This window comes from Bacillus taeanensis, assembly GCF_003318295.1.
In the GTDB taxonomy this organism is placed as follows: Bacteria; Bacillota; Bacilli; order Bacillales; family UBA6769; genus Maribacillus; species Maribacillus taeanensis.
The window spans coordinates 57,672-114,378 of the sequence record NZ_QOCW01000010.1 but is presented as its reverse complement, the minus strand read 5'-3'; the positions used below and the strand labels follow the sequence as shown (position 1 = coordinate 114,378).

Below are 56,707 nucleotides of genomic sequence, written 5' to 3'. Positions count from 1 at the left end.
ATAAAAAAGTTCCTGCTTATGGAACCATGGATAACCGCCAAATATTTCGTCTGCACATTCTCCTGATAATCCTACTGTCGCATGTTTTTTAATTTCTTTACAAAACCAAAGCAGTGAGGAATCAACATCTGCCATCCCGGGTAAGTCCCTCACATAAACCGACTCTTTTAGATGATCTACTAACTGCTCTGTATTAATAATTAAAGAGTGATGAATCGTTCCAAGACTATCTGTCATTTTCTTTATATAGGGACCATCAGCATTTGGCTGAAAATCACTTTTTTTGAAGTATTTATCATTATCTACATAATCAATTGAAAATGTATGAAGCGTTTCATTTCTTTTTTCTTTATAGTATTTTGCTGCAATAGCACTGATTGCACTAGAGTCTACTCCACCTGATAAAAACGTACAAACTGGAACATCGGAAACTAGCTGTCTCTCAACTGCATCAGTAAATAGTGAACGAACATGTGAAGCAGTATCATCTAATGACTCACGATGTTCGACGCTTTTCACATTCCAATAGCGCCAAATCTTTAAGCCAGTTTCTCTAGATAAAGTTAATGCGTGAGCAGGCCTCAGTTCCTTCATCCCTCTAAATACTCCGTGACCTGGTGTTCTTGAAGGTGCTAATCCGAATACTTCCTGCAAACCTTCTCGATCAAGTTCTGTTTTTACGTCAGGATGTTTTAATATCGCTTTAATTTCTGAACCAAATAAAAAGCTGCTGCCTTGTTCTTTATAAAAAAATGGTTTAACACCAAGACGATCACGTGCTGCAAACAGCTTATTATATTGATGATCCCAAATTGTAAAAGCAAAAATACCATTTAAATAATTCACACAATTTTCCTGCCACTCAATATAAGAAGTTAGCAAAACTTCGGTATCAGAATGTGACTGAAAGCGATATCCTCTCTTTAATAATTCACTGCGAATATCTTCTGTGTTATAAAGTTCTCCATTATAACAAATTGTATATTTTTTTTCTTGTTTTGCTCTCGTCATCGGCTGCTTTCCACCTGAAGGATCTACAACAACTAATCTTTTGTGACCAAATAAACAATGTGTTGATGACCAAATATTTGATGCATCAGGACCACGCTTTGTAAGTGTCTTAGCCATATTTTCTATTGTTTTTGTTTCCTTTGTTAAATCCCGCTGATAATCGATCCAGCCTGTTATACCGCACATAAGTATTCACCCTCTCACAAACTCTAATTAATAATTTATTGTATGCAGGTGATAACGAGCACATGTATAGACAAGCTTCAAAGAAGGCGAATATAAAAGCGTTTCATGTAAAGAAAACCTTAATCATTCACCTATTTTTTGCGAAACAAATAAAATACCAACCACCCTCTTTAATAACTGGCTGAATTTTTTTTATTTTAAATCCGTGTTTTTTTGCATCAGCTTTCATTGACTCTATAGTTGGAAGTGGATATAAATTTTCATGAGCGTTCATAAAGCTGTTAAATGCTGCTGAAAATGCTTGACCGTGGTTAGGAGCATCTAACGGGGTAATAATGCCAATTGTTCCGTTTTCTCCTGTCAATTTATAAGCTTTTTCAAATAAGCATTCTCTTTCGCTTTGGGGAAAATAATAAAGAAGATTATTTAACATTACCATGTCTACCTTTTTATTATACTGCCAATCTCTTAAATCACTTTGATATAAGAAAATATTGTTAAATTTGTTACTATTGATACGGTTTTTCGCTTCTTTACATACTTCTTCATTTACTTCTACTCCAACAAGCTCCATGTTTGAACGTTTTTCGCTTAGACGCATTAAATAACCAGCATAGCCACACCCTAAATCAATAACAGTTTGTATGTTGTTTTTTTTGATCCAGCGATATACTTTTGGAAAAACTAACCGTTCAAGTATTGTTGATGTTTCGGCCACTGTAGAAGCAAAATGACCTTCTGAGAAACGATTTTTCTTCTCTCCTTGTAATAATTCTGGATAAGATAATAAACTAGGAATATGAAGCTCCATCATTTCTTTTAAAAGCGCCCCTACAGAATGATGACTGCTTTTGGATAAAGATTGTCTCATTTTTTTTCTCGTTTTTATTTTTCCATTTCTCTTTCTTTTTAGATGTCCAATTGCAACGCCAACATCAACCCATCTTTTTAATAAACTTTCATCTAAATGCTGACTAGATACAGCGTCTTGAACGGTTCTTCCCTTTAAAAATAAATCAAATAAATGCATAGAATATCCAACATAAGCATGCCATGTATAAAGAAACTTCTCGTTGCTTTTCATCCACTTTCTTGCCTGCCATAAACGCAGCCACTCTTGAAGCATCTCTGTTCCTCCTTTATCTATAATAAAGCCATGGATAATCATCTTCCTCTGTAAAAAAATAAGACTTCTGATTTTTGATCTCTTTATTTACAAAATACGGAATTATATTTAGTTGTTTGAGACGGTCCTTTAGAGAAAAGTACCATATTCCTAAGCCAGATGTATTTAGCATCTGCTTAAAATGGAGGAGCGAATTATTTTCGGTCGCCTGAATACCTCTAATTCTTACCTTCTGCCACCACTTATAAGGAAATGAATAGAGAAGTGCAGCTTGATGACTTAAAAGCGATAAGAATTCGACTCTTGGTTTTCTTACGTTTTCATACCAAAGCAGCTGATTGTTTGTAAGACGCTTCGTTTTAAACATCCATTTAAACAGTTCTCCTAATACGTCTGCATCTTGAATAGCAAGATTCATCCCTTCCCCTGCCATTGGGTGAACACTATGGGCGGCATCACCCATAAGCAGACAATTGTCTTTCACATACTTTGATACATTGTGCCTTACCGGAATCATCAGCTGTATTTTTTTCCAAGAACGTATTTGATCAACATAACCTTTCATCTCCGGCATTAGTTCATGAAAGATTTTATAAAAGCTCTCCAGTCCCTCTCTTCTCATCTGCTTATATTCCTCAGGTTTAATTAACAGCACGGTCCGCACCTCGTTATTTGGAAGAGGAAATAACCCGAGAAAGCGATGCTGTGTTGAAATCAGCATCGACTCTTGAAGATTCGGCGGTCTCGGAAAGGAAACCGTTAAAAAATGATGATTATATGTATGCTCTTTCTTTTTCACATTCATTTCTTTTCGCATCACTGAGGCCCTTCCTTCTGCTCCTACATAAAAGCGTGCGGATATCAGCTTTTCCTCATTTGCTATTCTTATGCGGGCTTTTTTTTCTTGCTCTTCATCTTCATGAGAAAACCCTAGAAATTTTGCAGGTCTAAGATAATGAAAGTATGAAGAAGATTTAGCAGCCTCTAATAAAAGTGTTTTTAATACTTCATGAGGAATCATGACAGCTGAATGGTAAAGAGAAGGTAGAATATCATATTGAAACTGATTTTCAGATAGTTTCGTGAACGAATGATCACTATTTCTGCGCAATTCCACAAGATTAACAGTCGGAAGCTCTTTTCCGTTACGAAGCACTTTTTCTAACAGCTTTTCTTTATCAAATATTTCTAGGCTTTTAGGCTGGAGAAGCTCCCCTTTATAAAGGCTGCTGCTGTTTTCCTCTTTTTCAATTACCAGCACCTTTATTTCAAAATGGGCTAACTTTGCTGCAAGCATTAACCCAGCAACTCCCCCTCCGATAATCATCACATCATACATCGTGTTCACCTCCTTGATTTCTTAGTTGCTTTTCCCCCGCGTTCATTTCTTAAACTTTTATGAGCATATAAAAAAAGAAAAAGAGAAGAACTATTCATCAGTTCCTCTCTTAACATAGCAAAAATACCTTTTAAATTGTTTGTGCTGCCTTTGTTTGTAAAAATGCTTGATGTGCTTTTAATTTCAAATGATAACCAAATAAAAATTCACATGCTTCTAAATGCTTTTTTGCGTCAAAACCGTTTTTCCCCCAAACAGTGATCCCATGATTGCGAATAAGAACAGCAAACGTTTTTTCATTTACATATTTTCCAATTTCTTTTGCAAGCTTTGGAATATCGGCATAGTTTTCGACAATTGGAATAGTAATTTCTGCATCTTCTTCCCAAATACCAAATGCTTTAATTAATTCAAGCTTACGAAATGTAATCGCCCCTTCTTCTGCATACAGCTCTGAAATCACATTGTTATCAACAGTGTGCACATGCAGCGAACAGCCTGCGTCACTTCGTTTATAAACTTCTGTATGAATTAATGTTTCAGCTGACGGTTTTAAATGAGTCGTTTCAACTGGACTGCCCTGTTCATCAACAAGTAGAAAGTCTTCTTCTGTACGTTTTCGTTTATCTTTACCGCTTGCTGTTACTAAAAACTGAAGCGGATCATCATTTACTTTAATTGATAAGTTACCGCTTGTACCCGGAAACCAGTCACGAGCAGCAAGCTCATCTTTAATATCCGCTAATTCATTCCATCTTTCTTTAATCATCATCCTATAACACACCTGCTTTCCGCTTTTCCAAGTACGCAATGACATCAAAAAATGTTTCAAAAGAAGTGTGAGGTAAATTGAGTGACTGACATTTTTCTAATAAAAATTCTCTTGCTAGTACATGGTCAGCTAATTTTGCTCCAGCTAAATCGGTAATAGAATCACCAATTACAATTCGTTCATAGTTTTCTGAATCAAACTGACGAATAATACTTGGCTTACAGCAGCCGCAATCATTATCACAATGTTCATCACAAGAATGCGGCCAAATAATTTTTATTTTTTCCCCTGTAAAGTCACTTTCATTGCAATAAATATTTCCATTAATCTCAAATGACTCAAGCATTGGTTTAACGAAAAAATCGATGCCTCCGCTAACAATATAAAGAGGAATGCTTTGTTTATTTGTATAAGCTACAAACTCTTCAAATCCTTCCCGTATTTCAGCATGTTCTAATACATAATTTGTAATTTCTTGTTTTTTAGAAGTTGGAAGCAGCGAAAACATTTTTCCAACTCCTTGTTGAATTGAAATTTCTTGGGAAAGCACTTTATCTTTTAGCTCGTCCCATTCTGGAGGAGCAAACTGTTTCATCAGCATGACAATATTATCTTTTTTCGTAATCGTTCCGTCAAAGTCACAAAAAATAACTGGTTTTTTCATCCTACCGTCACCTTCTTGTAACCCCATAGTTTTAAAGCAATTTGAAGCTGTTCATTGTCACTTTCATCAAGCGATTTACCGGCAACTACCGCATCAATTGCTGCTCGAAACGCTTCTCCGCCCGCAGCTGCCCCGTTTGGATGACCGTGAACACCGCCGCCTGCATTAATAATCGAATCAACACCAAAATCATGAAAGAGATGTTCGGTCAGTCCAGGATGAATGCCTGCTGACGGTACAGGTATCGCTCTTTTTAGAGAACCGTCTTCTTTTAATAATTCTTCCTTTATACCAAGAGCTGCGTTTCGCTCTAATGCTACCGATCCGTATGGAGATGGAAACAAGACAAAATCAGCACCCGTAAAACGTAATAGTTTACCTAAAAGAAGCTGATGAGAAAACCCATAAAACGGTGAAGTCGTTAAAGCACCTGAAACCGCTGGATGCGCCATAATCGGAATGTTAATTTGCTTATCCTCTGCAAGTTCCTGCAGGACATCAAGACCATATGCAAATACGTTAAACAATAGCGCATTTGCGCCAAGTTCGGCCGCTCTTCTTGCTCTGTCTCTTAACTCAGACGTACGTCCGGTTAAATTAATCGCATAAAGTGATTTATGTCCTGTTTCCTGATACACTTCCTGTACGGCTTCAAGATTCACTTTTAAGCGTTCTTCAAATGGAGTCAGCGGGTTTTCAAATAAGATTTCATCATCTTTTACAAGGTCAATCCCGCCTAATAACTGGTTTCGCATCTGTTTTTTAAGATAACTAAGATCTCTTCCGATTGCACCTTTAAAAATACTCATTAAGAGTGGTCGCTCATATACATTTAGTTTTGCTCTAATTCCCTCTACCCCAAACTTAGGGCCAGGAAAATGTTTCTTTAATTTCTCATCAAACTCTAAATCAATTAATTTTACTTCTCCATCAAGTGACAGCTTCCCAAACACGGTGGTAAGGATTGCTGGTAAATCAGCAGAAAAATTGGCAGAAGGATAAGCAATTTTCACAATTCCTTTTGTAAGCTTCTTATTTAAAAATTGATTTGTACGGGAGTCTTCATCAAGAACTTTTACTTCAAGAACGTCTCCTTTATGCTTCTCAAGCTGCTTTTTATCTAGTTCAGGTAAATCTGTCCACGAACCAATCGTTAATCCAAGGGCAATCGCTTCAGCTTTTTTGTGTAAATCATTTTTCACATCATGAATTAAATATGTTGCAGTTACCAAAAAAGATCATCCTTCCTCAATATATAATTCCTATTAAAAAAGCCCCTACCTGTGAGGAAGGAGCTTTCTATTCACACTTCCTCTCATCTTTCAGCTTACTGCTGTTAGAATTAGCACCGTACTTTTACAGCCGGTTGCCGGGCTTCATAGGGCTAGTCCCTCCGCCTGCTCTCGATAAGAGTAACTTTTCGAATTTTTTATTTTATTGTTCAAATTAATTGTGATTATGCCAGTAATAAGAAAAGATGTCAACTGCTTTTTGAAAATAATTTTAAACCATCTAAACGGTTGACAGCTTCAAGCAGACGCTCTTCATCACTTAACAGTCCAACGCGCACATATCCTTCTCCCTGCTCGCCAAATCCAATCCCAGGAGCAACAACAATATGGGCTTTTTCTAATAATAAATCTGCAAATTCAGTAGAGGTAAATCCTTTGGGAACAGGAAGCCATGCAAAAAATGAGCCTTTAGGGGCTTCTACTTCCCAGCCAATTTCTTTTAAGCCTGAAATAAAGACATTGCGGCGCTTTTCATACAGCTCTACAAGTTCTTCGACACAATCTTGCGGACCAAGCAGTGCTTCTGCTGCTGCTTCTTGAATACCGCCAAACAGGCTTACATAAAAATGATCTTGAATTAAATTAATGCTTTCAATTACACTCCGATTGCCAACTGCAAAGCCAATACGCCAGCCGGCCATGTTGTACGTTTTTGACATTGTATAAATCTCAATACCAACTTCTTTTGCCCCGTCTAACTGCAGGAAACTAACCGGCTTTTTTCCGTCAAAGCCAATTGCTCCATAAGCAAAGTCATGCACAACACAAATATTATGCTGATTTGCAAGTTCAATTGTTTCTTCAAAAAAGCCTTTCGTTGCAATACCGGCAGTAGGATTGTTCGGATAGTTTAAAAACATCAACTTAGCAGCAGCTAATACTTCATTTGATATATTAGTATAATTTGGCAAAAAATCATTTTCTTGTAATAGAGGCATCATTTCCATCTTCGCATTTGTCATTGCAACGCCGGACATATAGTCAGGATAACCAGGATCTGGAACGAGTGCGGTATCGCCAGGATTTAATAAACATTGACTCACTTCAACAAGCCCTACTTTTCCTCCAAAAAGAATCGCAACTTCAGTCTCTGGATCAATTTCAACATCATATTCTCTCTTATAGAAGGCAGCCGCTGCTTCTTTTAAAAATTGATAACCCTGAAATGGCGAGTATTTATGGTAATTAGGATTTGCCGCCGCTTCACGTAATGTTTCGACAATATGACTCGGTGTTGGCTGATCAGGATTTCCCTGTCCAAGATTAATCACATCGTGGCCCTCTTGTTTGAATCGCTCTACTCTTCCCGCTAACTGTGCAAAAAATTGTTGAGGAAGCCTTTCAAGGGCCTCTGATCTTTTAAATGACTTCATTGTATTTACACCTACCTATTATTTTTTAAATGTTCTATGTAAATTCACGATAACGATTAGAAAGATCATCCTCGATTTGTTCATTGTACATCGTAATTCATAATATATGGATATGAAAGTATTGTAAAGATACTCCTATATAAAAAGTCTGATTGTTTTAGCTAGTCATACTGTTAAATTATTTTCCCAAAAAAACTATTGACAAACAATTCACTAACAATGTATTATCTTCATCAAGCGATTCATTACAAAAAAGTTGAATAATTAAAACTCTTATCAAGAGCAGGCTGAGGGAATTGGCCCTATGAAGCCCAGCAACCGACCAAAAGCCGCTTTATCAGCGGGAATCATCCATTTATTGGATTATTCAAGGCACGGTGCTACGTCCAACAGGAGAACATCGTTTCTTCTGAAAGATAAGAGGTGTGAAGCTAAAAATCTTCAAGCCTCTTTCTTTTTGAAAGAGGCTTTTTAATATTTTAGGAGGTATAGATCATGTCAATTCGTCAAATAGAAGCTTATGAACCATTAACACTATTAAGCGTTGTTTCATTCGTAAAAGAAAAAGGCTTGATTCCAAAAGAAAGCCGCGTCCACTGCGAGGAAATCGGCGATGGCAATTTAAATTTAGTTTTTCGTTTAGTTGACCAATCTACTAATCAAACATTAATTGTTAAGCAGGCTCTTCCCTATGCAAAAGTTGTTGGTGAAAGCTGGCCGCTAACGCTGGATCGCGCTCGTATTGAAAGTGAAGCATTACAGGAAGCAGAAAAGCTTGTGCCTAATCTTGTGCCAAAGGTTTATGATATTGACTACACATTTGCTGCAACTGTACTTGAAGATTTATCTGATCATGTTATTTTACGTAAAGGACTAATTGAAGGAAAGCAATATCCTCATCTGGCAAATGACATTGGCACTTACTTAGCATATACGTTATTTTCCACATCTGATGCAGCTCTTTCGCCGCAGGAGAAAAAGAAACGTGTTGTTCAGTTTACAAATCCTGAGTTATGTCAAATTACTGAAGATCTCGTGTTTACGGATCCTTTCTTTAAAAGTGAGACAAATAATTATCCGCAAGAACTGCAGCCTGAAGTATCAGAACTTTGGGAAGATTCAGCTCTTAAATTAGAAGTAGCTAAACTAAAACAAAAGTTTTTAACAAATGCAGAAGCTCTTCTCCATGGTGATCTTCATACAGGCAGTGTGTTTGTAAAAGAAGATTCAACGAAAGTAATTGATCCAGAGTTTGCTTTTTATGGTCCTCGTGGTTTTGATATTGGGGCATTTTTTGCAAACATTATTTTAAATTACATTGCGCAAGAAAAGCGGATTGCAGACCTTGGAAAACGTGAGGAGTTTCAAGCTTATTTACTCGAAGTTATTGAAGAAACTTGGCAAGTATTTAAAAATACGTTTACAGCTCTTTGGCAGGAATCTGCTGTAGAAAAATTCGCTGATGTGGAAGGTTACGTCAATTACGTCTTAGCCGTAACTTTTGAAGATACGATTGGATTTGCTGGATGTAAAGTTATTCGCCGTACAATTGGACTTGCCCATGTGGAAGATTTAGATGGCATTGCCAATCTAGATGCACAACTTGAAGCAAAGCGAGCAGCCTTAAAAACTGGACGCAGCCTTATTCTCAATCGTCAAAATATTACCAATGTTAAAGAATTAGTTGAATTAGTAAGGAGTGCAAATTCATGACTATAACAGAATCATTCATTCGATCCGTGCGTTGGAAAGGGGATCATCTTTTAATCCTTGATCAGCAGCTCCTCCCTCATCAACGTGTATTTAATCCGGCTTCAACAATTGAAGACGTATGGGAGAGCATTAATAAATTACAAGTCCGCGGCGCTCCCGCTATTGGAATTGCAGCAGCTTACGGTTTAGCTCTTTGGGCACTTTCTTCTAAGGAAACAAATGTTGAAACGTTCTTAAAGGAATTAAAAACTAAGCGTGATTACTTAGCAAACTCACGGCCTACTGCTGTTAATTTAATGTGGGCGCTTGACCGCCTTCTTGAAGTAAGTAAAGATGCGGGTTCAGTTGAAGAAGCACAAACGATTCTTTTACAAGAAGCAAAAGAAATTCAAGCTGAAGATGAACTCGTCTGCCGCAAAATTGGTGAATATGGCTTATCTCTCTTTAAAGATGGCGATATCCTTTTAACCCACTGCAATGCCGGTGGAATTGCGACAGCAAGATACGGCACAGCTCTTGCACCTTTTTATTTAGCAAAAGAACAAGGAATTCAATTGTCCGTTTACGCGGATGAAACACGTCCTGTTTTACAAGGAGCCCGGTTAACCGCCTGGGAACTGCAGCAGGCTGGTGTAGATGTTACCCTTATTACGGATAACATGTCCGCACATGTGATGAAAACAAAAAACATTGCCGCTGTTATTGTCGGCACTGACCGCGTGGCAGCAAATGGTGATGTTGCGAATAAGATTGGAACATTCGGCTTAGCACTTCAAGCAAAAGCACTCGGCATTCCATTTTACGTAGCAGCCCCGCTTTCAACAATTGACTTAGATACAAAAACAGGCGATGACATTCCAATTGAGGAGCGCCCGCATGAAGAAGTTACATATATCGGTGAAACCCGCGTTGCCCCTGAGGGTATTAACGTGTTTAACCCTGCTTTTGATGTCACCCCTGCTGACTATGTAACAGCGATTATTACTGAAAAAGGTATTATTAAAGGAAATTATGGAGAAGAGCTTCAAAAAATAAAAAATAGATAAAAGAATTTAAGGAGTGGAAAGACTCATGACAGCATTGAAACCATTACTCACAGTGGTCCTTGCAGTACTTCTATTTGTTACAGGATGCACAAATGAACAAGATGCAGTAAGCAGCACAGAAAATACAGAAGAAGCAGCACAAAAAGAAAACACAAAAACAGAAACCATAGCTGATGAAGTTGTAAACGATTCTTCTTTAATAGAAGTACCCCAAGCTTTTAACAAACCAATTAAAATTGCTGCAATTATGCAGTTATCAATCGGAACATTTTCTTCTCAATATATTCAAGGTGTAAAGGAACAAGTAGAAGCATTTGGCGGCGAAGTTCAAATTTATAATGCTGACAATGACTTAACGAAAATGGCTTCATTATTAGATACGGCAGTTAATCAAGATGTTGACGCGATTTTAATTGATCACGGGCGTGCTGATGCCCTCGAAGTTGGTGTAAAAAAGGCGCTTGAAAAAGGGATACCAGTCGTTGCTTTTGATAATGACTTAAACTTACCAGGTGTTACCGTTATTGACCAAGACGATTACAACCTTGCATGGAATTCTCTAAAAACACTTGCTCAAGATTTAAACGGTCAAGGTAATATTGTTTATGTTTGGGTTGGCGGTTTTACACCAATGGAACGTCGTAATGTGATTTATGAAGCATTTAAGCAGCGCTATCCGAACATTAAAGAAGCAGCTCGCTTCGGAACAGCTTCAGCGAATACGGCGCTTGATACACAAACACAAATGGAAGCTATTTTACAGCGTTACCCAAATAAAGGTGACATTGATGCCGTTTTTGCGACATGGGATGAGTTTGCAAAAGGGGCAACAAAAGCAATTCAACAAGCAGGTCGAGATGAGATTAAAGTATATGGAATTGATTTAAGTGATGAAGATCTTCAGCTTATGCAGGAAAAAAACAGCCCATGGACTGCTACAGCCGCAACAGATCCATCTGAAATTGGACGCATTCAAGTTCGCTTTGCTTACCAAAAAATAGCGGGTGAACAAACACCTGAAATTTACTCTGTTGATCCTTACCTTGTAAAAGGCAGTCAGCTTCCAGATACTCCTGTTTCAATGAATGAAATTGGTAACTATGTAAATGGATGGGGGTCTTCTGAAGCAGCTGTTTCACCTTGGATGGATACGCTTGAAGGACGTGAAAAATAATGAATCGATTAGAAATGGTTGACATTGAAAAATCATTCTCTTCCGTTTCTGTTTTAAAACGTGTTTCTTTTTCTGTAACCCCTGGTGAAGTTCATGCCCTTTTAGGTGTGAATGGTGCAGGAAAAAGTACACTTATGAAAATTCTTGCCGGCGACTATGAGAAAGATGCCGGCAAAATTCTTTTAAGCGGAGTAGAAATCAACATAAATTCACCAGATGATGCTTTAAAGCACGGCATTGGCATAGTCGTACAGGAAGTGGATACGGCATTAATCCCCTCCCTTTCCGTTGCTGAAAATGTGACCCTTCACCTTCTAAAAGACGGTCCTGCTTTTATTTCTTGGAAAAAACGAAAACAAAAAGCTCGTGAACTTCTCGCTCAAGTGCATTGCGATGTGGATGTCAATCAACTTGTTTCTCAATGTTCGTTACAGGAAAAACAGCTGATTTTAATCGCCCGTGCTGTCGCTCAAAATGTAAAATATTTAATATTAGATGAACCGACAGCACCGCTTAGCAATAAAGAAACAAAAGTGCTTTTTGAAGTAATAAAGAAATTAAAAGCTGCAGATGTTGGCATTATTTATATTTCTCACCGCATGCCGGAAATTAAAGAAATTACAGATCGCCTGACAATTATGCGGGACGGTCAAGTTGTAGAAGTGGCGGAAACAAAAGAGTTAACAATTGAAGATATTATTCAAACAATGCTCGGAAAAACGCTGACAAAAACGAGCGATCATCGTTCTTATAAGACGTCAGAAGAACTGCTGAGAATTGAAAATTTGCGTGTTTTCAAGACAAAACAACAAATTAACTTAACCGTTCATAAAGGTGAAATTATCGGCATTGCAGGCCTTGTAGGAGCTGGAAAAACAGAAACAGCACGAGCGTTATTCGGAGCTGATCCAGCTGTCGGAACAAGAATTCTTCACAATAAAGCGGTAAACGTCTCTTCTCCACAGCAAGCCGTCGTAGCAGGCATTTCACTTGTCCCTGAAGAACGACGAAAAGAAGGTGTGCTCGTCGACTTCTCAGTGATTGAAAACTTAGCGCTTCCTTCCCTTGCAAACTTTTCAAAATGGTTTGTAAACATAAATAAACAAAAAGAAGAAGTTAAAATAATTGAAAAGCTTTCTGTAAAAACTGCTTCTCCTTTTACGAAGGTCCGCCACTTAAGCGGCGGAAATCAGCAAAAAGTCGCGATTGGGAAATGGTTAAACATAAATAGTGATTTGTTTATTTTCGATGAACCGACAAAGGGTATTGACATTGGCGCAAAGGAAGAAGTGTTTGCACTTATTCGAGGACTTGCAGAGGAAAAGAAAGGGATCCTTTACTTTTCTGGGGAATTTGATGAAATTCTAAATATCGCAGATCGCATTTTAGTGATGTATGATGGGGAAATTGTAAAAGAATTTACAAGAGATGAAGCTACATACGAAAAAATGATGCACGCTGCAACAGGAGGTGTAGAAAATGGAGCAAATCGTTAAACAGAGTAAAATACAAAAGCCAGCTATTTCATTTACAGATTTTCTATTTAAATACGGGACATTGCTCGTGATTTTATTTACCATTGTTTTTTTCAGTATCATCAATGAGGGATTTTTAACTTACAGCAATTTTACCGATATTTTACGTTCCATTTCAATTGTCACATTACTCGCGATTGGGGTAACATTTTCACTCATTGTCGGAGGATTTGATTTATCGGTTGGATCAACAGCAAGTATCGCAACTGTTACAAGTGCAGCAGCACTTGTATGGTATCGCCAAGAATTGTTAGTCGTCCTTCTTATTCCTATTGTGATAAGCTTATTAATTGGGTTAATCAATTCCTTTTTAGTTATTAAAGTAAAAATACCGGATCTACTGGCAACACTTGCTGTTATGTATATTATAAATGGCATTCATTTAACCTACACAAAAGGCTATTCCATTTATAACAACATGCCGATGCAGGACGGATCAATTGCTTCGGGAAAATTTATTCCTTCTTTCTTATTTATTGGACAAGGAGAACTTTTTTCTATTCCGTTTCCAGCCATTTTAATGATTGTATCAGTAATCATTGTCCATTTATTTTTAACGTACACAAAAACAGGAAGACTTCTATACGTAACAGGTGGGAATATTGAAGCAGCGCGTCTTTCTGGTGTTCCAGTAAACCGTTATCGTTTGTACGCTTATTTATTCAGTGCATTCTTCGCTGCTGTTGCCGGTATTGTTCTTGCAGCACGAATTGGTACAGGACAAGTTTCTGCGGGTGCTCCGCTCTTAATGGACGGTGTTGCTGCAGCTTTTATTGGATTTTCTGTATTTGGTGCAGGAAAGCCAAATGTAATTGGCACATTTTTTGGCGCTGTGTTAATCGGTGTCCTTTTAAATGGTTTAACAATGATGAACGTCCCCTACTATGCTCAGGACATTATTAAAGGCGTAATCTTAGTAGGCGCCCTTGCTATTATGTATATTCAAAACAAAATTAATCAATAAAAAAACACTGCTATCACTTTGATAGCAGTGTTTTTTCTTAACCTAATACCCCGTATCCTAAAATAAACACAAGTACTAATGAAACAGCTAATTGAATCCAATAGCTCGCTTTTGCCTGTCCTTTCGCTGTACGCACTAAAATAAGTTCCATGGCAGAAATAACCCATATTGCAAGGACAGCTTTTAATAATGCCATCGGATCAAACTTCCACTGAAATAAAAGACCAGCGCCTGTTACGACCGTCAATATGTAAAAAAGACGTAAAATCATATGTGTAATTTTTTGACCCTTTTGTTTACCTGCTTTTAATAATGCAAAGCTTATAATAAATAAAAGCAGTGTAATCGCCCACGATGAAACGTGTGAATGTAAAAATGCTGCATAAGGCATAATTCATTTCCCCCATTTTATAATTATTTCCGTCTCTTATCATACCATGAATAAATGAAGATTGAGAATAGATTATTATTTTTAAAAAGAGAATTGTTTTAAAGTTGCTTAAAAATGGTATAAACTATATAAAGACTCAATATAAACAATCTATTATTTTAGGAGGTAAAATAACATGCCAAAAGTAACAGTGCCAGATCATGGCTCATTTGAAGTGGAAGCAGGTACAAAGTTAGCGCTTGCTTTAGAAGATAACGGCATCAATATCTTACATCGCTGCGGTGGAAAAGCGAAATGTACAACATGCCGTGTTGAAGTAATTGAAGGAAATTTTGGTCCTTTAGCAGATATTGAAAAAGAAGCATTCACAAATAAAGGCGTTGAAGAAGACTTACGTTTATCCTGTCAATGCCGTGTTAATGAAGATGTAACCGTCTTACCTAAAATGACTGTTGAAAGCTCCGGCTTAGATGCAGGACCTCGTCCGGCAGAGTAAAATATTTTTTACATAGCCATTCTTATCTTTTCAAAAAAGCCTGAATCACTTAATAAGTGATTCAGGCTTTTTTATTCTTTATGGAAGAACTGTTGCTCCCATTAAATACTTATCACATTCTCTAGCTGCTTCACGGCCTTCATTAATTGCCCATACAATTAAACTTTGACCTCTGCGTACGTCTCCTGCAGCAAATACACCTTCAACATTTGTTGTATATTTGCCGTATTCAGCTTTAACGTTGCTTCTTTGATCTGTTTCAAGTGCAAATTGTTGAATAACGCCTTGATCAGGACCTGTAAAACCAATTGCAATGAAGACAAGATCTGCAGGCCAAACTTTTTCACTGCCTGGAACTTCTCGTAATGAAATTTTACCATTTTCGTCTTTTACTTTTTCAATTTGGATTGTGTGAAGCTCTTTTAAATTCCCATTTTCATCACCAACAAATTTTGTTGTCATAATGGAATACTCACGAGGATCACGTCCAAATTTTGCTTCTGCTTCATCATAAGCATATTCTACAGTAAAGACTTTCGGATATTCCGGCCATGGATTATCATAGCTTCTTTCTTCAGGAAGCTGTGGGTGCTTACCAAACTGAACAACACTTTTACATTTTTGACGTAAAGCCGTTGCCACACAGTCTGCTCCAGTATCTCCGCCACCAATTACGATCACGTCTTTACCTTCAGCATGAATGCCAGATTTATCGTCTAATTTATTGTTTAATAAGTTCTTTGTGCTTAATGTTAAATAGTCCATCGCATAATGAATACCATTTAACTGACGACCTTCAATTGGAAGGTCACGCTGTTTTTGAGCACCTGTACAAAGAATTGTTGAATCATACTCGTTACGAAGCTCTTCTGCTGTAATATCTTTACCAACTTCAGTATTCGTTACAAAGTTCACACCTTCTGCTTCTAACAGTTTAACACGACGCTCAATTAATTCTTTTTCAAGCTTCATATTAGGAATACCGTACATTAATAAACCGCCAATACGATCATCACGTTCAAAAACTGTTACAGTGTGTCCCGCTTTATTTAATTGGTCAGCCGCAGCAAGACCTGCTGGACCTGACCCGACAATCGCTACTTTTTTGCCTGTACGTTTTTTTGGTGGATTTGGTGTCATCCATCCTTCGTTAAATCCACGATCAATGATTTCACGTTCAATGCTCTTAATGGCAACCGCTGGATCACTGATTGCTACTGTACAGGAGCCTTCACATGGTGCAGGACAAACTCGACCTGTAAACTCCGGGAAGTTATTCGTTTTTAATAAACGATCAAGTGCCTCTTTCCAACGTCCACGATATACAAGATCATTCCACTCAGGAATTAAATTGTGAAGCGGACAACCTGAAGCTGAATAATTCAGCATAATACCTGTATGACAAAACGGTGTACCGCAATCCATACAGCGAGCCCCTTGTCTTTTTAACTTATCTTCCGGCATCGGAAGATAAGCTTCTTTCCAATCTGACAATCTTTGAAGCGGGTCGCGCTCTTCGGCGACCTCGCGTTTATATTCCATAAATCCTGTTGGTTTCCCCATGAACTCCCCTCCTTAAATACAACCTTTAGTTCTGAACAGGTTGAAGTACATCTTTCTTCTCTGTTTTTTGTGCACTTTTCTTTTTATTCTCTTCAAATGCAGCCATTATAGCGTCTTTCTCTTGTAATCCAGACTTTTTAAACTGTTCAATTGATTCTAACATCACTTTAAATTCGTTCGGAATTACTTTTACGAATTTCGGTACCATGTCACTCCAGTTATCTAACACTTCTTGACCGCGTGTGCTGCCTGTATAATTCACGTGCTTTTGAATCATTTCTTTCACACGATTAATCTCTTCAAAATTATCAAGTGCATCTAATGAAACAAGCTCTTGGTTGCAGCGCTGTTTAAACTCTTCGAAATCGTCAGCAAGTACATATGCAATACCGCCTGACATACCTGAAGCAAAGTTTTTCCCTACTTCACCTAAGATAACCGCACGGCCGCCTGTCATATATTCACAGCCATGGTCACCAACACCTTCAACAACTGCATGAACACCGCTGTTTCTTACACAGAAACGCTCACCCGCAATACCACGAACATACGCTTCACCAGAAGTTGCCCCAAAGAATGCTACGTTACCGATAATAATATTGTCTTCTGCTTTAAATGTTGACTTTTCAGAAGGACGAACGATAATTTTACCGCCTGATAAACCTTTACCGATATAGTCATTGCTGTCGCCTTCCAGTGTCATTGTAACACCTTTTGGAACGAAGGCACCAAAACTTTGTCCAGCAGAACCTTTAAAGTTAAGACGAATTGTATCTTCAGGTAAACCATGTTCACCATATTTAGTCGTAATTTCACTTCCTAAAATTGTTCCAGCAACACGGTCAATGTTCGTAATTGTGAAATCTGCTTCAACAGGCTGCCCTGTTTCTAAAGCAGACTTAACTGCCGGTAAGATTTCACGCATATCAAGTGATTTTTCAAGACCATGATTTTGCGCACGAACGTTGTAACGCTCAAAGCCTTCATTTACTTTAGGTTGGTATAACAATGTTGTTAAATCAAGTGATTTTGCTTTCCAGTGTGATTTTACGCGTTCTTTTACTGTTAAAACATCTGTGCGTCCAATCATTTCATCAATTGTTCTAAAGCCAAGCTGTGCCATTAATTCACGCACTTCTTGTGCAATAAACTTCATATAGTTTACAACATGATCGGCTGTACCCGTAAACTTTTTACGAAGTTCCGGATCTTGTGTTGCTACACCTACTGGACATGTATCCATATGACATACGCGCATCATAATACAGCCAAGAATAACAAGCGGTGCAGTCGCAAATCCATACTCTTCAGCACCTAGTAATGCTGCAACAACTACGTCACGACCAGTCATCATTTTACCGTCAGTTTCTAATACAACACGATCACGTAAATCATTTAAAATAAGTGTTTGATGCGCTTCTGCTAAACCTAACTCCCACGGTAAACCAGCGTGTTTAATACTTGTACGCGGTGATGCACCTGTTCCACCTTCATAGCCGCTAATTAAGATCACGTCTGCAAGGCCTTTCGCAACACCGGCTGCGATTGTACCAACACCAGCTTTCGCAACAAGCTTAACGTTAATACGTGCTTTCGGATTGGCGTTCTTTAAGTCATGAATTAGCTGTGCTAAATCTTCAATTGAATAAATATCATGGTGCGGCGGTGGTGAAATTAAGCCTACACCTGGGGTTGAGCCACGAACTTCAGCAACCCATGGATATACTTTCTTTGATGGTAATTGACCACCTTCACCTGGTTTTGCACCTTGTGCCATTTTAATTTGAATTTCATCGGCATTTACTAAATAGTTGCTCGTTACACCAAAACGACCTGACGCAACCTGCTTGATCGCACTGCGGCGTAAATCTCCGTTTTCATCTGGCGTAAAGCGGTCATAATCTTCTCCACCTTCACCGCTGTTACTTTTACCACCAATACGGTTCATCGCAATCGCTAACGCTTCGTGCGCTTCTTTACTTAAGGCACCATAAGACATTGCACCTGTTTTAAAGCGGCACATAATCGATTCAATTGACTCAACTTCGTCAAGAGGAATTGAATTATCAGTCTTAAAGTCAAATGCTCCGCGTAAAAACGCCACTTGCTCTTCGTCTGCCATTTTTGTGTATTCTTTAAATAATTCATAGTTTCCAGTACGAGTTGAATGCTGAAGCGTATGAATTGTTTTTGGATTAAACGCATGGTATTCGCCATCATGACGCCACTGCAGTTCACTTCCCGCATCTAACACTTTATCGTTATATTCATGATTGTTAAATGCTTGTTCATGACGAAGAAGCGCCTCTTTGGCAATAATCGCTAAATCAATACCGTCAATTTGAGATGCTGTTCGCGTAAAGTAACGGTTAATCACCTCAGATGAAACACCAATTGCTTCAAAGATTTGAGCACCACGGTAACTTTGAACCGTTGAAATCCCCATTTTACCCATTACTTTAACGATACCACTTGTTGCTGCTTTAATATATTTTTCAAGGGCAGCTTCATAGGAGATATCTTTTAGGATATCTTCTTTAATCATTTCTTTAATTGATGCCATTGCCACGTACGGGTTGATTAAATCAGCACCATAACCAACGAGCATTGCTAGATGATGAACATCACGTGGTTCACCAGATTCAACGATCAAACTTACTTTTGTACGTGTACCTGCATTTACAAGGTGGTGATGAAGTCCGCTGACAGCAAGTAATGCTGGAATTGGTGCATTCACATCATTCATCGCGCGATCAGATAACACAAGTAATGTATTTCCTTTTTCAATCGCTGCATCAGCTGCTGCGAAAAGTTCATTAAGCGCAGTCTCTAAACCTTCTTCACCTTTAACCGCATTAAAGAGAATTGGTAGTGTAGTAGATTTAAACTCTGCTTCTTTTAGCGCACGTAACGAAGCTAATGCTGCATCAGTAATAATTGGTGTTTCTAATCGGATTCTTCTACAGCTTTCTGGTGTTGGATCAAGAAGATTTCCTTCTGCACCAATTGTTGTCATTGTTGATGTAACTGACTCTTCACGAATCGCATCAATTGGTGGGTTTGTTACTTGCGCGAATAATTGTTTGAAATAGTTATATAATAACTGCGGGCGATCAGATAATACAGCAAGCGGTGTATCTGCTCCCATCGCACCGATCGGATCTTTACCTTCTGAAACCATTGGTGCAATATTTTTAGATAGTTCTTCATATGTGTAGCCAAATGCTTTATGACGCGTTAACAGCTCATCACTGCTGTATTCAATCTCAGCATTTGCTTTTGGTAGTTCATTAACGTGAAGAAGGTTGTTATCTAACCACTCACGGTAAGGCTGCTCGCTCGTAATCGTATGTTTAAGCTCTTCATCTGCAATGATGCGGCCTTCTTCTAAATCAATAAGAAGCATTTTCCCTGGACTTAAGCGCTCCTTACGTACAACTCTTTCTGGCTCAACATCAATAACACCAACTTCAGATGAGAAAATAATTGTATCATCAGTCGTTACATAATAACGAGCCGGACGAAGACCATTACGGTCAAGAATCGCTCCGATTTGACGGCCATCTGTAAATGAAATCGCCGTTGGGCCATCCCATGGCTCCATTAAATTGCTGTGGTACTCATAGAATGCTTTTTTCGGATCTGTCATGTTTTCATCTTTATCCCAAGGCTCAGGAATCATCATCATTGCCGCATGCGGTAATGAGCGACCTGCTAGTGATAAAAATTCAAGTGCATTATCAAGCATAGATGAGTCACTGCCATCCGTGTCAATAATCGGGAAGATTTTCTCCATATCTTCACCAAATACATCTGATTTTGCAACTTGTTCACGAGCATACATCCAGTTTACATTACCTGTTAATGTGTTAATTTCCCCATTATGAATTAAATAACGGTTCGGGTGCGCACGTTTCCAGCTTGGGAATGTATTTGTACTAAAACGAGAGTGTACAAGCGAGAACGCAGATTCAAAACCTTCATCTTGAAGGTCCATATAGAATGTATCAAGCTGTTCAGGAGTTAACATCCCTTTATAAACGATTGTACGGCTTGAAAGACTTGCAACATAGAAGTCTGCTTCATGCTTGTTTAATTCTACAACTGCTTTTTCAACTCGTTTACGAATCACATATAATTTTCTTTCAAACGCGAGCTGATCGTTTAATTCTTCAGCTGCACCAATAAAGACTTGACGTACGAAAGGCTGTGATGCTTTCGCGCCTTTTCCAAGTGTTACATTATTTACTGGAACAGTTCTCCAGCCAAGAAATTGTTGACCTTCTTCTTCAATAATTGTTTCAAATTTCTTTTCATAAGCCATGCGTTTTTCCCCATCCATTGGGAAGAACACCATACCTACACCATATTTATCTCTTTCTGGTAGGTTAATGTTTACTTTCTCGCATTCTTTCACAAAGAAATCGTGTGGAATTTGAAGCATAATACCAGCACCATCACCAGTTGCTGGATCACTTCCTTGTCCACCGCGGTGCTCAAGCTTAGTAAGCATATTTACACCTTGTGTTACGATATCGTGGGCTGGCTTTCCTTTTAAATTTGCAATAAGCCCGATTCCGCATGCATCATGTTCAAAATTTGGGTCATAAAGACCTTGTTTGTTTGGTAATCCTGTTTTTTGGAATTCTGTTTGTTTCATGGACTCCACCCCTCCTCTGGGATTTCCCTCTTGCTTTATATTAAGTCAAAAAAAATTTCGACTTATTTATGTTTTATAATAGCGAAATAATAATAATAATTTTCTGTATCTTTAATTCTATATTTATTAATTGATACTTTCAATATATAATTTAGATATAATTGATCTCAAATTGAGATGAATTCGTTTTTTGGAGGGATATTATGGAATTAAGACAGATTAAATATTTTATTGAAGTGGCTACAAGAGAGCATGTAACCGAAGCTGCCGATGCACTTCATGTAGCGCAATCAGCTGTCAGCAGACAAATCGCAAACCTAGAGGACGAATTAGGCGTAGAGTTATTTATGAGAGAAGGACGAAACGTAAAATTAACGACTGTCGGAAGAATTTTTCTTGAACATGTAGAAATTGGATTAAATGAAATCGAACGAGCAAAACAAAAAGTAGATGAATTTCTCGATCCTGAATCTGGAACAATCAGAATTGGTTTTCCAAATAGTTTAGCATCCAATACATTACCTACTGTTATTTCTGCATTTCGTGAACAGCACCCTAAAATCGGCTTTCAATTGAGGCAGGCTACTGTAAAACAGCTTATAAAAGCTGTTATCAAAGGAGACATTGATTTATCCTTTATTGCCCCAGTTCCAACTCATAAGGAAGTAAAAGGAAATATTTTCTTTACGGAGCGATTAATGGCTTTATTACCAATGGATCATCATCTTGCTGAATTACCCAGCATTCGTTTAGAACAATTACGTAATGATCCATTTGTTTTGTTTCGCGAAGATTTAGCCTTACGTGAAATTGTCGTAAATGCCTGCAAACAAGTTGGCTTCAGGCCTCATGTTGCTTTTGAAGGTGAAGATACTGAATCTATTAAAGGCTTAATATCAGCAGGACTTGGCGTTAGCCTGCTTCCAGAGGTTACTTTAATTGATAACGTCCCACGAGAAACGGTAAAAATACCAATTAGTGAACCAAATGTAACCCGCACAGTCGGAGTGATAACCCCTAAAAACCGTGACTTAGCTCCATCAGAAAAATTATTTTTTGAGTTTCTAAAAGACTTTTATGATGTGCTTAATCGCTTTGGTCGCTAACTGCTCACATGATGGAAGAGGATGACGCATGAGGGATAAACCTTATCCTTTGGAGTCATCCTCTTCTTATTATTTATTTTCCGCTTCTTTTTCCAGTTCCATTAATTTTTGCACTAATATATGCTGAGGCATGTGCATTAATTGTTCAAGCGGTACGTTAAGCTTTTCTGCAAGCTTAACGGCGGTTTCCGGAGAAAGCTGCAATGGTTTCATACGATCCTCTCCTTCACTTTTTCTTCTATCTTAACAGAAATGTTTATCCCCTGGTATTGTTTTTAACACTTCTTCTGCTGCAGGACAGAAACGTTTTTAATTTCTTGAACGTCTTTTTACTTTTATATTTTTATAAAACATCGTGAAAACGTTTTTTCCTTCATTAATATAGATGTATTTTTTACGTCTTTTTCACTTATACTTTACATTTTAGTGAGCGATAAAGAAAAAGCAAGCAAGGTATTAGGATCCTTACTTACTTTTAATAGCTAATTCAAGTTTTTCTCATATACAAGAAATTTATAATGATAGGGATTTTTTTCGCTTTTGATTCCTTGTTCTTCTGAAACAAGCATCCATTCATTTAAATCAAATAGAGGAAAAAAAGCATCTCCATCAAAATCCTGTTTAATGTGTGTGACGTAAAGGCGATCAGCAAATGGCAAAAACACTTCGTAAATTTGTGCGCCGCCGATTACAAACACTTCATCTTCTTTTGTATGTGTTAACGCTTCTTTAACTGAATGAACAACGATGCATCCTTCCGCTTTATAAGCTTTATTATTTGTAATAATAATATTTTTGCGGTTTGGAAGCGGTCTACCAATTGATTCATGCGTTTTTCTGCCCATTAAAACGGTATGACCTGACGTTACTTTTTTAAAATAAGCAAGATCTGCCGGCAGATGCCACGGCATGTCATTATCTTTACCGATTGTTTGATTTTGCCCCATTGCCCAAATTAATGAAATCATACAGATACTTCTCCTTTAATATGAGGATGTGCGTCATAACCGACAAGCTCAAAATCTTCAAATTTAAAATCAAAGATATTTTTTACTTTCGGGTTAATTTTCATCTCCGGAAGCGGCTTTGGTTCGCGTGTTAACTGTAATTTCACCTGTTCAATATGATTTAAGTAAATATGTGTGTCACCAAATGTGTGAATAAACTCACCCGGCTCCAAGTCACACACCTGCGCAACCATCATTGTAAGCAGTGCGTAGGAGGCGATATTGAATGGCACTCCTAAAAAAACATCGGCCGATCTCTGATAAAGCTGACATGATAATTTTCCTTCCGCTACATAAAACTGAAACATCGTATGACACGGCGGCAGCGCCATATTATCTACATCGGCAACATTCCAAGCACTAACAATCAGCCTTCTTGAATCAGGATTTGTTTTAATTTGCTCGATCAGCTTTGAAATTTGATCAATCGACTCTCCATTTGGTGTTGGCCATGAACGCCATTGATAGCCGTAAACCGGACCTAAATTGCCGTTTTCATCTGCCCACTCGTCCCAAATTCTTACGTTGTTATCTTTTAAATACTTAATGTTTGTATCCCCTTGTAAAAACCATAACAATTCATGAATTATGGAACGTAAATGAAGCTTTTTCGTTGTTAAAACCGGAAAGCCTTTTTGTAAATTAAAGCGCATTTGATAACCAAAAACACTAATGGTGCCTGTGCCTGTCCGATCTTCTTTTTTTACTCCGTTTTCTAAAATATGCTCACATAAATCGAGATATTGTTTCATGAGTAACCATCCTCTCAATTAAAATCAACCTTACTATTTTAACATACATTTTTATTTTCAGGAGAGATTATAAAATGGAGGTGAACAATGATGGCTAAAACTAAAACAAATCCACAAAAAATTAATGATGCGGGTAGACGCCCACAATCAAGTGTTAATCCGTTAGGAAACTCACCTGATACTGAATTTGCGGGAGAAGTGTACAGCCAAGACGCTGCGCGTGCAAAAAAATCAAACACGAAAAGGTAATGTCCCTTATTACTGTTTAAGTCAGCTTACTCATAAGCTGACTTTATTCATTAACGATAATGACTTCTGCTTTCCGCTTATATTCAATAAGATCTTCATGCGGTTCAGTCGTAATGATTACTGCTTGATTAAGATCGGCTACTTTTGCAAAAGAAACTTCACCAAACTTTGATTGATCAATAAGAACATATGCTTTTTTAGCAAGCGACATTGCTGTATTTTTTATAAGCGCTTCTTCTGGATCTGGCGTTGTATATCCGTATTCCGAATGAACACTGTTCATTCCCATAAACGCTTTATCGAATCGATAATTTTCCAATGTTTTAAGGGCACTGTGACCGATAAGTGCGCGTGTTTTTCCTTTAATGGATCCACCTATTAAATACGTTTCAATATTTTTTTCTAATAAAGGTTCAATTAATGTAAGACCGTTTGTTACTACCGTAATATCTCGTTGATTTAAAGATTCAATCATTTGCATTGTTGTTGTACCCGCATCTAAAAAAATCGAATCGCCGTCTCTTACCAGCTTTGCAGCATATTTTGCAATAAGTTGTTTTTCATTTAAATGTTTTGTTGATTTTTCACTTATACTCGGCTCAATGCGATTTTTTTGAAGCAGTGAAGCCCCTCCATGAACCCGTTTTAATAGTCGTTGACTTTCTAACTGAACTAAATCTCTGCGAATTGTTGATTCAGAAGATGAGGTTGCTTCAACTAAATCATGCAGTTTTACAATTTGTTTTTCTTCAAGGATTTCTAAAATAATTCGGTGTCTTTCTGGTGTTAACATCTCTTCTTCATCTCCTGTACCATTCTTTAACATTATTATAACGTCACAAATAAAAGATCACCAATAAAATTATTGATAAAAAAAGGTTAACTCCATAGAGTCAACCTTTTTATGCATGGCTATTCCAGCAGCCCATCTTGTTCATATAAAAAAGCATAGGAAATATCAATAAATAAGTATAAGCCATTGTCCATCGGGAACGAGTAGGTGCGAATAATTTCATCTGTCTCAATATCACTGTAAAGGTCTGATAAAATTCCCTTTTTCTCATAGTTCATTCGAGCAATGTTCTCTAAAAAGTAAGGGCGCCAGCTCCAGTTTTTATTTTTATAATTTGGCTGCAGCGCCCATGTTTGATCACTCTGTTTCACCACATTGGCCGACTCTTGAAAACCATCTTCATTACATATATACAGCCTAAATGACAAATCAGATAATTCTTCGGCAATATGAACCAATGTTTGATCAAGCTCTGTAATATGTTTGACTTTTTTCAACGTTGTTACTAAGCGGGTGTTTAAATTCTCTGATAATTTATACTGGGCTTCAATTTTCGTTTTTTCATGAAGAATAAACTGATGAAATTCTGCTCCTAGTGTTTGTTTACAAAAATCAATATCCACAAAATTTTCTTTTGGTCGTGCAAGATAATAGCCTTGATAATAGCGCCCGCCATTTCTCCACGCATAATTTAAATGAAGAATATCTTCTACACCTTCGTAAAGTAAGCTTGCGCCAATTTTTCTAGCAAGCATCGCCAATGAATATAAAATATCACGATGCGACTCAGATGGGTTGTTTAAAACCTCGAGATCTACTTTTAAAATATCCGGCTTCAGCAAACCAATTCGATCTAAATTACTTGCTCCTTTGCCGATGTCATCAACCGCGACCTTTATACCGAGTGCTTTAAAATAATTAATAAGATGACATAACTGATGAATATCCCCGCTGTAATCATGTTCAGTAATTTCTACGACAATACGACTAAAATCTAAACCATGATCTTTATAACGATTTAACTGAGTTAAAAATGCCTCGCCGCGATCGAGCATTAATAAGTTTACATTAAAATTTAAAAAGAGAAGCAGATGATCTTTTGCATCTTTTAATATATACTGAATTGCTTTTTCTCGTATATAATCATCAACTTCTAAGCGATATTCATCAGGAACCGTTTCATCATGAAAGAAAAAACCTAAACTTTCTACACCTTTCTTCGTTTCAATTCTCCCTAACACTTCATATCCAATGACCGCTTGTTCTTCAGCACTAATAATTGGTTGAAAATATGGCTTTGTTTGTTCAATATTTGAAATGATGTCCAATGCATCCATTTACACGCACCCCACAGAAAATGATTCCGAAAATAATGATTATTATACCATGAAGAAGCAAATATGTTTATAGTAGCATTAAAAATTTTTCCAATTGTTTCTTATCTCATAAGAGAGGAGCTTTACTATGAAACATATCGTAAAGCGGGGCGAAACACTTTATTCAATTGCCGTAGATTATCGAAAGAATATGCAGGAAATCATTAAAGCAAACCATATTCAAGATCCTAATATAATTGTTGTTGGTCAAATGCTCATCATCCCTGGCTACCCTTCTCCTGATACGATTTCTTATTCAATTGACATCTCAACTTCACAGCGTATTTTAACATTAAAAAATAATGGAAAAGTTATAAAAACGTATCCAATTGCTGTTGGAAGAGTACTTCATCAAACCCCAGTTGGACAATTTATTATTATAAATAAAGCGCCAAATCCAGGTGGTCCATTTGGAACGATGTGGATGAGTTTATCAAAGCAGCATTACGGCATTCATGGTACAAATGATCCTGCTTCTATTGGAAAAGCGGTTTCACGAGGCTGTATAAGAATGTATAATCGCGATGTTGAGGAGATGGCAAGCATTGTTCCAATCGGCACAGGGGTTTATATCCACTTCTAGTAAATAAGCGCACATAATTTAGTTTAAAAGCGGCAAAATATGTAGGGATCATACATAGTAAAGGAGTTGACAAAATGGGCCGTCAAAAGAAAGGAAATGCCAATGCACAGCGCAATAACAATGCAAAAGAAATGCAAAAGCGTTCGCAGGATACTGAATTTGCTTCCTATGCAGAAGTAGAAGCAAAAAAAATGAAAAGTCATGAATAAACAATAAAGCAGCGGAAAGCTCCGCTGCTTTATTGTTTAAAATATTCGTTTTTTAATTCTTCTAATTGCTTTAATGACATAGCAGACCATTGATCATTTTTAGCACGCAGTTCGTTTTGTTGTAATGTTATAGATTGCTGTAGAGATGCTTTATATTCTGGAATTTCTTCCTCGTTATACGGTTTAATTGCCGAAAAAGGAATGGCTGCTTTCTCATTAAATGCGAGCGCTTTTCGCTGATGAAAAAAGACGTTTTCCGTTTGAAATGGATTATGCAAATCTCCTTGTGTCGGGTGCTTTAATACAGCTAACACTTTTACAATTCCTTTTCCATGCCGTTCCCGTATTTCAATTAACTCACCGACATACTTTCCTGTTTTGTATAAGACTGTTACAATCGTTCCAGCTTGCAGTTGGCTGTTCATTGCACTCAACACCTTTTCTTTAAACTTCCTGCTTCATATTTTCTTTTCGATATAAATTTTCAGGGTGTTCTTTACACTTTGCAGAACAAGAACGGTGATTACGTTCTTCACATTCTTTACAGCTAATGTGAAGATAATCGCATTCCGGATTCGCGCAGTTTACATAACGATATTCTGGTTTGCCGCAGTAATGACAGTTCGTTAAAATAGTTGCACCACTAGTACGGTTAATATCGACTGCTAAGCGGTCATCAAATACAAAGCACTTCCCATCCCAAAATTCACCTTGTGCTTCTGAATCTTTCCCATAAGAAACGATACCACCATGAAGTTGATTCACATCTTTATAGCCTTGGTTCACCATATAACCCGTAAACTTCTCACAGCGAATGCCGCCTGTACAGTATGTTAAAATTTTCTTATCTTTTTTATCACCTAAGTTTTCTTCAATCCATTCCGGCAGTTCACGGAAGGATTTAATGTCAGGACGAATCGCGCCGCGGAAGTGACCTAGTTCATACTCATAATCATTGCGAGTATCAAGAATAATAATATCCTCATCTTCCATCGCTTGTTTTAATAATTCATTCCACTCTTTCGCTGATAAATGCTTACCGCCAACTTCATTTGGGTTATGATCGTCTTCTAATTTAAGTGTTACAAGTTCTGAGCGCGGACGCACATGCATTTTTTTAAACGTGTGACCTTCTGCTTCATCTATTTTAAACCATATATCGTGAAAGCGGACGTCTTCGTGCATATGTTTCATATACGCCTCTGTTTGCTCAATTGTCCCTGATACTGTACCATTAATACCTTCTTCAGCGACTAAAATACGACCTTTTAAACCAAGCTCCTTACAAAACTTCAAATGCTTCTTTGCAAAATATTCATGATCTTCAATTTGAACATATTTATAAAAAAGCAGTACACGATATTGTTTGTTATTCGTCATTCTTATTCATCCTATCTGCACATTATTATGCCATGTTAGTGATTATTAAAATTAATGATCATTTGTATGCTGACGATAATTTTTTCTTAGCTCTCGTTCTAAAAGTTTCTCTTTTAACACAGGATAGCAATATTCAAAACTTGCTTGAAAACAAATGTCTTGTTGTTCTAGATTACGTTCATAAGCTGCATGCAAAAGATGATACAGTTCATTAGCTTCTGTTTCATCCAACTCATAATCGCCTTCAATTTTCAGCATCATTGTTTCATATCTTGCTTTTAATAGATCATTAAATTCCTTCAAGGAGCGATGCATGTCTGAGCTGTATTCATCTGCTAATAAAATTAATTGATGATGAAGCTCCATTAAAACAAAATCTTTACTCTTCATATGTTTTCACTCCAATCTTCAATGATTGATAAAGCAATAAACACAGCTATTTGCTCATATTGTACCATGAAAACAAAATAATAAGAGTGAATAAGGTTCCATTTAATATGCACTAAAAAGAGGGCCGCGGCATTCGACCCTCTTTTTATTTAAGCTTCCTGTGCTGCACTTTCAGTTTGAAGCTTACTAATTCTTTCTGCTGTTTCTTCAGGTGTTAACCCGTGTTCCTCTACATAACGATTACGAGGGTGAACGCGGCATTCATGTGAACATGAACGCAAATATTTGTGTTCATTTTCTTCTGAACTTAAAATTTGTTTGTTACATTCAGGGTTTGCACAATTAACGTAACGCTCACAAGGCTCTCCTGTAAAGTAGTCTTTTCCAACGACAACATGGTCCTTACGGTTAATTGGCACAGCAATACGACCGTCAAACACGTAACACTGTCCATCCCAAAGTTCACCTTGTACTTCCGGATCTTTTCCGTAAGAGACGATACCGCCGTGAAGCTGGTTTACGTCTTTAAACCCTTTTTTCATCATATAACCAGTAAACTTCTCACAGCGAATACCGCCTGTACAGTATGTTAAAATTTTCTTATCTTTTTTATCAGCAAGATTTTCTTCAATCCACTCAGGTAAATCGCGGAATGATTTAATATCCGGGCGAATTGCGCCGCGGAAATGACCTACTTCATACTCATAGTCATTTCGCGTATCAAGAATAATAATATCGTCATCTTCCATTGCTTGCTTTAATAATTCATTCCATTCTCTTGGGGACAAATGTTTGCCGCCAATTTCATTTGGATCATGATCGTCTTCTAAACGAAGTGTTACTAATTCAGGACGTGCCCGTACATGCATTTTCTTAAACGCATGTCCTTCTGCTTCATCTATTTTAAACCATGTATCTTTAAAACGAGGATCTTCATGCATATGCTGCATGTAAGCATCTGTTTGTTCAATTGTACCTGAAACCGTTCCATTAATTCCTTCTTCAGCGACTAAAATGCGTCCTTTTAAGCCAAGTTCTTTACAAAAACTTAAATGATCTGCAGCAAACTGCTCAGGATTTTCAATTTTTACATATTGATAATATAAAAGTACTCTGTAATTCGTTTCATTACTCATGTGTATCCTCCACCTATCTGCAAAATAGTTAAGGAATTTTCTAATGTTCTTCCTCAATATAGTGAAAATATACTTAACGACAAATTATTATAACAGAAAATGTTTATTTTTAAAAGAGAATCTGAAGTTTTTTAAAAAATATTAGCTTCTGCAATGCGCTGGACAGCTTTTTTTAAAGTTTCAACAGGCTGAACTAAGGCAATTCGCACATAGCCTTCTCCATGCTCCCCAAAAGCGTTTCCCGGTACAACAACAACACCAGCACGATCAATTAACTCGTAAGCAAACTCTGTTGAACGATAGCCTGTCGGAACAGCTGCCCAAACAAACATCGTTGCACCAGGTTTTTTCACTTTCCAGCCAATCGATCTAAGACCATCAACAAGTACATCTCTTCTTTCCTGATAAAGTGCAGCATTTTCCTTTAAAAAGTCTTCACCATATAATAATGCGTGTGCGGCAGCATGCTGAACCGGCTCAAACACCCCGTAATCTAAATTAGACTTTAATTTAGCAAGCGCTGCTAACACTTCAGCATTGCCAACACCATATCCGATCCGGCAACCTGCCATATTATAGCTCTTTGACAATGAATGAAATTCTACTCCAATGTCTTTCGCTCCTTCAATTTCAAGAAAGCTAATTGGCTTTTTGCCATCAAATACGAGGTCTGAATAGGCAAAATCATGAAGAACAACAATATGATGCTTTTTTGCAAAAGCAACAACTTCTTCAAAGAAAGCTCGATCTGCAAGGGCCGGCACTGGATTACCTGGAAAATTCAAAATCATTAGTTTTGCTTTTTCCGCCACTGCATTTGGAATTTCTTTTAAATTTGGCAGGAAACCTTCTTCTTCTTTTAACGGCATTGGATAAATATTGGCGCCTGCCATATAAACTCCTGCTTGATAAGCAGTATAACCCGGGTCTGGTACTAAAATAACATCATCATAATTACATAATGCCATCGGTAAATGAACAAGACCGTCTTGTGAACCCATTAATAAAAGGATTTCCTCGTTTGTATGTAAAGGAACATGAAACTTTTTTTGATAATAAGCTTGAACCGCTTCATGGAAATCTTTAATTCCTGATAACGTATAACCATACTGCGCAGTATTCTGAATCATTTCTACTAATTTTTCCATTATAAAGAATGGTGGTGCTTGGTCAGGACTGCCGATGCTTAAATCAATCATTTCTATACCTTGATTTTTTTTTTGATTCTTATATGTTGATAACTCCGTAAATACACTTGTTTGAAAACGATTTAAAAGCAAGGATGTTTGAATAGTCATAAGAAGCTCCTTTCAAGAAAAAACAGTTATTATTTCAACTCCAATAGTACCATATCAAGAGAAGAGTTATTACTTTTTTACACATAGTTAATCAGGGATTGAACATACTATAAAAGTAATTTTTTGAAGGGAGTTCAAAAACAAACATGAACGTAAACCGAGCTGAACAAATCCTTAATGCTGGAGAAGAAATTGTTGTCCATTATAACGGGGTACCTGTCTGGATTCAAACGATAGATAAAGATGCAAAAACAGCTAGAATATATACGAGAGACAAACCAGATGACGAACATGTTATTCCTTTAGATAAGTTAGTGGAACAATAATTTAAAATTGATTTTTAAAAAGCAAAGCCATTTAACATGACTTTGCTTTTATCACTTATAATTCTTGTTCTAAAAAAACTGGAGTTGTTGAAAAGCAATGATCTAAATATACTAATAAAGATTCTTGTGTTTTTTTCACTTTAAAAAATTGCGGCTCGTGCATATATGACTGTACAAATTTTTCAATTTTTTTTGATAATAAATCATCATCTGTACGGCTCATTAAATTTAAAAGCTCATAACAATCTAAGCGGTGTAAATAATACAGTGTTTTATCGTAATCTGTAATGTCCACTCCCATTCCCCCTTTGGAGGAGTGTAACAATAGTATTTGACAAATCATCATCCTTAGCCTTATAAATTTTTTTCATTATATCGATATTTATCCAATTTTACTTTTAATATAGTACGTGAAATTTTGTTAACTTTTATTTATTAATTGCTGCTATCATAGAAGAAAAATCAGATTCCGGCTACAATAGCAGCAACTCGTATAGGCTTCAATCCTTTTGTTTAAAGCTCGATTACACCAAAGTGAAATTTAGACGTGGGACGAATATGCACATCAAAACCAAACTGCTTAAAACGAGTACTTTTCCAGTGGTCTTTTAAAACAATACGTTTCTTGGCAGCTCGTTTTGCCTCATGTAATGTTTGTTCGGTAAGCTCAGAATAAATGGCGTAATGTCTAAGTCCTTTAATACCATCTGAAGACGATACAGCTTCTTCAAACATTGGATCAAAATAAACGATATCCACGCTATTTTCCTCAAGTTTCGCTAAATAATTTTCAAGTTGTACATGTTTTACTTCAATCGCCCGCATCGCTTTATTAATTTCATCGCTTCCGCTATCCCAGCTTTGCAAACCGTTTTTAACAAGATAAGCTAAATAACAATTCCCTTCAAGACTGATCACTCTACCCTTTTTTCCAACAACATAGCTTGCAGTAATACTATCCGAGCCAAGTCCCAGTGTACAATCTAATATGGTCATGCCGTGTTTTAAACCTGCAGATTGAATAAAAGGATCATGTTCCCCTTTCATCAGCCTCTTTATTCGGAACATTGCTGAATTGGGATGAAAAAAAATTGGCTCACTGCTGTTAAGTGGATAAATGACATATCGATCTTTACCGACCACGAAAACATCCTCTTTATATTGCTGCTGCATGCGATTGATCGACGCATCATGCCGATCTCGATATAATATTTCTAACTCATCAGCTACTCGTTTCGCCCTAGTAATAAGCTGTTCAGTTGTTCTTCCAGCAGTTGTTACAAGCATATCCAAAACTCTTTTCTACTGTTTATTATTCATCATCTGTTACATAAATTAATGTTACACCTAATGACTGGAGAAGGTCTAAAACTGCTTTATTCAACTCATCTCCGTAAACAAGACCGACAGATTCCACTAATTCTAACTCCTCTAGATATCCTTCTTCTGCATCTTCAATTAATTCAATAATATCTTTTAACTTTCTTTCTTCAAGTGCGGCTATAACTTGTTCTTTATTCATACGAACGCTCCCATTCCTCATTAAAATTAATTAAACTGCTCTTTCATTACTGTCACCCAATTATTGCGATGGATTACCTCGGCAGACGTGCGGCTTGTATGTTTTTGCGCTTCATTACTAGGCTTTCCCTTTATTTCATGAAGCTCGTCTGCTGGATAATTTACCTGACCTCTACCAATAATTTTACCTTTTTCATTTAACACATTCACTACATCAGAAGCTTTAAAACTTCCTTTTACGCTTACAATTCCTGCCGGCAGTAGACTTTTTCCGCGCTTTAATAATGCTTCTTCTGCTCCTTCATCAACCATTATTTCCCCTGCCACTTCTGAATGAACGGCAATCCACTGTTTTGTATTTTTCATGCTTTGCGCATTCGAAAATCCAATATAAGTACCGTCCCCTTTTCCTTCCAAAATATCAAGAAGTTTATCCTCGCCTTGACCTGTTCCAATAAAGCTATTGATACCAAGAGATAACGCGGTTTGAGCAGCTTCAACTTTTGATTTCATACCGCCGGTACCAAATTTTGAACCTTCCGCACCTGTACTTTTTAAAATACCTTCTGAAATCTCCGGCAGGTAATGATATTTTTTGGCATCAGGCGAGGTTTTTGGATTTTTATCAAATAATCCATTAATATCCGTTAAAATAATTAATAAATCAGCGTTAACAATTCCGCTTACAAGCGCAGACAGCATGTCGTTGTCCCCGAACGTTAATTCTTCCACTGCAACGGAATCATTTTCATTTACAATTGGCAGAACACCGCGCTGCAGCAGTTCAGAAAAGGTTTGAAAAATATTTTTATATTGATCTTTATTTAAAAAATTATTTCTTGTTAACAGCAGCTGGGCGGTTACAATGCTGTACCTCTTAAATAATTCACCATACGCCTGCATTAGTAAGCCTTGTCCAACCGCAGCCGCTGATTGTTTTCCGGCAATTGTCACAGGTCTTGTTGGATATCCTAAATCCGTAAATCCAGCTGCAACCGCACCTGATGAAATCAATACAACTTCATGTCCAAGTGATTTAAGCTTTGCAATCGCACTTGAATGTTCGCGCATTTTTTCATCTGAAAGCCCTCCATTTGCATTTGTTAGTGAGCTGCTTCCTATTTTTACAACAATCCGCTGTTTTTTCATCACTCTTCATCCTTTACCATTGGGATTCACTAATCGCCATGATCAATTTATCAATCATTCTTATCGATGGCTTCCTATTTATTCACATAAAAATGGCTTGCTTTGAAATAAAAAACCCTTCCAATCCTTCATAAAAAGGACGGAAGGGTTACTCCGCGGTACCACCTTTACTTGACTGTTCATAAAAACAGCCCTCTTTGCACCGATAACGCCGGTAAACGGTTGAGGTTTACAGCCTCAACAGCTCAAGAGCAGGTTCGATCTTACATAATGATGGAGCCTTTCAGCCTGGTGAGCTCCACTCTCTTTCATTATCATTCATAGATCTACTAGTCCCTTTCATTGCAATCGTTACATTAATTTTTTATATTATCTTACAGAGACATTTATGCTGTCAATAGCTGCTTTCCATTCTTTTTCGAAAAAACCATCATCTAAAAGAGTTTTACTATATAAAATTGTGTTTTTTTGATATAGTTTAAGAGAAATAGAATTATTTATAAGGAGGAGTATGAATGAATTATTATGCCGTTTTTCTTTCAATGCGCGATGAAGAATTAAGTCAAAAATACCGCCCGGAACATTTAGCTTACTTAGAAAAACTAACAGAAGAAGGAAAAGTCTTTACATATGGACGCTTTGCAGATGGTGCAGGCGGACTCATTATTTACCAAGCTGATTCATTAGAAGAGGCAACAGCTTATGCCAAAGAAGATCCATACGTACAATTAAAAGCACGAGATTTCGAAATCCATGAATGGGTATTTAATAAAGAAGCATTATATAAAGCAATTAAATAAAGAGAGGGTGACCCCCTCTCTTTATTTAGATTTTTTTCGTTTCAGTTTTGAAGTACATTGAGTTTTAAAATCAAAATCAATCACCTGCTTATAGGAAGGCGGCGGCAGCTCAGCATGTAGTGTGCGGTGATACGGAAAATCAATAGGCTTTTCATTTCCCCGTTTCTGATTTTCTAGTACGTTTATAGCAGCGCGGGCAACCTCTCTTCCAAGTCTTAATCCCTCAGAATTATCGATTGGAAAATGAACACCTCCAAATAAACGTGCATCTGTACACTCCTCTGCCAATTCTCTTAACCGTTTCGCTTCACCAGGAAAAAAGTAACTAAGCACCTCGGCAGTACAGCCGGAAACAGCGGCATGACCAGATGGATAAGTTGGATGTCTTGGTGTACAAACAACTGTGGCTAAAGAAGGATCAAGCTGATTTGGCGCGCGACATTTAAGTTATATTTCAATAACCATGTGACAACAAATGCATCGTTTATTGCTGAATGAACAGCAGCTAATATGCGTCCTGCTCTCGCTGCTGTCATCGGCTGTTCATCACCGCTGTACGTATCGATTAAACGATCCATAATAGGCGTCCATTGTTTTGTAGCAACCCCTGTTCCCCAATATTTTGCGATGTTGATTTCTTTATCATTTTTCTTTTTAAGTGCCGCTTTTACATATTCAAGCTCTTTTTCCCAGCTTATTTTATTAGGATGACGAATTAATTGAATCGGACACCCATCAGCATCTGTTATCATTCCTTTTTCATTCCGCTTTAAAAAACATAACGGCCACCGCCCTGCGTATCGTTCTTCAGGATTTTCTGGCGGCGTTTTTTCACCTGCATACGGCAGAGTTGACCATAATTTATAGTTTCGTTTCATCGATTTCACTCACTTTTCTTATCATATAATTATTTTATATGAAAAACTTCTTTAAGAGTGAATAAACTTCCTTATAAATAAGAAAGAGGCGAACAAATTTTGTTCACCTCTTATCTGTTATTCTGTTAAATCTGTAACGGCTCCTTTTGAAGCAGAAGAAGCAAGCTTTGCATATTTACCGAGAATACCCTTCGTTACTTTTAGCGGCGGCTGTACCCATTCTTTTTTGCGTCTCTCATATTCTTCTTCTGTAATTTTAAATGATAATTCTTGTTTTATACTGTCAATTGTTACAGCATCACCATCTTGTAAAAACGCAATTGGACCGCCAACTTGTGCTTCAGGAGCAATATGCCCAACAACTAATCCATGGCTTCCTCCTGAGAAGCGGCCGTCTGTTAATAAACCAACTTCTTCTCCTAATCCTTTTCCGATTAGTATTGCTGTAATTGAAAGCATTTCAGCCATACCAGGACCGCCTTTTGGTCCAACATAGCGGATAACAAGAACGTCACCAGGTTGAATCTCATCATTTAATAGCGCATTTGTCGCTTCCTCTTCTGAATCAAACACACGCGCTGGTCCTGTATGTGTTTTCACTTTTAAACCAGACATCTTCGCAACCGCACCCTCTGGCGCTAAATTCCCTTTTAATATAACGAGTGGACCTTCTTCTTTTAAAGGCTTATCAAGAGGTTTAATTACATCTTGATCTTTTGCTAACCCAGGCATTTCTTCTAAGTTTTCGGCAAGCGTTTTACCTGTTACAGTGAGACAGTCGCCGTGCAGTAAGCCTGCTTTAAGAAGCTCCTTCATGACCGCAGGCACACCGCCAACATCGTGTAAATCTTTCATTACATATTTGCCGCTCGGCTTAAGGTCGGCAATGTGCGGTACTTTTTTGCGAATGCGATCAAAATCGTCTAAACTTAATTCTACCTCTACAGCATTTGCAATCGCTAATAAGTGAAGAACAGCATTAGTGGAACCGCCAAGTGCCATCACAACTGTAATTGCATTTTCGAACGCTTTTTTCGTCATAATATCTTTTGGATAAATGTCTTGACGCAGTAAATTCAAAACCGCATCACCTGCTTTAAAGCAATCTTCTTCTTTATAAGAGCTTTCTGCAGGATTTGAAGAACTTCCAGGTAAGCTCATGCCCATCGCTTCAATCGCAGATGCCATTGTGTTAGCTGTATACATGCCGCCGCAGGATCCGGCTCCGGGACATGCGTGACATTCAATTTCATGAAGCTCTTCTTTATCAATTAACCCTTTATTATACTGTCCAACACCTTCAAACGCAGAGACAATATCAATATCTTTCCCATGTAATTTTCCCGGATTAATCGTCCCTCCGTAAACAAACACCGCCGGCACTTCTGCACGTCCGATTGCAATCATACATCCGGGCATATTTTTATCACAGCCGCCAATTGCTACAAATCCATCTAAATTTTCGCCGCCTACTACGGTTTCAATCGAATCAGCAATAACTTCCCGACTTGGCAGAGAGTAGCGCATACCAGGTGTTCCCATCGAAATGCCGTCAGAAACCGTAATCGTATTAAAAATCATCGGAGCGCCGCCGCCTTCTTTCGCTCCAGTTTTCGCTGCAATTGCCAGCTTATCAATATGTATGTTACACGGTGTTACTTCACTCCACGTGCTCGCAACTCCAATCATTGGCTTTTTAAAATCCTCATCGGCAAATCCAACAGCACGCAGCATCGCCCGATTTGCCGTTCGATTCGTTCCCTCGCTAATTACCTTACTTCGGATTCTTAAATCTTGTGATTCTGATGTATTGTTTGACATTTTCCATCTTCCCTTCCGAAGTTTTATTTTATTAACTTCTTGAATGATTTATCATACACCTTACGATACTTTATCACATATTTCAACCTATTCAGAAAAATTTCATTAAAAATATCTGAATAACCCTCCTTTTCACACGATCTGTATGTAAAGTATTTGCACAGCTAAACAAAAAAAGAACAGCTCTCCTCATGCTGTCCTTTTTTTAAAAAACTATTCATTTTTTGGAGGCTTTGGTCCCCAATATTGATAAAGATCTGTTTTAATATCACCGTTATACAATTTACGCTTTTTCGTTGCTACCAAGGGGAATTTTAATACTATTTAACATTGAAAACCGTACTATTTTCTTCTTATTTAATATTATTATAAAGGGGTCTAATTAGAAAGTAAACAGTTTCTAATTATCCTCATTATTTAACACTTCTTCATACTTCTCATTCAGATACTCCATCTCCTCTTCAGTCATGATTGCCTCCCAAAAATCATTAGCATTCATTTAAACCACTCCTTCTATTGTAATAAATGACTCATTAATCTGTACTCAGGGTTTCCCTTATGAAGCTTAAAAAGCTCTTCAACAGTTATTTTGTTCTCTTCGATCTTTTTATTTAAAAATTCAACATCACTACTCTCAACAGGATGTTGGAATAACTGCTCAAGAGCTTCTTTCTTATTCTCTTGAAACATTGCTTCAAATTCCGATTGCTGTACATTCATTTGTTCAATCTTATCTTGGCGATAAGCTGCCATTTCAAAGAAGGCTCTGCCATGATCTGTATAGTAATTGTAAAAGAAATTTTCAAAGTCATTCTCGTCTTGAATAAGGAAGTTTAACATTTTAAAAGTATATCCACTTACCTTCATTTCTTCTCGTAGCATTTGATTGATATTCATTCAACATTCCCCCCAATTTAAATATTTTTGAAACATTTTGTTATAATTGTACGTATATAAGTACGACTATTTGATTATATTATAATGTACTCTTATGCGTACAGTAAACCCTTTAATAAAAATTTTTTAGGAGGTAATTAAAGTGGCTAAAAAAGTTAAAGTTAAAATTGAAGAATTAATGGAGAAGTATGGTATTAAATCAATTAGTGAACTATCTGAAAAAACAGGAATTCGCAGAGCTGCATTAAGTGAATTAGCAAATGGAAAGCGTCAAAGAATTGATTTTGGTCATATCGAAAAGATTGAAGAAGCTTTTAAAATTGAAGATATCCGAGAAATTATTGATTTTGACCAAGAAAAGACCACTTCGTAATTTGAAGTGGTTAAATTTATGAAAGATTGATACGTATTCCACTAGTACCCTTATACATTGGTGGTTTTGGCGTTTGTTTTGGTCGCTGATAATATGATGGCTTTTTATTTACGGTATTAATATTAACCTTAGTTTCATTTACTCTCTCTTTACTCTCATTTTCATTATTATTTACAGTCAACATCAACTCATCTATATTCTTCACCTGAAACACCTCTATCTCATCACTTTCAATAGCATACCGAGTGTCAGTCAACATTAGTACGTACGGAAATACTTTATTATCAACAGTTTGCCAAGCTTCTGACTGCCATTGATTACTATAATAATACGCTTCATACCTTTGTATCTTCTCTTTCATAACCTTTTTTGAATAAACATTTCGCTGTATCTCAACAAAGAAAGGCGAATCATTAAAAATCATAAAAGCATCAGGCTCCATATAGTCTTTTCCGTATTTCGGTTCAACAATAAATTGTTCGGGCTTATTATGCTTACATAGTTGACGATATGCATCAACAATAGCTAGGAAATGAGGTATCTTTTGCGAATTCTTTTTCATTGGATTTGGTGAAAGGAAATAATTATATGGTTGTTGTGATGTATTCGCTTCAACATATCCATCACGTCTAAGCCTTTTCAATACAATATTGCAAGCTGTTACTGGATTTTTCACATTAGTAAAGTGAATCGCTGCTATATCATCACGTGACATTACTCGAAAACGTTGCAAATCATCTAAAATAGCCTTATCACGTTTTCTCATTATTTATCACCCTTTAATAGACCAAATATAGGCATTGGTTTAATTTCTTTAACACCTGTTGATTCTTGAATATTCTCATCACTCATACATGACACTTGATTATCTTCTTGAATAACATTCAATTTATAAGGTTCAAGCAATCTTTTTGCTTTTTGTTTATCCATAAATGGCACTTGAACATGCTTTTCCTCATTATTAATTGATAAAGCCATTCTACCTGCTACTGTAATATCAGTCGTTGTTTTTAATCCTGCAACCTTTGCATTTGTTGCATCTGCTTGTTTTCCACTTATACGACAATTCATGTTGTTTAGAAATTGACCACCCAAATTCTTTGCATCTCCACGCTGCATTGCACCTATGATATGGATAGAAGCACTACGACCAAGACAAGAGATGTCTGTAAGAATCTTCATTATCCTTTGGTCATCTGTAAGGGTAATAATCTCATCGATTATAATCATTATAATAGGCAATTTCTGTTTCAGCTCTGAAACATGTTCAACATCATATTTATCAAGTAATTCCCCTCTTCGCTTCATTTCACGCTCAATTTTAATTAACTCAATATAAAGTGTTTCTTTTCTCATATGCAGACTTTTTACATGTGGCAAGTTTCTGTATATGCCAAACTCAGATTGTTTTAAATCACCTAAAACAAATTGAATATCCTTTGCTGACTTATGCAGTATTAAAGATACAAGCATTGTACGGAATAAACTTGATTTACCTGATCCTGTCGAACCTGTCAGAAGGATGTGATGCAATTCTTTTAAGTCCAATATATTTAATACATTTCGTCTGTCTACACCAACAACAATAGGTATATATTTACCCTTCATGTGTGGCTCAACATTTTCAAATTTGTAAGTGATTTTTTTAGGCATTCCTTTTGAGTAAACCCACAAAACAAATTTTTTGTATTTCCCACTTATTTCAATGTTTTCTCCAAAATGTTGTTTAAAAATCCATTCTTGTTCATGTATTAACTTAGGATTGATCCCATTTTGAAGTGTAAATACAAACCGTACAGCTTCTTTATCTTGGTCAATGTGAACATCATGGATTGTCGGGAATTGAACATGCGTCTTTTCACCTACTTTAATTTCTTTTTGTATCTCTCCGTCTTTAAATGCCTTTATCAATGTACCACGTAGCTTCATTTTAGCAAAATGTAACTTTATCTTGTTCACACGATCCACCCCATTATCGGTAATGTGATTAAAGCGTAAATAAGATAACCCCATACAATTGCAGGAAGGATGACTCTTGTTACTTTTTGGATTTTGATTACTATATCAATATTACCTGTTCTTTCCAAATACTTTTCGTAAGTGGCTAATGCTAAAATTCCACCACCTATTAGACATATAGCGGGATCTAAAAATAACAATGGATTTATATAAACTGTACAAGCCTTCACATCAAAGTTCTTTTTCACATAAACAGATTCTTTTTGCTTGTAGTTTCCATCCATAAAATCATTAAACCTAATAGCTTGCATTTTAGCCACTCAAATCATTCCTTCCAAAAAGTTTTTTTAAATTTTTTTATTTTTAAGGTATAAAATTTTTCAAATTGGGCATTGTTCTTCGCTCGCTTACTTCCCTCCTCGCTTCTCTTTAAACAGAATTTAAAATCCTTTTAAATCACTCCTTTTTCAATCAAAACTTGAGTAACAGAACATAAGTAAATACATTGAAAGCTACTCGATTAGTTACTGCATTAGATACATTTGTTTCAACTTATGTAGCATAGGCTCGTCATTTGCTTGTCTATACAAATATTTTTTTGATAAATAACACAATATTTTTTGTAAAGGACTATTAATAAGATTAGAGAATGATTAATAAAGGTGATGTAAATGAAAAGTAGAATTGGGGAAATAATTGATCAAAGAGGTTATAAGAAAAGATATATAGCAGAAATGATGGGAATTTCTCAGAATCAATTATCTAATTGGGTAACTGGAAAATCATATCCAACTGCTGTAAAATTATTTGAACTTGCTGAATTGTTGGATTGTACAGTAGATGATTTGTATGAAAAGGATGATAAAGAACGTAAGGCTTAACTATTGAACATATTTTTCCACTTACCTAAGTAACATTTATTTAGGAGGTGTAAGTTATGAATTTACCAGAAAAAGATACCGAATTAATAAATATCTTGGAAGAAATAATGGATAAAGTTTACTTTGGTGAATCTGATGTCCCTAGAGAGAATCTTCATTATGCAGTTGATCTTCTTGCTCGATCAATCAAAATAGCAATAGAAGATAAAAATATACAAAACGGAAGATATGATTACATTACCTCAAAAGTTAACGCTGCTTATAAATGGATCATAGATGAAGAAGAATAAAACAAACAGCCCCACTCGAATGAGTAGGGCTTAACTTCCTATCAAATAAATATTTTCTATCTTAAAATAAATTAATTACAAACACTAAATCCATGATGTACCCCTGGTTTATGTCCGTCATTCCCCAACATACCATCATGTGCCATTGATACAATATGATGCTGAGCATATTCCTGTCCCGAAGGCAGACCGTCACCATCTGAATCATTACATGGTGGTGCTGTATGAGCACCTGCTACACCTGCAATCATAATTGATATAAGCGCCGAAGTTCCTAATGAAACCAATAATTTTTTCATTATTTACCTCCTCAAAAATAATTTTTATATTAAGATATTCATTATAAATGTTAAAAACCCTTCTACGATTTATAAAAAGCCCCACTCAAACGAGTGAGGCTGCTTTTATGTCAATTCCTTTTTCAACTGCTGCAACGCCCATTTACCTTTACCTGTTCCTTCTCCTTCTTGATGAAGAATCTGTGCAAGGTAAAGAATCTGGTTTGTATCGATTTTTGATTGAGATTGAATTTTTACTTTCTTCTCTTCTTTTTTAGGAGACTTGTATGGATGTCCAACGTGTTTACAAAACGCCTTAACAACAGCTTCCGCATAATTTTCCCATTGTTTTAAAAGTTGTTCAACATCATCCCTCTTACTGTCTGCGAATCCATACTCGATTATTGTTGTATTAACCGCACCAGTATCACGATGCATATAATAATAGTCTTGTTTACTGTTATACGGAAGTGTACGTGTGAATACTCGTCTCAAGTTCTGACCTTCAGACACAATTGCATCAGCCAACATTTTAGCTAATTTATCATCAGCGTAAATTGAATGAATAGTTTCGACACCATCTCCCCCACCTGCATTGATATGATTACTAATGCAATATTTTGCACCACTGTTTTTCACAATACTAGTTCTGACTGCAGGAGACAAATAAACGTCTTTATCCCTTGTTAATTTAACAGGATACCCTAACTCTTTAAAACGTTTGTATTGATAAAGTGAAATTTTTAATACAAGATCTTTTTCTTTCCAATATTGATTAGACCCACCACCCGGATCTTTACCTCCGTGTCCCGGATCAATAAGAATTAATTCACTCATAATATTTAAATCCTTTCATTCATTATTTATTTTTCATTACTTGACTGTGAATAGTTTTGTACATCTTCTTCTTTGCTTAACTGTTCAATATACTTTGCAATACCTTTCGGAATGGGAACATTAAGTGCGTGTAAATTTTCCAAAATTGATAATCCTTCATTTCCAATATAAAAATAAACTGCCATTATCCGAAATACAGGCATTCCACTTGGATAAATCCATATATCCACCTTGCTTGTGCTGTACCCAAATATTCATGTTTTTTGTCATAAAAGCCGTCATTTTTTCAGGGACTTCAAGAGCAATTCTTAAATCACTTCTAATTGACTTCATGCCTGCTTCATAGGTTGCTAATATTGGATTTGCTTTAATCCAATTGTTCTCATCTTTAATATTATCCTCTTTATCTAACTCACAAATCACAGCAAAGTATTCATCATTTTCTGTGACATCTTCAGGATCAAGTATCTTTGACACGTATTGATATTCTTTATAACAAGGTGCAGCTAAATCAAATCCTGCTGTGGTGATAATAACCATTAAAGGTTCCATTCTTGCCACCATACCAGATTTCATAACCTCATAAATTTCATCTGTTGGATGGGCATGGTATTCATCGATTATAGCCAAGCTAGGATTCTTACCATCACCTGTTTTTCGTGCTTCTTTTGACAGTGCTTGAATGATTGATCCACTACGTTTATGTGTAATTTTCTTATACGAATCAGAATATTTTCCTTTTAATACATCGACACCATTGATTTGAGAGAGGATTTCATTGTAAACGATCTCAGATTGTTCACGATTTGTAGCACCAATATAAACTTCTTGCTGCTCATCACTTAAAAAAGCAACGTAAGAAGCAATTAATGCTAATAACTGTGATTTAGCGTTTTTCCTGCCCAACTGTACGTATATATAACGAAATCTCCTGTTTAATGTCTTCTTATCTTTCCAACAGAAGATATTAGCCACCAAAAACAACTGGAAATCAGTTAATTCAATGTTCTGTCCTGCTAAAATCCCCTTTGTATGCTTAAAGAGTTTACTCCATTCATAAAAATCTTCTAATACATGTCCATCAAAATAATAAGGATAATCTTTATCGTTTTGTAATTTATCTAAGTCATTTAAAAATCTTTGACACGCTTGTTTATGTTTTTTACAAGCAACAATTTTCCCATTAACAACGTCAAGAGTGTAATAAAGTAATCTTTTTGCTAACGTCATACTCTTCCACTAAACGAATTATCTTCGTTATCTCCTTCCACTTGCATATTTTGAATTAATTTAGTTCTAGCCGATGGTGTTAAACCAAATTCAGAAGCCATTGCTTTCATTTGATTGAATGCATGACTCTTTTTAGTTAGGAGTGGGTGAGGGATTCTATTTGTTTCACCGGCTTTGTTTGTATGTTCAATCAATTTTCCTTCATCTTGGATAATCTTTGTACATTCTATGTAATCACTATAAGCATCGCAAAACATAGCAATCATATACACATCAACATTGACAAGCAAATCAATTTCTTCAAATTCTTTTATCAATTTTCTGAAGGTTTTCTTTCCTTCTGAATCAAGCCAAGTCGGAGGTTTAATATTGTCTGATTTAAGTGTTAAGCTTTCTTCAGCTTTTTGCCGTTTTTCAATTTCTTCTTTTGTGAGATGACTTTTATTGCCTTCTAATAGATGTAAATTTACTGGTTTAGCTTTTCTCCCTGCCACGTTTACCACTCCCTTCTAAATTTGATGTGTTGGGAACCCCGAATAGATTTAAAAACCGAAGTTTGTAAGAATTTGATTTCCGCTTCGACCTATAAAGCTGTAATAACAGTTTCTTGAATAGCCCCGTACCTAAAAAAAATTTTTTACTTTTTATTTTGTTCTCTTTCCTTTTTAACTCTTGCAGTCTTCTTATTGTGATGCCTATGACACAAGCTCATAAGATTGCTTGGATCAAGACTTCTCGATGGATTATCTTTAATTTCCTCAATGTGATCGACTACATCAACTGGTGTTAACTTACCTTGCTTCAAACAATGTTCACACAAAGGCGACTTACTTCTCTTCCAATCCCTTAACCTAATCCATTCAGATGAATTATAAAAGGCTTGCTCCTTCTTATCCTTACGCTCACGCTTATACTCTCTGTGATTCTCCTTACGTTCCAGATCCTTTTCTTCCCTATGCTGCTCGCAGTATGTATCGCTTGTTAACTCAGGACACGACATCACATTGCATTTCTTCAATGCTTTACGTGGCACAACACTCACCTCATTTCTTTTGCGACGAGATGTATAATTACATTACTTATCAAACTTAATTACACGTGAAGACGTTTCTCTGCAATATTAATTATGAATAAATGACCATATGCTAATATATTAAACAAAAATAAAAAGCACCGGTTAAGGTACTTTTCACTAATATTATTTAATTTGTTCTAATAATAAATTTCTTCCTTCTAGCTGTTCATTTTCAGCAGGTTTTAACGCAAGAACTTTATATTGATAGTCGTTTAATGTAATAACACTACCAACTCCTACAGATTGAAATCCTTCTGCATCTTCTTTTAATAAATAATCTTGATTAATTACTCCTACCTTTTCATTTCCTACATACAAATATAGATACATTTTCTTCACTCTCCCTTCATCGACAACTATTACTATAGGTATTTTAGGTGCCATTTTTATATCATCTAAAAAGAAATGCCTCTAAATACATCATTATCTAATGTCTCTGTAAGAAATTTATCTTCTACATCTTCAAAAGGACTCGCTTCCAGTTTTACATCTTTTAAGTTTACTCTTTTATTATTTTCGTCATTGACAAGTAAGTTAATTAATTTATCAATTTTTGCAACATAATCATTTTTTTCTCTATGTATTTTCATTTTATTATCCTTATTTGCTCCGTGCCTTTTCTGTGCGTTTTTTAATAAATTAGTACAAACATCTGCATTAAGTTCACTTTTGTACTCTTCTCTTTTAGCGTCTTCCAGCACTAAATCAGCCAAGTTGTTTAATTTCTTATCGATATATTTTTTGCTAATTGTAATGTCATAAGCGATATAATAAAAATCAATATTGCTTCTTTCATTCAGCTTCTCTTTTACAGATTTTTTAAATTTCTTCCAATACCTTGAACATCTTACTTCTGATATTTTTTCAAATCCTAGTTCTTCTAAAACTTTATTTTCACATTCCAGTATTATTTCCAACTCTTCTTCTGTTGCTGTTTCGTTTACTGTTTTGTTATCTTTAGATACTTTTGTAACCGTATTGTAAATGATAACACTTCTATCTCTCAATCCTTTTAAAGCTGTTTCTACGGTGCTTTTAAAATTGCTATTGCTTGTATTGTAGAAATCGTAAATAATTGCTTCTCGTATTTTTGTATAATCTGATAATTCAGGTACATTTTCGCTGCAATATCCATAATAAATATTTGTCATATTTATGATCCTTAATAGCTTGCTTCTACTTATTGTTATTGATTTATCGTTACATTGTGCAAGGAGATCTAATACGAGTAGTTCGATAAGGTTTTTGTATTTAGCATTACGTTTATTTTCTACTTTTGGCAATGGGTTTTTATATACTTCTTCAATATTAAATTTATGACCATCTTTACGATAATTACAGTATCTAGACAATTCTACAAGCTGATATTTTTTGCTTTTTCCATTTTTAATTTCCACTCCTAATTCTTTGCAAAGCTCTTTATAATTCTTAAATACTTGACCTTCTTTTAATTTATCAATTTCCATTCAATCACCCTTTCTTAAATTTTTAGTACCCCTCTCACTTACAATGAGGTGTTTGGGAAAATATATCAGTTTCTTAATTTAATACCTCTGCATCCCTCCTTTCAAATAAAACTCTCCTTTTATTGGTTTGTATCGTAGAGGACTCCCCTTAAATGGGAGTCACAAATGTATTATTCGTTATACTCAAAATTAAGGATATGTTGATCGATATCTCCTATCCAACTTTCAAAGCTGGCATCTACTCTTTCTTTTTCCTCATACAGATACTTCATAAATTCATCACGTAAGTTTCTCGTTATTAAAAATCCCTCAATTAAATTGAAATAGCCGTCATTTTCGATTTGTAAAAGTTCATACTTTTCAACAAAATCTTCTAGTTCATCTTTATAAACCCTCACAATTTCTCTTTCTTGATTCACTTGTTCAACTTTATCCAGAATAGCATCACGTTCTTCTCTTGTAGTCACTTCTACTGATTTTGGATTGAAACCAACAACATTGCCATTTTTAACCTTCTTTTTTAGCTCTGCGTATTTGGATGGATATGTATCTTTCAACCACTTTTCAACTTGTTTTACTTGGACATTGCCGAATCCGAATTCGATTAATACCTGTTTCTTAATTGCTTCATCTTTAATCATTTCGTTAAATACTGTCATTTTTCATTTCCCCTTTTTTCAGAATTCTGTGGTCGTTTGACCTTTGTTGACCTTAACGATACCACGCTATAAAATACCGCAAAATCAAATTTGGAATATATTCGGTATGACAATATTAGCGTACCACAACAGAACATACGTTTCTATATTATTTCTTTTTAACATGGTCATTTGAAACTAAAATGAAGATATTTATTGTTTAGATGACGTGATTTAGCTCAGGTACAAGCCTTTGCCTTCAATAACACAAAAGACGACTCTATGGAAGTCCTCGTAAGTCTGGTGACGTGTTAGGTAGGTTATGCTCCTAGCCAGTCCAGTCATACGCAAAGAAATGAAAATTCTCGTCCTGTTCAGCTTGAAAGCCGGCAATGTACAACTGTTCAAAGTATTGCTGCTCAAGTTTATTCTCAAGAATTCGGTAATAATAAGCTATTGGATTGCTTACACGTCCAGATTTAAGCTTATTAATCATCTGCTTAAAAGCATGACATGAATAGCAATATCAGTCACATCTTCTTGATTAAATCGATATGCTGCAATTTTAGTCATACGGTGATACTCTTCAATTCTCTTTGCTTGTGGAAAGAATTTTTTTACAATGTTTTTGAAATTACTTGGAACAGAATCACTTGTGTACGTGTGATCAAAATCAAGCACGTCATTATTACGTTTATTTATGTTTTTAATCTTTTGTTTTAAAGAAAATGTAGTTGTTTTACTGGCGTGACAATTTACAGTGTTTTGGGTAGATTCTTGTGTGACAGTCTCTTCAATAGGTTGAATTACAATCGCATTAGCCGTTTGTTGCATGTCGCTTTTTCGCTTCATTTCGTACTGTTTAATGACTCCTAGGTCTTCTAATGCTTTACATGCACGAATAACGGTTCTACGTGAAATTTCTAACGTTTCAGCAATGTTATTTTTGGAAAGAAATGAGACACCTGTATATTTAGCAGAGTAACGATGAAGATGATCTAGAATACGAAACATATTTTTAGTGAATTTATTGTGATGGAGTTCTTTGTGCTTTCGAACATCTTTATTTAATCCATCAATAGATTTGAATGGAGATAAATTTTGAAACGTTTCTTCAGATGCAATAATTACAATTGCTTTTTTTGACATTGTTTTCCCCTCCTATTCTGGAAGGAAAAGCAAACAGACTTCGTTTAAAAAAGGCAATACTTAACAAGCCTTCGAAACCTTGAATTTTTTCGAAAGTTGAAGTATTATTTAATTAACCTTAATAAATTTGCGGACTAGTGCCGCAGCCTTTTTAAGTCTGTCCGGTGTTGGCTCACCGGGCTTTTCCTTTTTATTGATAAAATTTTTCCGAACTACCTCAAACGCTTGTTTTCCTGTCTTTCTAAGGCGACCTACATAAATCATTTAAATATCAATGTCATTTAACGGGTTAAAACGCTCATTTTGCTCTTTTAAATCCACCCCAAACAGATTTATATAATGTTGGGTTAACAAGATGCTCTCATGGCCGAGAATAGCCCTCAGAGTGTCTGTTGTCATTCCTCGCTGAGCTGCCTTTGAGGTAAACGTATGACGGAAAATTTGACAATTCAATTTAGGGATATTTAATTTTTTCCTAACCTTCTTAAACATCGAACTTACTCCATCGATAGTAAGCTGTTTGCCTTGTTGATTCGGGAATACAAATTCTGTTTCTTGTCCATAAAGATCTCTACTAATGATTTTCCACTCAGCAAGCTCTTTTCGAAGTTTTTCAATGAGGGGAATTGTCCTCATAGATCTTTTTTTACCAAATACACTTATTGTTTGCTGGGTAAAATCCACATCTCTCCAACGTAAATTACAAAGTTCGCCTCTCCTAATTCCAGTTGATAAGAACGTAAGCACAATTAAGCGATTTCGATGAGATATGATTGTATTTTCACGAATTTTAATACGTTCAAAATATTTAAGTACCATCTTTATCTCAGCATCAGTTAAAATATCAATTCTTTTTTCTTCTTTGATTCGTTTAATTTTCTGAGTCGGATTTTTTTCAATAATTTCAATGTCAATTAGATAATTAAAAAAAGTTTTAGTAATTCGCAACTTACTATTAATAGTGGAAGGTTTATTACTCCTCTCCATCTTGCAGTGCATAAGATAATTTTTAACATGAGAATAATTAAGTTTTGTTACATCAGTGACCCCGTTTTCAATACAAAATTGATAAAATTCTTTTAACACTATGCCGTATGAATCAATTGTGAACAAACTCAAGTTGTTGTATTTGGCATTGTCTATGAAATCCTTTATCGCATATTTCAACAACAAAAAAACCACCCCTTTCATCTTCAATAAGAAGAAAAAAGACAGTGGTTTTCAATGATAATACTTTTAGACTGTTAAAAACTCAGTATAAAAATTCCCCTAAACCCTTGGTATATCAAGATTCTTTCGGCGGTCTTGGTCCCCAATATTGATAAAGATCTGTTTTAATATCACCGTTATACAATTTACGCTTTTTCGTTGCTTTTTTACAGTATAAACGTTCAAAATTTTCATTTGACGTTAACATGTAAACAGACCATGTGTCTAACGATTGAAATGTTTTACCCATCTGACGATACATTTCTTCTACTTCGTCTTTTTCCCCTAAGCGCTCTCCATATGGAGGGTTGCCGACAATAACACCATATTCATCTTTTGTACGAAAATCAGTAACCTGCATTTGTTTAAAATCAATTAAATCAGCAAATCCGGCTTCCATTGCATTGTTTTTTGAGAGCTCGACCATTTTATGATCAATATCCGCTCCAAGAATCGTAAGGGGCTGATCATAATTTGCAAGATCATCTGCCTCTGTTATCGCTTGTTCCCAATATTTCTTTCCAACAATGCCCCACTCTTCAGAAGCAAAATTGCGGTTAAAACCCGGGGCAATATTTTGACCGATCATCGCTGCTTCAATTGGAAGTGTTCCCGACCCGCAAAACGGATCATAAAAAGGACGGTCAGGATGCCAATTTGTCAGCATAATGATTGCTGCTGCCATTGTTTCCTTTAATGGTGCTGCGCTGTGTAAATAACGATATCCGCGTTTATGAAGACCTGTACCGCTCGTATCAATTGTTAATGTTGCAACATCTTTTGTAATCGCAATTTCAATACGATAAAGAGGACCATCTTCATCAAACCAAGAAATACCGTATGTTTCTTTCATACTTTCTACAACCGCTTTTTTTACAATCGCTTGGCAATCAGACACACTGAATAATTTAGATTTAACTGATTTTCCAATCACAGGAAATTCAGCATTTAAAGGTAAAATCTCACCCCAAGGCAGTGCTTTTGTTGCTTCAAACAGTTCATCAAAAGTAGTTGCTTTAAATTCGCCTACTTTAAGTTTTACCCGATCTGCTGTTCGGAGCCAAAGGTTTGAACGACAAATCCCCGACGCATCTGTTTTATAAGTAATTTTCCCGTTTTCAACCGTGACGTCTTCATAGCCTAAATTACGCACTTCTTTTGCGACAAGCGCTTCCATTCCCATTGCTGCTGTTGCAATTAGTGTAAATTTACTCATATGTAACGACTCCCAGTATTTATATTTATTTTTACGATCTTTTTCATTATGTTGTAACAAAACCAAATAAAAAAAGCCCTAAAAGCGGGCTTACATTGTAAGTATGCTAATAACGTCCTGTAAGCCATGTTTTGTCCCTTCGTACTGCTAACGGCTGTTCACCTCGTACTCAGGCGGCAATCATCTATCTCCAGATACATGAGTATCCGGCCTTCTCTCCGTTTAATTCCTTTGAGAAGACTCCCCTACCATTATTTGGGTTTCTCGCTCGTGGGGTTTACCTCGTTCCACTTCTTTCGTTTCCGAAAGAACTACGTCACTGTGGCACTTTCAAGATATTCACACCATATCAAAAGACTTAGGTGCTTTCCCTGCCGTTAACCCAGTCGAAACCAGAATACCCTAGCTTATGACTTCGCTAGGCACGAACACTACGGACATTTCAGACCGTGCGAGCATGGACTTTCCTCTACATTCAAATGAATGCAGCGATTACCCGAACGTTATTAGCCTTATTAATGCGCAAAGATCATTATATAACAACTGCTTTCAAAATGCAAGATCAGCTCATCTTACTCATATAATTTACTGCCAAATACATGTTTTTCAAGATTAGATAACCGTTTTAAAATATCATAGTTTGTATTTCCTAATGTAGATTGTGAGCGTTTTGGTTGTTCAGCAGCTTTTTCTAGTTCTTTCTTAAGATGAGCATTTTCATTTTGCAGCTGCTCAACTTGTTTTTGAAAAGCCTCATAGTCTTTAATAACAAGATCCAAAAATTTATCAACCTCATCTTGCTGATAACCGCGTAATCCCGTCTTAAAATCTTTTTCTAGTATTTGTTTTGCCGATAAATGAATCGAATGTTCCGTTCCCACTTTTGTCACCTCAACATCCAAACAATAATTGTTATTATTTATTTTTTCAAAATTCTTGAGAATTGTCAATTTGTGTTTTTATCTCATGTATGTAATAGTGATAATAAGTTATTATCTATTGTTTTTCAATAAATTTCAATATAAAAATATTATTCTTAACAATCATTCTCATCTAATCCTTGGATATTGTGTTGATTTTAACTCATTTAGTGCACATAAGGATTAAAGAGCTAAATACAACGCTTTTTTCCTCTGTTTGAGCCTTGTATCCTTTTTACCAGCTATTTTGTTCATCTTGAATGAGTTCATTAATATCAAATGGTGTAATTGTGAATATTTCAAAGTTTGGATGACTTTGTCTCTTTTTAAGCGCTTCCTCTAAATAATATTTTGGTGAGCCCGGCTGTTCTTCATCATATAAAATTAATAAGCCACTGCTTTTCTCAATAAGAAATTGGTTTTTTACTTTTAACTGTAATGGACTTTCATAAGGCTTTTTTGAAATACTCTCATAAAAGTCAGCCTGCGCTGTAATCATTTCATAATACTCTTGCCGCTCTTCATTCCAACGCTCTTCTTGTCCTAAAAAAGGGGTTAATACAGCAAGCTTTAAATGCGGATATGTTTCTTGAAGCTCAAAAACAATTTCTGCCGTCCAAAGCTCTACACCTAATTGACCGCTAATTAATACCCATTCTAAATCAAACTCGTCAATAAGGCGCTCTAAATTTCGTTTTAATGCTTTTTTTATGTACGGAAGTCCAGGATGTTTATCGTTAAATATACCTAATTCATGACTCTTGTAACCTGTTACAGTTAGAACTTTCCCCATTATTGGACTCCTTTCTTTTTGCAGCGTCTTTTATAAAAAAGCAGCCTTTTTTATATAGTAATAAATGAACGAACTGATGAATTCATCAGTTCGTTCTCTTTGAAACCAGTTAACAGCAAGGGGGTCTTCCACATTGTTCATGTTGATGCACAGCATCAGAACAACATGATTGTGTTACAGGATAATAGTGCTTATGATGATAAATATTATGGTACTGATGTTGAATATGAGTTGGATGCATGTGCGGAACAACATGATGTTGATAATGGTGCTGTGTACAGTATCTTGTCGGATGAACAATTGGTCTCATTGGACGAGGCCACATTGGCATAGGGTTTCTCCTCCTTAAGAAAAGATATTTCCCTAATAGCCTATGATGGCAATTGATAACTCGTCATAAGTCAAGCACCTATTTTCTTATCGAATTAAATAATCATTTGCATGACTAATGTCATTCATTAAAAACGCAGTTAGAACAATGACTACAAAATACAAAAAAACAATAAATTTTCTCACTTCAATCTCTCCATTAAAAAAATGTCATTCTAAAACAACGACTTTTAAAACATATTACATCAATACATTACAAAAAATAAAAAAAGAAAGCAATCCCAACTTTTAAAAAATGTCGAAATTCCTCAAATTTCTTTTATATTTTGTATTATCCTGTTTTAAAAGCTTCACATAGCTTTTGAACAGAGTCTTCTTTACTAAAATTCAACTCATCCATCATAGCAAAAAATAACTGAGCCGTCATTAAGGCATCATTTAATGCATGGTGCCTTTCTTTTATCGGAATATTATGGCGTAATATCAAGGAATCAAGATGAATATTGCGATTAGGGTATAAATACTTTGCTAATGAATAGGAATCTAAAAATGGCGGATTATAAGAAGGAAGACCCCACCTTTTAACCATTTTTTGCAAAAACATTACATCAAAACTAGCTGGATGTGCTACTAAAATCGTGTTTTTACTATATTCATAAAAACGGTCAAATGCTTTTAAAAAATCAACCCCATTGGCAATATCATTTTTTGAAAAGCCAGTAATGCTGTATACCTCATTCGGAATACGCCGAAAAGGTTTTACAATTTGATAAAACGGCTTTTCGATCTGTTCATTTCGGCAGTTGACTTTCACAGCACCCATTGAAACAATTTCATCACCTAAGGTTGGTAAAAATCCTGTTGTCTCTAAATCAAAAACTGTAAACACCGCATCAGCCAATTTCTTTTCTTGCCAGCTTAAAAATTTTTCATCAAAAAGCAGCTTTTCCATCATACGAAAGTAGTTTTCTTCTTTTTTGTACTCTTTAATTTTATGTTTCCATAAAAATTGATCAAAGAGATAATATTTAAATAAGCGAAATCCAATATCTTTCATCTTTACAGTCCCCTGTTTCGACCAAAACTTAATTCACTTACCTGCTGCATTCTTTTTGCAACTGCAAGCGCTTCTTTAAGCTGCCTTTTTTCCTCTTTTAATAAATTCGGTACAATAATATGATTTGTTAGAGACTCATTTTTTTGTAATTGTTTTAAATTGTTTTGCAGCCGGAATCGAAGTAAATAGTGAAGAGCTGTTTCAATATTTTGCACATCACGAGGATGGAAAATTTCCTTTTCTTTTAACACCCTTAGTCTTCGTAATGTATTTACTTCTTCAATTCCATACTTAATCGCAAAAATTCGTATCCCATTTACAATTTGCATAATCGCGGATTTTTTTAAATTAAGCTGCTTTTTCTTTCCTTGTACATTTAACCGACCAAATGCATTAAGAGGCACTCGAAAACGAATCGTATCTTTAATTAATAAATGATGCAGCGTTTGGGCTCGCCTCACTTTTTCGGTTAATATGCTACGTAGCGTTCGGGCAAGTTGAAAATCACCATATATCGGTCTAAAATCCATAAAGATCGTAAAGTTACGAATTTCTTCCGCATCTGACTCTTTAATCCACCGCTGTATTTCATCTTTCCATGAACTAATAGTGTGTGCCCAATTTTCTTCTTTTGCCATAATTCCACCTTTACATTCCGGAAAACCGCAGTACGCGAGCGCTTTATTAATTATTTCTCCTAAACGCTGAAAATAAGCTTTAACTTCAGCTGCGTTCGTCAAATGGTTATAATCATCAATAATTAGCCCATTATCCTGATCTGTTGAAAAAGCTTGTTCTTTTCTCCCTTCACTTCCCATTACGATAAAGCAGTAATTAACAGGAGGCGGTCCATAGCCTTCTTCTTTCATTTGCTTTTCGGCAATCTTAATAATTTGGCGGTGAATTTTATCATTATAGTTTGAAATAATTTCACAAATTTCATAAGATAACGTCCCACTATCAAGCAGCTCTCCTACAAAAGCTTGAAAATTGTCATTGCTCGTTGGTGACAAATAAGTAAGCTGTTCTAATTCCTGAACAGCTTGAAGCTGATAGGATAAACTTAAATATTCGGAATCCTGCAAATGCAAAAATGATTCAGCTGTTACCATCCCAACGAGCTTACTTTTTCTCATGACAGGTACCAACGAAACTTCATGATGTTTAAAAAAGGTAAGGGCTTCATAACTAAAAGCATCAAACTCTACTGTATATGGCTTCTGCTTCATCCATTCTTTCACAGCATCAGAGCTTTTCCCTTGAATAAGCCCCTCAATCACTTCATGATGAGTGATCACACCTAATAAACTTTGACCATCTTCACTTACAATAAAACCTGGAAAGCGGCTCGCCTGAATTTTATGTGAAGCTTCCAATAAGGTTTGTGACGGTGAGACCCACTTTACCTGCTCCATAATCGAAGAAACTCTCGTACGAAAAAGGGGGATATTTTCATGATCGTCTTCACGATCACGTTCTGCTTTAATTTCATCATACAATGTTTTCATTCGTTCTCCGATACTTTCTAATATAACTTCAGAGAATTTTTTGTTTTCAGACATCATTTCTAAAAAAGCAGATTTTTTTAAACGTATTACTTCACAATCTTCAATGGCCTGCACAGAAAAATTCATATCTCCGCTCGTAAACATAATCATTAGTCCAATAATATCTCCCGGGTAATAATAACGAACAGAGACTTGCTTTCCATTCGCTTTATGAAGGATATTTTTTGTAATGCCTGAAAGAAGAAACGAAATTTCCACTTCTTTATCCCGTTCATGAAAAAGAAATTGTTTTTTCGTATACGTTTCAATCACAGCGCCCTCTGTCATTCGCTTTAACTGTTGACTCGTTAAAAGATGAAAAGGTTCTTTTTTTTCAATTAATGTTAAAAAATCAGCTTGATCCACTATTACTTCTCCTTTCTATCTTTTCTTTTAACCGCTCGATCCGCTTTACAAACGCTTTTCTTTCATTTTCTTCTTTTGATTTTAATAAACGCAAAGATGATTTCCATCTTTGATAGG

The 56,707-nt window shown here is 36.1% G+C and carries 64 protein-coding genes, 1 other RNA gene, 1 pseudogene, 2 riboswitches and 1 other annotated feature (2 of these 69 only partly in view); of the genes and pseudogenes, 15 read left to right on the top strand and 51 right to left on the bottom strand.

Annotated features, from left to right (window positions below; all coding sequences use genetic code 11):
• From asnB to DS031_RS11345, 7 genes are all read right to left on the bottom strand, one after another.
• Positions 1-1,197, bottom strand: partial view of an asparagine synthase (glutamine-hydrolyzing) gene (gene asnB / locus DS031_RS11375; protein WP_113806201.1) — the 5' portion only. It extends 663 nt beyond the left edge of the window; 1,197 of the gene's 1,860 nt are visible here — the first part of the coding sequence; it begins with the start codon at positions 1,195-1,197; its stop codon lies off the left edge, out of view.
• A 127-nt stretch (positions 1,198-1,324) separates the two neighbouring features.
• Positions 1,325-2,323 carry a class I SAM-dependent methyltransferase gene (locus tag DS031_RS11370; RefSeq protein WP_113806245.1) on the bottom strand — a complete coding sequence of 333 codons (999 nt, stop codon included), beginning with the start codon at positions 2,321-2,323 and terminating at the stop codon, positions 1,325-1,327.
• A 13-nt stretch (positions 2,324-2,336) separates the two neighbouring features.
• Positions 2,337-3,662 (bottom strand): FAD-dependent oxidoreductase, encoded by a 1,326-nt coding sequence (locus tag DS031_RS11365; protein WP_113806200.1) that lies wholly within the window; start codon positions 3,660-3,662, stop codon positions 2,337-2,339.
• Between the two features lie 130 nt (positions 3,663-3,792).
• On the bottom strand, positions 3,793-4,431 hold the full coding sequence (locus tag DS031_RS11360) for a methylthioribulose 1-phosphate dehydratase (RefSeq protein WP_113806244.1): 639 nt from the start codon (positions 4,429-4,431) through the stop codon (positions 3,793-3,795).
• Between the two features lie 4 nt (positions 4,432-4,435).
• Positions 4,436-5,098 (bottom strand): 2-hydroxy-3-keto-5-methylthiopentenyl-1-phosphate phosphatase, encoded by a 663-nt coding sequence (locus DS031_RS11355; protein WP_113806199.1) that lies wholly within the window; start codon positions 5,096-5,098, stop codon positions 4,436-4,438.
• A complete protein-coding gene (gene mtnW / locus DS031_RS11350) occupies positions 5,095-6,330 on the bottom strand; it encodes a 2,3-diketo-5-methylthiopentyl-1-phosphate enolase (RefSeq protein ID WP_113806198.1) in 1,236 nt (411 codons plus the stop codon). Before mtnW ends, DS031_RS11355 begins: the two co-directional genes overlap by 4 nt.
• Positions 6,331-6,410: 80 nt before the next feature.
• A riboswitch (SAM riboswitch) is annotated at positions 6,411-6,511 on the bottom strand.
• Between the two features lie 67 nt (positions 6,512-6,578).
• Entirely contained in the window at positions 6,579-7,763 is a 1,185-nt protein-coding gene (locus DS031_RS11345; protein ID WP_113806197.1) for a pyridoxal phosphate-dependent aminotransferase, read from the bottom strand.
• 270 nt (positions 7,764-8,033) lie between these two features.
• Positions 8,034-8,186: riboswitch (SAM riboswitch) on the top strand.
• 72 nt (positions 8,187-8,258) lie between these two features.
• On the opposite strand from DS031_RS11345, the gene mtnK reads away from it, so the two are divergent.
• Genes mtnK through DS031_RS11320 form a run of 5 tightly spaced genes read left to right on the top strand, consistent with a single transcriptional unit; the run spans position 8,259 to position 14,195 of the window.
• The gene (gene mtnK / locus DS031_RS11340; protein ID WP_113806196.1) at positions 8,259-9,476 is read left to right on the top strand and encodes an S-methyl-5-thioribose kinase; all 1,218 of its coding nucleotides are present in this window, start codon (positions 8,259-8,261) and stop codon (positions 9,474-9,476) included.
• Positions 9,473-10,522: an S-methyl-5-thioribose-1-phosphate isomerase gene (mtnA, locus tag DS031_RS11335; RefSeq protein ID WP_113806195.1), complete on the top strand. Its 1,050-nt coding sequence runs from the start codon at positions 9,473-9,475 to the stop codon at positions 10,520-10,522. The genes mtnK and mtnA overlap by 4 nt, the downstream gene beginning before the upstream one ends.
• Positions 10,523-10,547: 25 nt before the next feature.
• The gene (locus DS031_RS11330) at positions 10,548-11,696 is read left to right on the top strand and encodes a sugar ABC transporter substrate-binding protein (RefSeq protein WP_113806194.1); all 1,149 of its coding nucleotides are present in this window, start codon (positions 10,548-10,550) and stop codon (positions 11,694-11,696) included.
• Positions 11,696-13,192, top strand: coding sequence for a sugar ABC transporter ATP-binding protein (locus DS031_RS11325; protein WP_113806193.1), 1,497 nt, complete (start codon positions 11,696-11,698; stop codon positions 13,190-13,192). Before DS031_RS11330 ends, DS031_RS11325 begins: the two co-directional genes overlap by 1 nt.
• Positions 13,176-14,195 (top strand): ABC transporter permease, encoded by a 1,020-nt coding sequence (locus tag DS031_RS11320; RefSeq protein WP_113806192.1) that lies wholly within the window; start codon positions 13,176-13,178, stop codon positions 14,193-14,195. Before DS031_RS11325 ends, DS031_RS11320 begins: the two co-directional genes overlap by 17 nt.
• A 37-nt stretch (positions 14,196-14,232) precedes the next feature.
• Here the strand turns inward: DS031_RS11320 and DS031_RS11315 are convergent, their stop codons facing one another.
• Positions 14,233-14,586, bottom strand: a complete 354-nt coding sequence (locus tag DS031_RS11315; RefSeq protein WP_113806191.1) for a YisL family protein — start codon at positions 14,584-14,586, stop codon at positions 14,233-14,235.
• A 175-nt stretch (positions 14,587-14,761) separates the two neighbouring features.
• Between DS031_RS11315 and DS031_RS11310 the strand changes: the two genes are divergently transcribed.
• Positions 14,762-15,082: a 2Fe-2S iron-sulfur cluster-binding protein gene (locus tag DS031_RS11310; RefSeq protein WP_113806190.1), complete on the top strand. Its 321-nt coding sequence runs from the start codon at positions 14,762-14,764 to the stop codon at positions 15,080-15,082.
• Positions 15,083-15,160: 78 nt separating this feature from the next.
• Here DS031_RS11310 and DS031_RS11305 read toward each other — a convergent pair whose 3' ends face one another.
• The gene (locus DS031_RS11305) at positions 15,161-16,645 is read right to left on the bottom strand and encodes a glutamate synthase subunit beta (RefSeq protein ID WP_113806189.1); all 1,485 of its coding nucleotides are present in this window, start codon (positions 16,643-16,645) and stop codon (positions 15,161-15,163) included.
• Positions 16,646-16,670: 25 nt separating this feature from the next.
• A complete protein-coding gene (gene gltB / locus DS031_RS11300) occupies positions 16,671-21,305 on the bottom strand; it encodes a glutamate synthase large subunit (protein WP_113806188.1) in 4,635 nt (1,544 codons plus the stop codon).
• Between the two features lie 203 nt (positions 21,306-21,508).
• Here gltB and gltC point away from each other — a divergent pair, with 203 nt between their 5' ends.
• Entirely contained in the window at positions 21,509-22,411 is a 903-nt protein-coding gene (gltC, locus tag DS031_RS11295; protein WP_113806187.1) for a glutamate biosynthesis transcriptional regulator GltC, read from the top strand.
• Between the two features lie 69 nt (positions 22,412-22,480).
• On the opposite strand, the gene DS031_RS11290 is transcribed toward gltC, so the two are convergent.
• The 3 genes from DS031_RS11290 to DS031_RS11280 all read right to left on the bottom strand — a co-directional run bounded on the left by DS031_RS11290 (position 22,481) and on the right by DS031_RS11280 (position 24,170).
• On the bottom strand, positions 22,481-22,624 hold the full coding sequence (locus tag DS031_RS11290; RefSeq protein WP_113806186.1) for a YycC family protein: 144 nt from the start codon (positions 22,622-22,624) through the stop codon (positions 22,481-22,483).
• 269 nt (positions 22,625-22,893) lie between these two features.
• The gene (locus DS031_RS11285) at positions 22,894-23,379 is read right to left on the bottom strand and encodes a dihydrofolate reductase (RefSeq protein WP_113806185.1); all 486 of its coding nucleotides are present in this window, start codon (positions 23,377-23,379) and stop codon (positions 22,894-22,896) included.
• Positions 23,376-24,170, bottom strand: a complete 795-nt coding sequence (locus DS031_RS11280; RefSeq protein ID WP_113806184.1) for a thymidylate synthase — start codon at positions 24,168-24,170, stop codon at positions 23,376-23,378. Before DS031_RS11280 ends, DS031_RS11285 begins: the two co-directional genes overlap by 4 nt.
• A gap of 90 nt (positions 24,171-24,260) precedes the next feature.
• On the opposite strand from DS031_RS11280, the gene DS031_RS23665 reads away from it, so the two are divergent.
• Positions 24,261-24,419: a hypothetical protein gene (locus DS031_RS23665; RefSeq protein ID WP_181833125.1), complete on the top strand. Its 159-nt coding sequence runs from the start codon at positions 24,261-24,263 to the stop codon at positions 24,417-24,419.
• A 43-nt stretch (positions 24,420-24,462) separates the two neighbouring features.
• Here DS031_RS23665 and DS031_RS11275 read toward each other — a convergent pair whose 3' ends face one another.
• Both DS031_RS11275 and DS031_RS11270 read right to left on the bottom strand, forming a co-directional pair.
• Positions 24,463-25,212: a DeoR/GlpR family DNA-binding transcription regulator gene (locus tag DS031_RS11275; protein ID WP_113806243.1), complete on the bottom strand. Its 750-nt coding sequence runs from the start codon at positions 25,210-25,212 to the stop codon at positions 24,463-24,465.
• 119 nt (positions 25,213-25,331) lie between these two features.
• A complete protein-coding gene (locus DS031_RS11270) occupies positions 25,332-26,549 on the bottom strand; it encodes an EAL domain-containing protein (protein WP_113806183.1) in 1,218 nt (405 codons plus the stop codon).
• A 127-nt stretch (positions 26,550-26,676) separates the two neighbouring features.
• Here DS031_RS11270 and DS031_RS11265 point away from each other — a divergent pair, with 127 nt between their 5' ends.
• Positions 26,677-27,171, top strand: coding sequence for a L,D-transpeptidase family protein (locus DS031_RS11265; protein ID WP_113806182.1), 495 nt, complete (start codon positions 26,677-26,679; stop codon positions 27,169-27,171).
• Between the two features lie 74 nt (positions 27,172-27,245).
• Positions 27,246-27,380: a hypothetical protein gene (locus DS031_RS24445; RefSeq protein WP_281269116.1), complete on the top strand. Its 135-nt coding sequence runs from the start codon at positions 27,246-27,248 to the stop codon at positions 27,378-27,380.
• A 29-nt stretch (positions 27,381-27,409) separates the two neighbouring features.
• Here DS031_RS24445 and kapB read toward each other — a convergent pair whose 3' ends face one another.
• From kapB to DS031_RS11240, 5 genes are all read right to left on the bottom strand, one after another.
• Positions 27,410-27,805 (bottom strand): kinase-associated lipoprotein KapB, encoded by a 396-nt coding sequence (gene kapB / locus DS031_RS11260; RefSeq protein WP_113806181.1) that lies wholly within the window; start codon positions 27,803-27,805, stop codon positions 27,410-27,412.
• Positions 27,806-27,824: 19 nt separating this feature from the next.
• On the bottom strand, positions 27,825-28,760 hold the full coding sequence (gene trhO, locus DS031_RS11255; RefSeq protein ID WP_113806180.1) for an oxygen-dependent tRNA uridine(34) hydroxylase TrhO: 936 nt from the start codon (positions 28,758-28,760) through the stop codon (positions 27,825-27,827).
• Between the two features lie 51 nt (positions 28,761-28,811).
• A complete protein-coding gene (locus tag DS031_RS11250; protein ID WP_113806179.1) occupies positions 28,812-29,150 on the bottom strand; it encodes a hypothetical protein in 339 nt (112 codons plus the stop codon).
• Positions 29,151-29,299: 149 nt separating this feature from the next.
• Positions 29,300-30,286 carry an oxygen-dependent tRNA uridine(34) hydroxylase TrhO gene (trhO, locus tag DS031_RS11245; protein WP_113806178.1) on the bottom strand — a complete coding sequence of 329 codons (987 nt, stop codon included), beginning with the start codon at positions 30,284-30,286 and terminating at the stop codon, positions 29,300-29,302.
• Positions 30,287-30,417: 131 nt separating this feature from the next.
• Positions 30,418-31,584, bottom strand: coding sequence for an LL-diaminopimelate aminotransferase (locus tag DS031_RS11240; protein WP_113806177.1), 1,167 nt, complete (start codon positions 31,582-31,584; stop codon positions 30,418-30,420).
• A gap of 146 nt (positions 31,585-31,730) precedes the next feature.
• Here DS031_RS11240 and DS031_RS11235 point away from each other — a divergent pair, with 146 nt between their 5' ends.
• A complete protein-coding gene (locus tag DS031_RS11235) occupies positions 31,731-31,910 on the top strand; it encodes an H-type small acid-soluble spore protein (protein ID WP_113806176.1) in 180 nt (59 codons plus the stop codon).
• Positions 31,911-31,965: 55 nt separating this feature from the next.
• On the opposite strand, the gene DS031_RS11230 is transcribed toward DS031_RS11235, so the two are convergent.
• The 4 genes from DS031_RS11230 to proB all read right to left on the bottom strand — a co-directional run bounded on the left by DS031_RS11230 (position 31,966) and on the right by proB (position 34,580).
• Positions 31,966-32,205, bottom strand: coding sequence for a YhdB family protein (locus DS031_RS11230; RefSeq protein ID WP_113806175.1), 240 nt, complete (start codon positions 32,203-32,205; stop codon positions 31,966-31,968).
• A 218-nt stretch (positions 32,206-32,423) separates the two neighbouring features.
• Positions 32,424-33,197, bottom strand: a complete 774-nt coding sequence (locus DS031_RS11225; RefSeq protein ID WP_113806174.1) for a class I SAM-dependent methyltransferase — start codon at positions 33,195-33,197, stop codon at positions 32,424-32,426.
• A 25-nt stretch (positions 33,198-33,222) separates the two neighbouring features.
• Positions 33,223-33,432 (bottom strand): hypothetical protein, encoded by a 210-nt coding sequence (locus DS031_RS11220; protein WP_113806173.1) that lies wholly within the window; start codon positions 33,430-33,432, stop codon positions 33,223-33,225.
• Positions 33,433-33,458: 26 nt separating this feature from the next.
• Entirely contained in the window at positions 33,459-34,580 is a 1,122-nt protein-coding gene (gene proB / locus DS031_RS11215; protein WP_113806172.1) for a glutamate 5-kinase, read from the bottom strand.
• Positions 34,581-34,712: 132 nt separating this feature from the next.
• Positions 34,713-34,932: a binding site (T-box leader), on the bottom strand.
• 163 nt (positions 34,933-35,095) lie between these two features.
• On the opposite strand from proB, the gene DS031_RS11210 reads away from it, so the two are divergent.
• On the top strand, positions 35,096-35,380 hold the full coding sequence (locus DS031_RS11210; RefSeq protein WP_113806171.1) for a YciI family protein: 285 nt from the start codon (positions 35,096-35,098) through the stop codon (positions 35,378-35,380).
• A gap of 21 nt (positions 35,381-35,401) precedes the next feature.
• Here the strand turns inward: DS031_RS11210 and DS031_RS23960 are convergent.
• From DS031_RS23960 to DS031_RS11195, 4 genes and pseudogenes are all read right to left on the bottom strand, one after another.
• Positions 35,402-35,722, bottom strand: a pseudogene (locus DS031_RS23960) (vanadium-dependent haloperoxidase); the annotation flags it as partial.
• 65 nt (positions 35,723-35,787) lie between these two features.
• A complete protein-coding gene (locus tag DS031_RS23955) occupies positions 35,788-36,258 on the bottom strand; it encodes a hypothetical protein (protein WP_220182084.1) in 471 nt (156 codons plus the stop codon).
• 117 nt (positions 36,259-36,375) lie between these two features.
• Positions 36,376-38,079 (bottom strand): dihydroxy-acid dehydratase, encoded by a 1,704-nt coding sequence (gene ilvD, locus DS031_RS11200; protein WP_113806170.1) that lies wholly within the window; start codon positions 38,077-38,079, stop codon positions 36,376-36,378.
• Between the two features lie 513 nt (positions 38,080-38,592).
• A complete protein-coding gene (locus tag DS031_RS11195; RefSeq protein WP_113806169.1) occupies positions 38,593-38,976 on the bottom strand; it encodes a hypothetical protein in 384 nt (127 codons plus the stop codon).
• A gap of 142 nt (positions 38,977-39,118) precedes the next feature.
• Between DS031_RS11195 and DS031_RS11190 the strand changes: the two genes are divergently transcribed.
• Entirely contained in the window at positions 39,119-39,349 is a 231-nt protein-coding gene (locus DS031_RS11190) for a helix-turn-helix domain-containing protein (RefSeq protein WP_113806168.1), read from the top strand.
• 16 nt (positions 39,350-39,365) lie between these two features.
• Here the strand turns inward: DS031_RS11190 and DS031_RS11185 are convergent, their stop codons facing one another.
• Genes DS031_RS11185 through DS031_RS11175 form a run of 3 tightly spaced genes read right to left on the bottom strand, consistent with a single transcriptional unit; the run spans position 39,366 to position 41,628 of the window.
• On the bottom strand, positions 39,366-40,115 hold the full coding sequence (locus DS031_RS11185; RefSeq protein WP_113806167.1) for a replication-relaxation family protein: 750 nt from the start codon (positions 40,113-40,115) through the stop codon (positions 39,366-39,368).
• On the bottom strand, positions 40,115-41,308 hold the full coding sequence (locus DS031_RS11180) for an FtsK/SpoIIIE domain-containing protein (RefSeq protein WP_181833118.1): 1,194 nt from the start codon (positions 41,306-41,308) through the stop codon (positions 40,115-40,117). Before DS031_RS11180 ends, DS031_RS11185 begins: the two co-directional genes overlap by 1 nt.
• Positions 41,305-41,628 carry a hypothetical protein gene (locus tag DS031_RS11175; protein WP_113806165.1) on the bottom strand — a complete coding sequence of 108 codons (324 nt, stop codon included), beginning with the start codon at positions 41,626-41,628 and terminating at the stop codon, positions 41,305-41,307. The genes DS031_RS11180 and DS031_RS11175 overlap by 4 nt, the downstream gene beginning before the upstream one ends.
• A gap of 351 nt (positions 41,629-41,979) precedes the next feature.
• Here DS031_RS11175 and DS031_RS11170 point away from each other — a divergent pair, with 351 nt between their 5' ends.
• Together DS031_RS11170 and DS031_RS11165 are read left to right on the top strand one after the other, a co-directional pair.
• Positions 41,980-42,189 carry a helix-turn-helix domain-containing protein gene (locus tag DS031_RS11170; protein WP_113806164.1) on the top strand — a complete coding sequence of 70 codons (210 nt, stop codon included), beginning with the start codon at positions 41,980-41,982 and terminating at the stop codon, positions 42,187-42,189.
• Between the two features lie 56 nt (positions 42,190-42,245).
• On the top strand, positions 42,246-42,479 hold the full coding sequence (locus DS031_RS11165) for a hypothetical protein (protein WP_113806163.1): 234 nt from the start codon (positions 42,246-42,248) through the stop codon (positions 42,477-42,479).
• A gap of 71 nt (positions 42,480-42,550) precedes the next feature.
• Here the strand turns inward: DS031_RS11165 and DS031_RS11160 are convergent, their stop codons facing one another.
• The 20 genes from DS031_RS11160 to DS031_RS11070 form a co-directional block, all read right to left on the bottom strand.
• Complete coding sequence (locus DS031_RS11160) at positions 42,551-42,778, bottom strand: hypothetical protein (RefSeq protein ID WP_113806162.1); 228 nt, start codon at positions 42,776-42,778, stop codon at positions 42,551-42,553.
• A 105-nt stretch (positions 42,779-42,883) separates the two neighbouring features.
• Positions 42,884-43,594 (bottom strand): N-acetylmuramoyl-L-alanine amidase family protein, encoded by a 711-nt coding sequence (locus DS031_RS11155; protein ID WP_113806161.1) that lies wholly within the window; start codon positions 43,592-43,594, stop codon positions 42,884-42,886.
• Positions 43,595-43,620: 26 nt separating this feature from the next.
• Entirely contained in the window at positions 43,621-43,779 is a 159-nt protein-coding gene (locus tag DS031_RS11150; protein WP_245947362.1) for a phage holin family protein, read from the bottom strand.
• Positions 43,751-44,824: a terminase large subunit gene (locus DS031_RS11145; RefSeq protein WP_113806159.1), complete on the bottom strand. Its 1,074-nt coding sequence runs from the start codon at positions 44,822-44,824 to the stop codon at positions 43,751-43,753. Before DS031_RS11145 ends, DS031_RS11150 begins: the two co-directional genes overlap by 29 nt.
• On the bottom strand, positions 44,821-45,327 hold the full coding sequence (locus DS031_RS11140; protein ID WP_113806158.1) for a phage terminase small subunit P27 family: 507 nt from the start codon (positions 45,325-45,327) through the stop codon (positions 44,821-44,823). The genes DS031_RS11145 and DS031_RS11140 overlap by 4 nt, the downstream gene beginning before the upstream one ends.
• A 134-nt stretch (positions 45,328-45,461) precedes the next feature.
• Positions 45,462-45,857: an HNH endonuclease signature motif containing protein gene (locus DS031_RS11135; RefSeq protein ID WP_113806157.1), complete on the bottom strand. Its 396-nt coding sequence runs from the start codon at positions 45,855-45,857 to the stop codon at positions 45,462-45,464.
• A 165-nt stretch (positions 45,858-46,022) separates the two neighbouring features.
• Entirely contained in the window at positions 46,023-46,229 is a 207-nt protein-coding gene (locus tag DS031_RS11130) for a hypothetical protein (RefSeq protein WP_113806156.1), read from the bottom strand.
• A 65-nt stretch (positions 46,230-46,294) separates the two neighbouring features.
• On the bottom strand, positions 46,295-47,365 hold the full coding sequence (locus tag DS031_RS11125) for a hypothetical protein (protein WP_113806155.1): 1,071 nt from the start codon (positions 47,363-47,365) through the stop codon (positions 46,295-46,297).
• Between the two features lie 170 nt (positions 47,366-47,535).
• Complete coding sequence (locus DS031_RS11120; protein ID WP_113806154.1) at positions 47,536-48,024, bottom strand: hypothetical protein; 489 nt, start codon at positions 48,022-48,024, stop codon at positions 47,536-47,538.
• 307 nt (positions 48,025-48,331) lie between these two features.
• Positions 48,332-48,499 carry a hypothetical protein gene (locus tag DS031_RS23660; RefSeq protein ID WP_181833117.1) on the bottom strand — a complete coding sequence of 56 codons (168 nt, stop codon included), beginning with the start codon at positions 48,497-48,499 and terminating at the stop codon, positions 48,332-48,334.
• Positions 48,496-49,152 (bottom strand): helix-turn-helix domain-containing protein, encoded by a 657-nt coding sequence (locus DS031_RS11115; RefSeq protein WP_113806153.1) that lies wholly within the window; start codon positions 49,150-49,152, stop codon positions 48,496-48,498. Before DS031_RS11115 ends, DS031_RS23660 begins: the two co-directional genes overlap by 4 nt.
• Before the next feature lie 264 nt (positions 49,153-49,416).
• On the bottom strand, positions 49,417-50,322 hold the full coding sequence (locus tag DS031_RS11110; RefSeq protein WP_181833116.1) for a tyrosine-type recombinase/integrase: 906 nt from the start codon (positions 50,320-50,322) through the stop codon (positions 49,417-49,419).
• Positions 50,323-50,437: 115 nt separating this feature from the next.
• Entirely contained in the window at positions 50,438-51,577 is a 1,140-nt protein-coding gene (locus tag DS031_RS11105; RefSeq protein WP_113806151.1) for a THUMP domain-containing class I SAM-dependent RNA methyltransferase, read from the bottom strand.
• 115 nt (positions 51,578-51,692) lie between these two features.
• Positions 51,693-52,081, bottom strand: an RNA gene (rnpB, locus tag DS031_RS11100) — RNase P RNA component class B.
• Between the two features lie 68 nt (positions 52,082-52,149).
• A complete protein-coding gene (gpsB, locus tag DS031_RS11095; protein WP_113806150.1) occupies positions 52,150-52,458 on the bottom strand; it encodes a cell division regulator GpsB in 309 nt (102 codons plus the stop codon).
• Positions 52,459-52,732: 274 nt separating this feature from the next.
• Positions 52,733-53,290, bottom strand: coding sequence for an SLOG family protein (locus DS031_RS11090; protein ID WP_113806149.1), 558 nt, complete (start codon positions 53,288-53,290; stop codon positions 52,733-52,735).
• Between the two features lie 109 nt (positions 53,291-53,399).
• The gene (locus tag DS031_RS11085) at positions 53,400-53,621 is read right to left on the bottom strand and encodes a CotD family spore coat protein (protein ID WP_113806148.1); all 222 of its coding nucleotides are present in this window, start codon (positions 53,619-53,621) and stop codon (positions 53,400-53,402) included.
• 330 nt (positions 53,622-53,951) lie between these two features.
• A complete protein-coding gene (locus DS031_RS11080) occupies positions 53,952-54,677 on the bottom strand; it encodes a 3'-5' exonuclease (protein ID WP_113806147.1) in 726 nt (241 codons plus the stop codon).
• 2 nt (positions 54,678-54,679) lie between these two features.
• The gene (locus DS031_RS11075; protein WP_113806146.1) at positions 54,680-56,590 is read right to left on the bottom strand and encodes a DUF294 nucleotidyltransferase-like domain-containing protein; all 1,911 of its coding nucleotides are present in this window, start codon (positions 56,588-56,590) and stop codon (positions 54,680-54,682) included.
• On the bottom strand, positions 56,577-56,707 hold the 3' end of the coding sequence (locus DS031_RS11070; RefSeq protein WP_113806145.1) for a ribonuclease H-like domain-containing protein. It continues 1,150 nt past the right edge of the window; only the last 131 of its 1,281 coding nucleotides appear in the window; its start codon lies off the right edge, out of view; it ends in the stop codon at positions 56,577-56,579. The genes DS031_RS11075 and DS031_RS11070 overlap by 14 nt, the downstream gene beginning before the upstream one ends.

Excerpts from the sequence above, each read along its gene's own strand:
- DS031_RS11370 (WP_113806245.1), bottom strand. The coding sequence starts at position 2,323 with ATGCTTCAAGAGTGGCTGCGTTTATGGCAGGCAAGAAAGTGGATGAAA.
- DS031_RS11365 (WP_113806200.1), bottom strand. The coding sequence starts at position 3,662 with ATGTATGATGTGATGATTATCGGAGGGGGAGTTGCTGGGTTAATGCTT.
- DS031_RS11360 (WP_113806244.1), bottom strand. The coding sequence starts at position 4,431 with ATGATTAAAGAAAGATGGAATGAATTAGCGGATATTAAAGATGAGCTT.
- DS031_RS11355 (WP_113806199.1), bottom strand. The coding sequence starts at position 5,098 with ATGAAAAAACCAGTTATTTTTTGTGACTTTGACGGAACGATTACGAAA.
- DS031_RS11345 (WP_113806197.1), bottom strand. The coding sequence starts at position 7,763 with ATGAAGTCATTTAAAAGATCAGAGGCCCTTGAAAGGCTTCCTCAACAA.
- mtnK (WP_113806196.1), top strand. The coding sequence starts at position 8,259 with ATGTCAATTCGTCAAATAGAAGCTTATGAACCATTAACACTATTAAGC.
- mtnA (WP_113806195.1), top strand. The coding sequence starts at position 9,473 with ATGACTATAACAGAATCATTCATTCGATCCGTGCGTTGGAAAGGGGAT.
- DS031_RS11330 (WP_113806194.1), top strand. The coding sequence starts at position 10,548 with ATGACAGCATTGAAACCATTACTCACAGTGGTCCTTGCAGTACTTCTA.
- DS031_RS11325 (WP_113806193.1), top strand. The coding sequence starts at position 11,696 with ATGAATCGATTAGAAATGGTTGACATTGAAAAATCATTCTCTTCCGTT.
- DS031_RS11320 (WP_113806192.1), top strand. The coding sequence starts at position 13,176 with ATGGAGCAAATCGTTAAACAGAGTAAAATACAAAAGCCAGCTATTTCA.
- DS031_RS11315 (WP_113806191.1), bottom strand. The coding sequence starts at position 14,586 with ATGCCTTATGCAGCATTTTTACATTCACACGTTTCATCGTGGGCGATT.
- DS031_RS11310 (WP_113806190.1), top strand. The coding sequence starts at position 14,762 with ATGCCAAAAGTAACAGTGCCAGATCATGGCTCATTTGAAGTGGAAGCA.
- DS031_RS11305 (WP_113806189.1), bottom strand. The coding sequence starts at position 16,645 with ATGGGGAAACCAACAGGATTTATGGAATATAAACGCGAGGTCGCCGAA.
- gltB (WP_113806188.1), bottom strand. The coding sequence starts at position 21,305 with ATGAAACAAACAGAATTCCAAAAAACAGGATTACCAAACAAACAAGGT.
- gltC (WP_113806187.1), top strand. The coding sequence starts at position 21,509 with ATGGAATTAAGACAGATTAAATATTTTATTGAAGTGGCTACAAGAGAG.
- DS031_RS11290 (WP_113806186.1), bottom strand. The coding sequence starts at position 22,624 with ATGAAACCATTGCAGCTTTCTCCGGAAACCGCCGTTAAGCTTGCAGAA.
- DS031_RS11285 (WP_113806185.1), bottom strand. The coding sequence starts at position 23,379 with ATGATTTCATTAATTTGGGCAATGGGGCAAAATCAAACAATCGGTAAA.
- DS031_RS11280 (WP_113806184.1), bottom strand. The coding sequence starts at position 24,170 with ATGAAACAATATCTCGATTTATGTGAGCATATTTTAGAAAACGGAGTA.
- DS031_RS23665 (WP_181833125.1), top strand. The coding sequence starts at position 24,261 with ATGGCTAAAACTAAAACAAATCCACAAAAAATTAATGATGCGGGTAGA.
- DS031_RS11275 (WP_113806243.1), bottom strand. The coding sequence starts at position 25,212 with ATGTTAACACCAGAAAGACACCGAATTATTTTAGAAATCCTTGAAGAA.
- DS031_RS11270 (WP_113806183.1), bottom strand. The coding sequence starts at position 26,549 with ATGGATGCATTGGACATCATTTCAAATATTGAACAAACAAAGCCATAT.
- DS031_RS11265 (WP_113806182.1), top strand. The coding sequence starts at position 26,677 with ATGAAACATATCGTAAAGCGGGGCGAAACACTTTATTCAATTGCCGTA.
- DS031_RS24445 (WP_281269116.1), top strand. The coding sequence starts at position 27,246 with ATGGGCCGTCAAAAGAAAGGAAATGCCAATGCACAGCGCAATAACAAT.
- kapB (WP_113806181.1), bottom strand. The coding sequence starts at position 27,805 with ATGAACAGCCAACTGCAAGCTGGAACGATTGTAACAGTCTTATACAAA.
- trhO (WP_113806180.1), bottom strand. The coding sequence starts at position 28,760 with ATGACGAATAACAAACAATATCGTGTACTGCTTTTTTATAAATATGTT.
- DS031_RS11250 (WP_113806179.1), bottom strand. The coding sequence starts at position 29,150 with ATGAAGAGTAAAGATTTTGTTTTAATGGAGCTTCATCATCAATTAATT.
- trhO (WP_113806178.1), bottom strand. The coding sequence starts at position 30,286 with ATGAGTAATGAAACGAATTACAGAGTACTTTTATATTATCAATATGTA.
- DS031_RS11240 (WP_113806177.1), bottom strand. The coding sequence starts at position 31,584 with ATGACTATTCAAACATCCTTGCTTTTAAATCGTTTTCAAACAAGTGTA.
- DS031_RS11235 (WP_113806176.1), top strand. The coding sequence starts at position 31,731 with ATGAACGTAAACCGAGCTGAACAAATCCTTAATGCTGGAGAAGAAATT.
- DS031_RS11225 (WP_113806174.1), bottom strand. The coding sequence starts at position 33,197 with ATGCTTGTAACAACTGCTGGAAGAACAACTGAACAGCTTATTACTAGG.
- DS031_RS11220 (WP_113806173.1), bottom strand. The coding sequence starts at position 33,432 with ATGAATAAAGAACAAGTTATAGCCGCACTTGAAGAAAGAAAGTTAAAA.
- proB (WP_113806172.1), bottom strand. The coding sequence starts at position 34,580 with ATGAAAAAACAGCGGATTGTTGTAAAAATAGGAAGCAGCTCACTAACA.
- DS031_RS11210 (WP_113806171.1), top strand. The coding sequence starts at position 35,096 with ATGAATTATTATGCCGTTTTTCTTTCAATGCGCGATGAAGAATTAAGT.
- DS031_RS23955 (WP_220182084.1), bottom strand. The coding sequence starts at position 36,258 with ATGAAACGAAACTATAAATTATGGTCAACTCTGCCGTATGCAGGTGAA.
- ilvD (WP_113806170.1), bottom strand. The coding sequence starts at position 38,079 with ATGTCAAACAATACATCAGAATCACAAGATTTAAGAATCCGAAGTAAG.
- DS031_RS11195 (WP_113806169.1), bottom strand. The coding sequence starts at position 38,976 with ATGAATATCAATCAAATGCTACGAGAAGAAATGAAGGTAAGTGGATAT.
- DS031_RS11185 (WP_113806167.1), bottom strand. The coding sequence starts at position 40,115 with ATGAGAAAACGTGATAAGGCTATTTTAGATGATTTGCAACGTTTTCGA.
- DS031_RS11170 (WP_113806164.1), top strand. The coding sequence starts at position 41,980 with ATGAAAAGTAGAATTGGGGAAATAATTGATCAAAGAGGTTATAAGAAA.
- DS031_RS11165 (WP_113806163.1), top strand. The coding sequence starts at position 42,246 with ATGAATTTACCAGAAAAAGATACCGAATTAATAAATATCTTGGAAGAA.
- DS031_RS11160 (WP_113806162.1), bottom strand. The coding sequence starts at position 42,778 with ATGAAAAAATTATTGGTTTCATTAGGAACTTCGGCGCTTATATCAATT.
- DS031_RS11155 (WP_113806161.1), bottom strand. The coding sequence starts at position 43,594 with ATGAGTGAATTAATTCTTATTGATCCGGGACACGGAGGTAAAGATCCG.
- DS031_RS11150 (WP_245947362.1), bottom strand. The coding sequence starts at position 43,779 with ATGGCAGTTTATTTTTATATTGGAAATGAAGGATTATCAATTTTGGAA.
- DS031_RS11145 (WP_113806159.1), bottom strand. The coding sequence starts at position 44,824 with ATGACGTTAGCAAAAAGATTACTTTATTACACTCTTGACGTTGTTAAT.
- DS031_RS11130 (WP_113806156.1), bottom strand. The coding sequence starts at position 46,229 with ATGTATCTATATTTGTATGTAGGAAATGAAAAGGTAGGAGTAATTAAT.
- DS031_RS11125 (WP_113806155.1), bottom strand. The coding sequence starts at position 47,365 with ATGGAAATTGATAAATTAAAAGAAGGTCAAGTATTTAAGAATTATAAA.
- DS031_RS11120 (WP_113806154.1), bottom strand. The coding sequence starts at position 48,024 with ATGACAGTATTTAACGAAATGATTAAAGATGAAGCAATTAAGAAACAG.
- DS031_RS23660 (WP_181833117.1), bottom strand. The coding sequence starts at position 48,499 with ATGATTAATAAGCTTAAATCTGGACGTGTAAGCAATCCAATAGCTTAT.
- DS031_RS11115 (WP_113806153.1), bottom strand. The coding sequence starts at position 49,152 with ATGTCAAAAAAAGCAATTGTAATTATTGCATCTGAAGAAACGTTTCAA.
- DS031_RS11105 (WP_113806151.1), bottom strand. The coding sequence starts at position 51,577 with ATGAGTAAATTTACACTAATTGCAACAGCAGCAATGGGAATGGAAGCG.
- DS031_RS11090 (WP_113806149.1), bottom strand. The coding sequence starts at position 53,290 with ATGGGGAAAGTTCTAACTGTAACAGGTTACAAGAGTCATGAATTAGGT.
- DS031_RS11085 (WP_113806148.1), bottom strand. The coding sequence starts at position 53,621 with ATGCCAATGTGGCCTCGTCCAATGAGACCAATTGTTCATCCGACAAGA.
- DS031_RS11080 (WP_113806147.1), bottom strand. The coding sequence starts at position 54,677 with ATGAAAGATATTGGATTTCGCTTATTTAAATATTATCTCTTTGATCAA.